Raw genomic sequence first — 57,671 nt, forward strand, 5'->3', positions numbered from 1 at the left:
GCTAATAGTGATAAAAAATACAGCTAACTCACGCAGACCACTAAGGCCGAAAGCACCAACCCAGCCCCCCGACCACCCGCTAAGATAAACTATACGAAGACCCAAGCATCAACAACCCAGCATCGGCTTCCAAGACCCAAACAAACCCCGAGTGCGAACGAAAACCAAAAGGGAGTTCCGCACATGATCATCGAAGAGAACCATCAGCTAATGCTTCGGCCGCTCGAACGAACCGATCTCCACTTCGTCCACAGCCTGAACAACAACGCAAAAATCATGCGTTACTGGTTCGAGGAACCCTACGAAACGTTCTCCGAGTTGTCCCAGCTATACGATCGCCATGTCCACGATTTGCGCGAACGCCGCTTCGTTGCAGTCGACAAGACCGGCGAGACCGTAGGACTCGCTGAATTGATCGAGCTGGACTACATTCATAGGCGCGGTGAGTTCCAGATCATCATTGCACCCAGCGCTCAAGGCCACGGTTATGCAACCAGCGCGACCGAGCTTGCAACAGACTACGCGTTTTCAGTGCTCAATCTTCGCAAGCTTTATCTGATCGTGGATGTGTCGAATCAGGCGGCCATTCATATCTACGAAAAGTGCGGCTTCAAGCAAGAAGCGGAACTGATCGAAGAGTTTTTTGGCAACGGCCGGTATCACAACGTATTTCGCATGTGCATTTTCCAGCACGATTTCCTTAAACAAACACAGGCAGGTAAATAAGCAAGCCGGCAGCACTCCCTTGGCGGTCGAACCGTCGTGACGGGTTATTACTTTCGCCTCTAAGCACGCGCAAGCGTTTCCACCCGCTCGCTCGACTCGGCTTTATGCAGCATCTGATGAGTCAGCATCACATGCTGCCGGGCGAAGCCACGCGTTGTCAGATCCTTCGATACCAGCTCCCGCTGCGCGCGACGAATCCGCTCGCTGGTGCCTTCCGGATCCGCACCCAACGCGGCGACAGTCTCGCGCAGGCTCTGTGCATCGTGGACCGGTACGTAGGAGACGGCGTCATCGGAGAAATAGTCCGACAGACCGCCAATGCCCGTTGCAACCACCGCCTTGCCAGCCATGACCGCTTCCAGCAACACCGTAATACCCGATGCATGGTGATTGGGATGAAGCGGCACAACGATCACATCGGCCCACTCGTAGAGCGCACGTTGTTCGGCCAACCCCGATACCGGCGCGACAACAATGTTATCCGCCCGGTCAGGACGCGCGACTTTGCGCTGGGTCGCCAGCCTCGCGTCAAAGCGCTTGTCGTTTTCGAATGCAGCCATGAAGGTCTGCCAATCACGGTCTCGATCGTTACCAATGGCTGCGACGCGCAAGGGTTCGTGAGGGCGCCACTCGGACACAGGCTGCAGCGGGAAGTCGTCTGTACTGATGCCGTAAAGCACCACCGTCGCTTCGCGATTCCAGAATTTTTTCGCTAGCGCGACATTGTCATATGTAAGCGTCGTCAGCAGGTCCGCGCGGCTTAACAATCTCTTGAAGAGAATGCGCTTGAACACACTAAGCGATTCCCATATATCCAGAAGCCACACGCTTTGCGCAAGCAGAAGCGGTTTGTGCGGTCCACGCTTGAGCATGAGCAATAGCGCCGCCGATAGATACTCGCGCTCCGTATGCGTCCAGATCACGTCCGCTTCAAGCAACGCTGCGCGATTGCGAAACGTATGGATGAGATCGCAGCCAAGGACGGCCTTCAAGCCGCGTCGGATAGTACGGAGAACACGTCCTTCGGGGTGATCCTCGGAATACGAAAGCGCCATCGATTCCGACTCGGCGTAGTGGTACCCGTACAAGCACCCGACGTTCTCCTCCTTGCGATACCGGCTCGGATCGACGCCATAGTAAAGATGAACATGAACGTTAGTCGGCGCATTAGCCGTCGTGCCCTTCACTCCCATATATCCCCCGATACCCGCGCTTGTCCAAGTGCTTAAGGCGCTGAAAAACGCATCGTACCGACGCATGGGCACAGAGGGAACGCCTTCGGGCAGGACATTCCAACTTGAGCGATGGGTAACCCACACAACGCGTTGCATCTGCGCTGCGTGTTCGGCAACGCTCGCAGGGTTTGACCGGATTCTGCTATGCGCCTTACAAGGCTAACGCGCGGTCCATCCTCCATCGACGACCAGTTCAGTGCCTGCCATAAATGCCGAATCCTCCGAAGCGAGAAACACAGCGACCGCGGCCGAATCTTCCGGTCGGCCAACACGTTTCGAGGCAATCAACTCCTCTCAGGAACGGCGCATTTTCCAGCCTCATGTTTTGTTTCCCGTTGAGTTCACAACAATTAACAAATGCCCAAGGCCTTTCTGCTATTCAAAGCGCGACACTGCACGAAGCAGGTATTAATCGGTAAGGTTTCCGGGCTCTTTTGTTCGGCTAGCCACATTCACAAAGTACCCCGGTTGCTAAATTCCGCCCGCGTTTATAGATAACAACACCGGGGCGATCCATGTCAAATCCAGTTCGTTCGCGAGCAATCTCGCTTGCACCATCACTGCTGCTGATTCCTTTTCTTCTTAGTCCGATAGCGGCGGCAGCAGCTTGTGCCGTGAACGGCCTCGACACGGTTTGCGACTCGAGTTCGCCAAACCCATGGGCCACGACTATTGGTACTGGTTACGTAGCGGGCAATGACAATCAAACAGTCACTGTCCAGAGCGGCGCGACAATCAACACACCCGACGCGTCGGCCATCAGCCTCGCTAACAACGCCAACATCACGGTTCAGTCGGGCGGGACGGTCAGCAACCAGGCGGTCAACTCGCACGGCAACTATGGAACCGGCGCCAATACCATCGAGTTCCAGGACAACGGCACGCTGACCGTGCAAGCGGGCGGCAGGGTGCTGTCCAATGGCACGCAGGGCATTGCCGAGGCGGTGAACATACAAGGCCAGGGCAACGTCATCATCAACAACGGCCTGATCCAGGCGATCAACGCCGGCGCCATCTGGTTCCAGAACAAGGTAGGCGGCAACACGGTCATCAATAACGAAACCGGCGTGATCCAGTCACCCGGCAGCGTGATCGGTTCAAGCGGCGACGCCCCCATCGATTTCACCAACAAGGGCAAGGTGATCGGCGACATCGTGTTCTCGGGTGGTGACGACATCATGCGCATCTATACCGGCTCATCGGTGCAAGGCAACATTGACGGCGGTGCGGGCAGCAACCAGTTGTTCCTGAGCGGACTCGGTACAGACACGCTGACCGGCAACATCGTCGGCTTCCAGACGCTCATCAAGACCGACACGGGTACGTGGACCGTCAATGGCATCCTGCCGGACGTGCAAAGTGCGGAGGTTGCAGGGGGCACGCTGATCCTGACGGGCGATAACAGCGCATACACCGGACAGACGCTCGTCGATGCCGCCGGTACGCTTCAGGCACGCGCGCAAAGCCTGCCGTCGGCGATCACCGACAACGGCCTGGTCCGCTTCGCTCAAACCGATGACGGCACCTATGCGGGACTGTTGAGCGGCGCTGGAGCGATCGAGAAAACCGGTGCGGGCACTCTGGTTTTAGCGCCCACTGCAACCGGTGGCAACACGTATTCCGGCGGTACGCTGATCACGCAAGGCACGCTCAATATCGGCGCCGACAACGCACTTGGCGCCGCTACGGGTAGCGTCACGTTCAACGGCGGCACGCTGCAACTGAACAATAACCTCGACCTGGCCGCGACCCGCGCGATCTCGATCGGCGCGAATGGCGGGACGATCGACACGCAGCAATATTCGTCGACGCTCTCCCAAGCCGTGACGGGTACCGGCGCCTTGACAAAGCTGGGGAGTGGTCTGCTCACAATGAATGGCGCAAGCACCTATGGCGTCACGAACGTGCTGGCAGGCACCCTTGCAGTCGGCGACGCACAACACAGTTCGGCAAGCATCGGCACGGGCACGACGACGGTCGCGGCCGACGCCACGCTTGGCGGTTTCGGCACTGTGCTCGGCTCGGTGACGAACTCCGGCACGATCGCTGCGGCGAATGCCTTGCCGGCTTTCTCGGCATCGACCACCGGCACCTTCGCGATTCGCGGCGATCTCACCAACAACAACACGATCAATCTGGCTGCTGCATCGGGTACGCCGGGCAATGTGCTTAACGTCAGTGGCAACTATGTAGGTAACAACGGTCAGTTGACCGTGAACACGGTAATGAACGAAGGTGGCGCCGCAGCTAATCAGTTCACCGATCGTCTTGTCATTGGCGGCAACGCGAGCGGCAGCACGACCGTGGTCGTGCGCCCGAGCGGCCTGGGTGCGCTGACCGTCGGCGATGGCATCAAGGTCGTTCAGGTGAACGGCAGCGCTGCAGCAGGTACCTTCCATATGATTGCGCCGGTTCAGGCCGGGGCATATCAGTATCTGCTGTATCAGGGAGGCTCGGGCCGGCCCAGCGACTTCTACTTGCGCTCCTCGCTCGAGAGCGTGCCGGTGACGCCTACGCCACCGGTTACTCCGGTCACGCCCGTTGCACCGACCACACCCACCACACCCACCACGCCCGACGCGGTCGTCGCGCCGGTTACGCCTATTTCTTCGGTCGCGGCCCAGCCGGCTGGTCAGGCTTCGCCAGTTGCGTACCGCCCTGCTGTAGTCGGCTATACGATGACGCCGTCGTTCAACCTCGATTACGGCTTCACGATCATGAACCGACTGCATGAGCGTGTCGGCGATGTCGCGAGCCTCGAGAATGCGCAGGGAACGTATGGCAACGGCGTGTGGGGACGTCTCGGCGGGCAGAGCCTAAACGCCAACTCGGGCGATCGTTTTTCCGGCGATGAACACACGTTCTTTGCGCAGTTCGGCAAGGACTGGACGCTCTCAACGAACCCGACGGGCGGCAGCACGCATGCGGGCGTCACGGTGACCATCGGCTCGTCGTCGGCGACCTTCCAGGACAGCGCGCGCAGTCTCAACCCGGCGCTCACGACCGGTACCGGCTCAGTCGAAACGCAGGCGCAATCGCTCGGCGGCTACTGGACGAAGTATCTGCATGACGGCAGCTACTTCGACGCCGTGGCGCAACTGACCCACTATCACAACAAGTACGGCGATGTGTACGGCGGCAGCGGTTCGCAGAACGGTTTTGGCACGGGCCTGTCCGGTGAGGCAGGCAAGCCGCTGCTGATCGGATCGACAACCATTGCCATCGAACCGCAAGCCCAGTTGATGTACCAGTACCTGCATCTGAACGGCTTCAACGACGGCGTCTCCCCGGTATCGAGCACGTCGAGCAACGCCCTGCGCGGACGAGTGGGATTCCGGATCTTCAAGGCGAACCTGACCAATGATTCGAAGTCAGGAACCGCGACGCCCTATTTCACCGCCGACATCCTGCACGATTTCCTGACACCGGGCAACACGGCGGTGGATGGAACCTCGTTCAACAGCGGTTTGTCGAAGACCTGGTATGAAGTAGGCGTGGGCGTTACCACGAGCATGGGCAAGGCGTCGTCGGTGTACGCCAACGTCAAGTACGCCCGTAATCTTGGCGGCGATTATCGTCGCGGAGTATTTGGTCAGGTCGGATATCGATATAGCTGGTAGGCCTCAAGGACATCTTCGTAGATGATGCGGGGATGTGCGTCACGATAAAGCCGGCCGCAGGCCGGCTTTATCGTTTTTAGCCGAGTGCGAACGAAAGCCAGTCCAACGCCTGACGATGGCTGTTCAAACCAATATCGAAATGAGCCCTCCGATGGCGAGTCCTGCAGCCAGCCACCTCCCCGCCGTGTAGAACTCGTTGTGATTTTCTTGCGGCAGATCCGGACGCTCAAGTCCGAGCACGCCGTAAGTAAGCGACTTGACCGACGAAACGTTCGTCGTCGAACCTTGACCGCCGTCGCTCTCCTGACTCGCCATTGCAGCGCCTTCAGGCGAGATCGTGACCGCCGCGTCCTGTGTCGTGGCATCTGCCTGGTTCGTCGTTTGCCCCGGGTCGGCATTGTCCCCCGACAAGGACTGTTGTTCCGTCGCGGCATTCGAAGTTGAGATCGTCCGCTCCGAAGTTGGCGACGACGCGATATTGCTGATCTGCATAGCAACCTCCCCTCATCTTCTTAAACGGGCGCTGCTGGAAAACGACGTGCGAGCATCAAATACATTCATACATTCATCAGTGGTTAAAGGTAGCGCAATGCATCGATGGAGTCGCTTATGAAACGAAGACTATTGGCCTATCGGGAAACCCGTAGCCTTTCCCGTTTATCGACTGGAGAGCGCGGATCTTTAGTGTTGGTAAGGGTAGGTAAGGAAAGCGTTACGGAGACGCTTAATCGCTTACTCCAGCGACTGAAGCAACGTTTGTCGCACTACTGCTGTAACGTCGAGTTGACGCTCGTTTTCAAGTATTCCAATTACCCGCTTGAGCGGACCGTATGGAAGCTGTAGTGCGACCACCGAATGATCACGCGCCCAAGCAACGTGCTTGAGCAAAGGCACGATGGAAATTCCCACGTTTTGCCGGACCAGATCGACGATGGCGGCCACCGAATTAACCTCGAGAATTTCCTTGGGTTTTATCCGCATGCGTCGCAAGGTCTGCTCCACTTTTGCCCCGGTCGGAGATGTCCGGTCGAAGCGAATGAACGGATGACTCTTGAGCAAGGACGCCACGTCTGCCTGTGCGGCCGCGACCCGTGTGCTCGCAATGAGCATCAGCGGTTCTTCATAAAGCGGTGTCCATTGCACGTTGACGGGCATCTCGTGCGGTATCTGCACGGTGAGCGCGGCATCTATCTCGGACGCCCGTACCCGTTCGGCAAGCTCGCCGCTATGACCTAGAACGAGTCGAACGTCCAGAGCCGGATACTGAGCTTTCAGACTAACCAGATTCTGCGAAAGAAAGCCCATTGCCGAGACAATCGCACCCACGGCGATGCTGCCGGCGATCTCATGTCCGGTGTGGGCATCAGCAAGCATTGCCTCATACGCCGCGACCAGCTTGCGCGCCTGCGGGATGAGCGCGCGGGCCGCGGGCGTCAGCACGATGACCCGGCCTGAACGAGAGAACAGCGGCCTTCGGAACTCCTCCTCGAGCGCACGCATCTGTTGTCCGACCGCCGCCTGGGTCAGCGCGACACGACCGGCGGCTGCCGCGAAGGAGCCGTATTTTTCGACGGCAAGGAAGGTGCGCAAAAACCGGATAGTGCTCATGGAGAAGGCGTTCCGACGTAGCGAGACTAAACATTCAGTTTAGTTTGTGTAAATATAAATCAGTTAGTTTTTTCGAATTAGTGACGGCACAATTGTACGGTGAACCATTCCACTACAAGGCCGCAGTCATGTCTCATGCAACTACTCTCCCAGTGATAGACGAGCACATCGGGCGCGGTAAAGCCTATTACGAACTCGGCTCGACCACTGTGTTCGCGCATCGAAACGACCCGCGTTTCGCCTATACGCTTTACGTTCCTAAAGCAATCCTTGAGGCGGGCAACAATGTCGAGCTCGTCGTGGTCATGCACGGAACAGGGCGTCAGTTCACCAACTACCGCGATGCTTTTGCGGAGTTTGGCCGCTGGAACAACTGCATTGTCTTGTGCCCGCTATTTCCGGTGGGCGTACTCGGCGACGGCAATCGCGACGGTTTCAAGCATCTGATCGAGGGCGACATCCGCTATGACGACGTGCTGCTCGATATGGTCGACGAGATCGGCGAGCGTTATGGCAAGCGTTTCGACCAGTTCGCGCTGTTCGGTTTTTCGGGTGGCGGACAGTTTGCGAACCGCTTTGCCTACCTGCATCCGGAAAAATTATGGGCAGTGTCGATCGGTGCGCCCGGCTCGGTGACGACGCTCGATATAAACCGTGACTGGTGGGTCGGCTTAAGGGGTTTCGAACAGCGTTTCGGCAAGGTATTCGACCTTGATGCATTGCGCCGCGTGCCTGTGCACATGGTGGTCGGCAAGGCAGATCTGGAGACGTGGGAGATCACGCATCGGGAAGGCGGCCGCCACTTCATGCCAGGCGCGAACGACGCTGGTGCGACACGACCAGAGCGTCTTAGAACGCTCAAAGCAACGTTCGAGACCGCAGGGATCCGCGTTCAGCTCGATGAACTGGACAACGTTCCACACAACGGCTTGCTGGCTGTGAACGCGGTGCAGGATTTCTTTGCAGGCGTGCTGCGCGCAAGCCGGTCCAGATAGTTCAAACAACGGGCTCGCTATCTCGCGAGCCTCTCTCGCTCGGGCGCATTGATGTCCCGGGCCGGCGGTGCATATCGCGCGTTATGAGCCTGCTCTTTAGCGGCAACGCGCAGGGGGAGAAGATACATGAATCCAACAAATCACGAAAACGCACCGCCACTCGCTGCACCCGAATCGCGTCAGGTCCGGCGCGCGCTTGTTGTCTCGGTAATCGGCAATGGCTTCGAGTGGTTCGATTTCATGGCGTACGTGTACTTCTCGAAGATCATCGCGGAGGTATTCTTCTCGGTAGGAAGCAGCGTTGTGTCGATGTCGCTCGCGCTCGCGACTTTCGCCCTCGGATTTATTGTCCGGCCGGTTGGCGGCGTCCTGCTTGGTATCTATGCAGACCGCGTCGGCCGTAGCCGTGCACTTTCATTGGTTATGCTGATGATGTGCGCCGGCACACTGTTGCTGGGTCTGGCTCCCGGTTATGCGACGTTAGGCGTTGCGGCTCCGCTAATCGTGCTGCTGGCCCGGCTGATTCAGGGCCTTGCGATCGGCGGGCAATTCAGCCTCTCGTCGGTGGTTGTGGTGGAAACCGCCCCGCCCGGCAAGAAGATGTTTTACGGCAGCTTCAACATGTCGTCCCAGGCGCTCGCCATGTTGCTGTCATCCGGCTGCAGTTATCTGCTGATCAATAATCTTTCGACGAGTTCGCTCACGACCTGGGGCTGGCGAGTGCCGTTTCTAATCGGCGCGCTCGTTGGACCACTTGGTTTCTATATCCGGCATAACATTGCCGAATCGCCGGAATTCGAGGCGTTGCGCAAGCAAGTCCGTACGGGCGCCACGCGTGCCTTCCGGTTGCGCGACTTTGTGCGTGAACAAGGCGACGCTGCTTTATGTGCGATGGGCGTGATGATCATCGGCACGGCGTCGAATTATTTGTGGAACGCGTATTTGCCCGTGTATATCGAACACCAACTGCATCTCCCGCTCAAATCGGCGTTGCTTGGGACGTTTATCGGCGGCGTCATCAACTTCCTGCTTTTCCCGGTGTCGGGCAAACTGGCGGATAAATTCGGTGCCTACCGGCTTTTCTATCCGCTGGTAATCGGTTGGTTGTTATGCACCTTCCCCTTGTTCTGGTTCATCGTCTCCGCGCCATCGCTCACTCGTCTTTTCATCGCGCAAATCATTGCGTCGATCTTCCAGGTTGCAATAGCAGGTCCGCACCCCGGCATGTTGGCAACGATCTTCCCGGCAAAGGCGCGCTCAACTGGCGTGGCGCTTTCGTATAACCTCGCGGTCACATTATTCGGCGGCCTTGCTCCGCTGACCGTGGCGACTTTGACGGAAGTCACCGGCAGCCAGTATGTTCCCGCGTTTTATGTCGTCTTTGCCGCGCTGGTTTCACTTGCGCTCGTGGCGTTCACTCGCACCGGGCAAGCAGCTTTGGCCAGCGACCGTGCTCACAAGAAACACTTTTTCTCGGTGCGGCGCGTTCCTCCAACAGCATGATTCGCGAATGCTGAAGGCGCAATCGGCGAAATTTGTCCTGGATTGGTCTCGTGAAAATCGCCATCGATCATTGACGAAAACAGTGCTGAGCCACATGATTAGTGACCTCCACGCACGAGTTATAAAATGAGCTTCGACGGACGCGCGCTTTCCAATATCAGCGTTCTAGCTGCGATCGTGGAAAGCGGCAGCTTTGCGCGCGCAGCAGACGCTCTGGGTTTGTCACCCTCCGGGGTAAGTCGCGCCGTTGGCCGGCTCGAATTGAGCATTGGCGTGCGCTTGCTTGACCGGACCACGCGCTCCGTGACACTGACGGACGAAGGAAGACAGTTGTATGAGGAAATTGGCCCGCTGCTGACGGGTATCGGCGACGCGGTGAATCTGGCAGCCGGAGCGTCTGCTGCCGTGCGGGGGGCGCTTGCGTGTGAACGTCGATGCATTTTTTCGCGCAGGATGCTGGCGCCTCATATCGCAAAGTTCCTGGATCGTTACCCTGAACTTTCGCTGGAGTTGGCGACACGCGAACAACTCGGCGATCTCGTTGCCGACGGTTTCGATGTCGCAATACGCTTCGGGCAACCGCCCTCATCGTCTCTCATCGCGCGCAAATTGCTCGAGACCCATACCATGACCGTTGCCGCGCCGGTCTACATCAGAAAGCATGGTCGACCTGAAACACCCGCGGGCCTCGTCAACCACGCGTGCATCCAGATGCGAAATCCGGTGACTGGACAACCGCTGGAATGGGAGTACAAATCCGGCCGTAAGGCCATCCCCGTGAAGACTTCCGGCCGCCTCCTGGTCACCGAAGCCGGCACCATGCTGGGTGCATGTCTCGCAGGTGGGGGGATCGCGCGCATCAAGGCCGGCGGGGTGCGGGATCTTGTCGATAAAGACCGTCTTGTCGAGCTGCTCCCAGACTACGTGGGCGAAACATTTCCACTCTACGCGCTCTATCCTTCGCGCCATTTACCCGTTGCAAAGGTGCGAGCGTTCATCGACTTTGTGATCGAAATTCTGGATGGTGACGCGGCGTAGGTTTCCGGGCAGCGCCGAACCTACTTCGGGATGAGTGCCAGAACGTCATCATAGAGTTTGCGGGGCACGTTAATACCATTCGCCTCGCTTCTTAGCCTTGCGTCGAAACGCCGTTGTGAGGGAAGGCGCGCACCTTGACTCACAATGCCGTCGAACAATGCTTCAGCACGCTTATCGTGTTCTCCTCGGTCAGGCCCGGTGAAAAGAACAGGGCTAAAAGCCAATATAAGTTCACCATGGCACGGCGTAGCATCTGCACCCTCGTCGAAAGCTTTCGAGTCGGCCGATGTGAGATCACCGATCAACGGGCCAGCTAGCAATTCGACCATTGCTGCCAACGCAGAGCCTTTGTGGCCTCCGAACGTGAGCATGGCGCCTTTCATTGCCGCTGCAGGATCCTCAGTCGGTTGGCCTTCCGCGTCCAAGGCCCATCCAGGTGGAATTTTCTTATTGGAGCGCCGATGCAACTCAATGTCGCCTCGAGCAATCGCGCTTGTAGCAAAGTCAAACACGAATGGGACTCCGCCCGGTCGTGGCCATGCGAAGGCGATAGGGTTGGTGCCAAATACCGGCTTCGTTCCACCGGCAGGCGCAACCCAACTGTGACTTGGTGTCATTGCGAGAGCCGCTAGCCCCTCGCTCGCCAATCGCTCGACCTCCGGCCATAGCGCTGAGAAGTGGAAGCAGTTGTTAATGGCAAGCGCAGCAATGCCCATTGTTCGAGCCTTCTCGACGAGAACCTTGCTGCCCATTTCAAAAGCGAGTTGCGAATACCCGAACCTGGCATCTACCCGAACCAATGCCGGCGAAACATCCGTGATCACCGGCTTGGCGTCGCGGACAACTTTGCCCTTGCGCAGCGTGTTGACACACACGATCAATCGATAGATTCCATGCGACTGACACTCATCACGTTGCCCGGCAACAATGACCTTAGCTATCGCTTGCGCGTGGTCGTGAGCCATACCATTTACTGTCAAGACCCTAAACGACAGGTCGAACAGATCACTAAGGGTTAGCCTTACCGTGTCGTCCATTTTTTGCCTTTAACAAGAAATTTCTTGACTCATTATATTGGATCCAAGATATTGACGCCAATTTTTGATGCTGATCTCACCGCACCGGGAAAGCGTTCAGCAGATCGAAAAGAGAGCGGGTCGTGGAACCGCCGGCAAGTCGATTGCAGCAGCAGTCCTGAGTTATTCATGTCAACGCTGGGGGAATCTTTGTGAAAAAACAACTTTTTGGTTTAACTGTCCTGGTCGCGTCGTCCGCGGTTCACGCTCAATCATCGGTGGCGCTCTACGGGATTGTGGATGACGGCGTGACCTTCACCAACAATCAGGCCGGCCGGCACAACTATCAGGCGTCGAATGGCGCGCTCGGCAGTAGCAAGTGGGGGCTCCTGACCAACGAAGACCTTGGCGGCGGATACAGCACGATTGCCCGGCTGGAGAATGGTTTCGACATCAACACGGGAAAATTCAACAACGGCGGCAGGGAGTTCGGTCGGCAAGCCTACTTCGGTATCGGCAGCCCGTTCGGTAGCGTATTGCTCGGTCGCCAGTACGACCTGGTGCTTGATTCTCTTCTCCCGCTGTCCGGCGCGCTCAAGTTCGCGGGCATTCTGGGCACACACGCCGCCGACGTCGACAACATGTGGGGAGACTATTCGCTCAGCAACTCCGTCAAATACATCTCGCCGAACTACGGCGGGTTCCGGGTCTCCGGCCTTTTGAGCTTCGGCGGCGTTGCCGGTGACTTTGCTAACGGACGCAAAGAGTCAGTGAGTTTGAGTTATTCGAATGCCGCGTTAAGCGCGAGCGCCGTGTTCTCCCGCATCCGCAATCCCGCATCATCGATCTATGACGCAACGGCAAACCCGGTCGAGGGTACGACCTTTGTGAATCCGATTACAAATCCTACGTTCAGCGGTTACACCTCTGCGCAAACCCTGCAGGTTGCCGGAGCGGGTGCGAACTATAAGATCGGCGCTGCGACAGTGGGTGTGATCTACACCAACACCCGGTTCGAAGACGTCGTTCGCACCTCCTCGACACCTTTCGCAGGCACGGCCACTTTCAACAACGTCGAGGTACTTGCGATGTACAACTTCACGCCCGCGTGGCTCGTCGGCGCGTCGTACGACTACACGAAAGCCGAGAGTGCGAAGTACAGCCAGATCAACATCGGGACCGAATATTCAATCTCCAAGCGAACGCTTTTCTATGCGATTACTGCGTGGGAACATGCAATCGGTATGGACTCAACCGGTAAGAAAGCTGTCGCAGCTCTTTCATTCCTGACGCCGTCCAGCACAGCGAATCAAGTTGCAGTGCGCGTCGGTGTTCGCCACGCCTTCTGAGACTCATTCACCCGTCATCTCGGGGCGCATCAAAACATCATCCAATCAGCGGGTTAACCCCAATCAGTCAAGATAACCTAGGGGTAATGACGATTGACATCGTATTTTGGATCCAGGATATTGGACGTATTCTCAATCGACTTCGTTGAACGCCAGGCGCGAAAGTGTCCGGGGATTCTCTCCATCATTGGAGCTTCTTATGTCACCAATAGCAGCGAGGCTTGAACGGTTGCCGTTTAGCCACTTCCATTTCAAGTTGCTCATCATGGGCGGCCTCGGCTTCATGTTCGAGGCAGTCGATGCCGCAATCATTGCGTTCATCCTGCCGGTGCTTCGCGCCAAATGGCATCTGACCAGCTTCGAAACCGGGCTGCTCGGAAGCAGCACCTATATCGGTTTCCTGGTGGGTGCGCTGTTCGCTGGTTTACTGGGTGACCGCTTCGGCCGCAAGGTCATCATGATGTGGGCGCTCATGATTTTTTGCGTGCTTACACTGGCTAACGCCTTCGTGAATGACTGGCACACGTTCTTCGTATTGCGCGCCTTGGCCGGGGTCGGCATGGGCGCCGAAGGTGCAATCATTGCCCCGTTCCTCGTCGAGTTCGTGAGCAACAAGTACCGCGGCAGTTTCGCAGGCGCTCTGGCAGGGTTCTTCTCGTTCGGCTTTGTTGCGGCGGCTCTCATTGGTTTCTTCGTCATTCCGCTTAGTCCCGAGGGCTGGCGCATTGCGCTCGTGATCGTGTCCCTGCCGGTTCTGGTTTTGCTCTGGTGGCGCAAGTCGCTTCATGAATCGCCCCGTTGGCTCGAAAGCCGCGGGCGTCATGCTGAAGCAAGCGCGGTCGTGGCCGATATCGAAGCGCAGGTCGAACGACGGGGCGTAAAACTTGCCCCCGTGGTTGCCACTGCGGATGCCCCTTTTTTGCATGAGCATTCGAGCTCATTCTTCGGCAATCTAAAAACGTTGTGGATGGCACCCTTGACCAAGACGACCTTCATGACGTGGTGCCTGTGGCTGTCCATCACGTTCTGTTCCTACGCATTTTTCGTGTGGATACCCGGACTGCTTGTGCAGCACGGAATGACTATTACGAAGAGCTTCGGCTTCTCAATTGGTATCTACGTCGCGCAGATTCCCGGCTATTACTCTGCGGCATACTTCAACGAGAAGATCGGCCGAAAAGCCACAATCGTGACCTATATGGTGCTTGCCTGTATCTCCGCCATTAGTCTGGCGTTCTCCACCACGGACCTCACCATCGTCATCTTTGCGGTCGCCCTTTCCTTCTCCATGAATGGCGTCAACGCGGGCCAATATGCGTACACGCCGGAAGTATTCCCTACCCACTTGCGGGCAACGGGCATGGGCACCGCTTCCGCATTCGGGCGTATCGGCGCTATCTGTTCGCCCATGCTGGTGGGTTATATCTATCCGTTATGGGGCTTCCCGGGCGTCTTTGGAATGTGTACCGCGATGCTTGCAATGGGTGGTCTTGCCGTCCTGATCCTGGGCGTATCGACGACTGGCCGCACGCTCGAAGAAATCACTGCTGCTGAATACGGTGGTGATCACGCGGAGAATCTTCCGCCGGCAAAAGCAGGGATCTAATCATGTTTTCCGCAAGTCCGATCACAGCGATCACCTCCCTTGCGTATTCGCTGCATTGTGGCGAGGCCCCTGACGTGTTCTGGAAAAACCTGGAGCGGACCCTTCAAGATGCCTTCGGTCACCGGCTGTTCACGGTACTCGCCTACGACCCACAAAGTAGATTACTCGAACGCGTCTACAGCACACGGCCGGATTTCAACCCCGTGGGCGGTCGCAAGCGCGTAACGAAAAGCATGTGGACGCGACATGTCCTGGAGGACGGCAAGATCTTTCGCGGCTCGACACGCGAGGACATCAAGGCCGTGTTCTCGGACTACGAAGTGCTGTGGGCAAACGGGTGCGAAAGCGTCTTGAACATCCCGGTTCGGAAGCAGGGAGTAACCATCGGTTCTCTTAATCTCCTTGACCGCGCGGGGCAATATAACGACGCGTTGATCGAACTGGCATACGTGTTCGCTCAGTTGTCGGTCATACCCCTGGAAGCAAGTCGCACCGCGCTCCAACTGCTCGACAACGGCAGCGGGAAGCTGGAAGAGGTGTAGGTGTAAGGAGCCGGCCGTGAGGTCCGGCTACTCAACGAACGCATTTTTCGATAATCCAATTGACAACCCCGATCGCCGGCGGCATCATGTTTTCGATACATGGATAATGTATCCAATATAAAACAGTGTCCGCCACGGTCGAAAACTGAAGAAGTACCGGAGACTCAGATGAAAACTCACTTGTCCATGATCGCAGCAACAATTTCTGCTGTCGGCCTGACCTTCGCGGTCACCGCGCATGCCGATACTCAGTCCGTCTTGTTGGGGCTAGCCGCGCCGATGACCGGCGCGCAGGCACAGTACGGAAAGGATTTTCAATCAGGCGTCCTTCTTGCGTTGGAAGACTTCAACGCAACGAAACCGAAGGTCGACGGAAAAGAAACCCGGTTCACGCTCGAAAGCATGGACGATCAGGCGGACCCGAAGACCGGTACGGTGGTCGCGCAAAAGCTAGTCGACGACGGTATCAAAGGGATGATCGGCCACTTCAACTCGGGCGTGACCATTCCTGCATCGGCAATCTATTCACGTGCAGGTATTGCGCAGATCTCGACCGCGACCGCCCCTGCGTACACGCGGCAAGGCTTCAAGACGACGTTTCGCATGATGACCTCCGACACGCAGCAAGGCGGCGTGATGGGCAAGTACGTGGTGCAGACATTGAAAGCCAAGCGTATTGCCATCATCGACGATCGCACCGCTTATGGACAGGGTCTTGCCGAAGAGTTCGAAAAATCGGTGAAGGCCGCCGGCGGAAATATTGTCGATCATGAGTTCACGAGTGACAAGGCAGTCGACTTCAAGGCAATCCTGACCAGCGTAAAGGCCAAGAATCCGGACTTCATTTATTACGCCGGCGCTGATGCGCAGTCCGCGCCGATGATCAAGCAGGCTCGCACGCTAGCCATGCAAGGCACGTTTGCATCGGGCGAAATGTCGAAGACGGATGACTTCATCAAGATCGCCGGGAGCGCGGCTAACGGCGCAATCGTGTCGCTTGCTGGCCTGCCGCTTGAAAAAATGCCCGGTGGCCCTGGCTTTACACAGCGTTACAAGGCTAAGTTCAACACGGAGCCTACAACCTACTCGCCTTATAGCTACGACGGAGCAATGGCATTGATGAAGTCGATGGTCGCCGCCAACTCCTCGGATCCGGCCAAGTATCTTCCGGTACTCGCAAAGATCGACATGAAGGGCGTCACCACGGACCACTTTTCATATGACCAGTACGGCGATCTGAAGGACGCGATCATCACGGTCTACAAGTGTGAAAATGGACAATGGAAACCGGTCGACGTCCTCGGTTCCAAGTAATCGATTCGCAGTGCGGGCGGTGCTTCTATCTTCTATCGTCCGCCATTAACCTCAACACGTAATTTTATCCATGGCAAATCAGACCACCCGATCTTCGACAATTCCAGATGTTCTCGTCATCGGCGCTGGAGTTGTCGGGCTCGCGTGTGCGTGGTCAGCGTTGAAAGAAGGGCTAACGGTCACCATCGTCGATCGCGATTTTGACGGCGATCGCACCTCGCACGGTAACGCTGGCGGAATTGCGGTGACCGAGAGCACGCCTATTTCGGTACCCGGCCTGTTCTTCAAAGCAAGCAAGTGGCTCTTCGATCCGCTAGGACCCCTTGCACTTGACTGGAAGCATGTACCGAGTGCTCTGCCGTGGTTCCTGGAATTCCAGCGAGCGAGCAGTCCGACGCGGTTCAGGCAGATATCACTCGCACTCGCGGCCTTGAACAACCGCGTCTATGACGATCTTGTGCCGATGTTCGAGGATGTTGGTGCAATGAGCACGTTCTATCGCCGGGGCGCGATTACGCTTTACGAAACCGACGAAGCATTTTATGCGGACGCGGACGAGTGGAAGCTCAAGCGAGAACTTGGTGTGCGCTGGCGTGCGCTGAGCCAGCAAGAAGTGCAGGAATACGAACCCGCGCTAGCGCCCGTTTTCAGACACGGCATATTCCTTGAAGACTGGTCCCATATTGGAGATCCTAAACAACTTGTCTCGCAACTCAGGGAGCGTGTGAATGCGCTTGGCGTACGATTAGTGGAAGACGTTGTCACCAAGCTGGAGGTCTCCAAGGGCGACGCGCCAGCGGCTGTCCTGCGAAGCGGTGAGTCGATACCAGCTCGTCAGGTCGTGGTCGCGACGGGTGCGTGGTCTGCCGCGTTGGCGGAGTCCGTCGGCGACCGCGTGCTGCTCGACAGCGAGCGGGGCTACAACACCACGTTGCCGCAACCTGGCATTGCACTGTCGAGAGAGGTCATTTTCGCCGAACGCAAATTTGTCGCGACACCGCTCGATATCGGCATCCGGATCGGTGGGGCGGCAGAGTTCGCGGGCCTGAAAGCGGCGCCGAACTACAAGCGCAGCGATGCGTTATTGACGCTCGGGAAAAGATTCTTGCCGGGTATCAGGGACGAAGGTGCGGTCCAGTGGATGGGACACCGGCCGGCAACGCCTGACTCCTTGCCCGTGATCGGCAGGTCGCCGACTACGGCCAACATCATCTATGCATTTGGCCACGGACATCTAGGGCTGACGCAGTGCGCTACGACCGGCGCACTTGTTGCGGATTTATTGGTTAATAGAACACCCCGGATCTCGCTTGAGGAATATTCGATCAAGCGATTCCGGAAATAAGCGGGGCGTAGATACGCCCTCAGTTTCTCGCGGCGAAGCCCGCTCAATTATTTATTCATTCTCAGAGGTGTAGTCATGCAAGTTAATTGGAAAGGCGTTTTCCCTGCAGTCACGACGAAATTGACGGACGACGGCTCGCTCGACACGGAAGCCATCAAGGCAGGCCTGAACCGCCTGATCGACAATGGCGTGGGTGGCGTTGTCATGATGGGCATGGTCGGGGAAAACGCCCAACTCACACCGGAAGAAAAGCGCACGGTGTTGAAGATCGCGGTCGAGACCGTTGGCGGCCGCGTACCAATCGTCTCGGGACTTGCTGAAACGAACACAGGCAGCGCCATTCAGTTTGCAAAGGATGCCGAATTGATCGGTGTGCAGGGCTTGATGGTGTTTCCGGGGCTGACTTACAAGTCGGATGACCGCGAAACAGTGGAGTTTTATCGCACCATCGCGCGCTCCACGAAGCTTGGCATCATGATCTACAACAATCCGCGTGGTTACGGCGTGGACATGCGCCCGGACCTGCTGGAACAGTTGAAGGGTGAAGCCAATATTGTCGCAGTAAAGGAAGAATCTTACGACACGACACGCGTGACGGACTTGTACAACCAGTTCGGCGATCGCTTCCTGGTGTTCTGCGGTGTCGACGATCTGATACTGGAATCGGCAGCCCTTGGCGTAACCGGCTGGGTGTCGGGAATGGCTAACGCCGTACCGAAGGAATCGGTTGAACTGCTCAACCTCGCCGTGAGCGGTGACTTCGAAAAGGCCCGCAAGCTTTATCGTGTACTTACGCCGTTGTTCCATCTCGACGTCCATGTAAAGCTTGTCCAGTACATCAAGCTGGCCGAAAACATCACGGCGGGCTATTCGGAAAATCTGAAGGCGCCGCGTCTGAAGCTGGAGGGCGAAGAGCGTCGGAAGATTGTCGCCATCGTCGAGAAGACGATGCAGGATCTCAAGGCGCTTTCGTAAGCCTCCAGCAGAAACGATCCAGGTTTCTTACGTCAGGTCCGCGCTACGTTACCGCGTCGCGCGACTGCCTGGGAAATTTGATTGGTGAACCGGAGCAAGATAAATGAAAAGCACCTTCTTCTGTATCGACGGTCACACGTGCGGCAACCCTGTGCGCGTAGTGGCCGGTGGCGCCCCAGTACTCAAGGGAACAAACATGATCGAGCGCCGCGCTCACTTCGAGCAGGAGTTCGACTGGATCCGCACCGCCCTGATGTTCGAGCCCCGCGGACACGAAGTCATGTCGGGCTCGATCCTGTATCCATCGACTCGCGCCGACTGCGATATCTCGATTCTGTTTATCGAGGTGAGCGGTTGTCTGCCCATGTGTGGTCACGGAACCATCGGCACCGTCACCACCGCTATCGAAAACGGTCTGGTGCGTCCACGTGAGCCAGGCATCGTGCGCCTGGACACGCCAGCAGGTCTGGTCGTGGCACGGTACAAGATGACTGGCGAGCATGTCGACTCGGTTCAATTGATCAACGTCCCATCGTTCCTGCATTCCTCCGATCTCAGCGTGGACGTCGACGGCATCGGCGAGATCCGCTTTGATGTGGCCTATGGCGGCAACTTCTACGCGATCATTGAGGCGCAAGAAAACTTCGCGGGATTGCATACTTTGAAACCTTCCGACATCCAACGCCTGAGCCCGCTTCTTCGTCAGAAAGCCAACGAAAAGTACAACTTCGTTCACCCGGAAAAACCGGAGATTCGTGGGCTAAGCCATGTCATGTGGACCGGGGAGCCGACTGTAGCCGGCGCAACTGCGCGAAATGCAGTGTTCTACGGCGACAAGGCAATCGACCGCTCACCGTGTGGAACCGGTACGTCGGCGCGAATGGCTCACCTCGTCGCAAAAGGCAAGCTCGCGATTGGCGAGCGCTTCGTGCATGAAAGCATTATCGGTACGCTGTTCGACGGCGTCGCCACCGAATCGACCAAGGTCGGTGAGTTCGACGCCATCATCCCGAGCATTGAAGGATGGGCTCGAGTGACCGGGCACAACACGATCTTCGTAGACGACCGTGATCCTCTCTGGAAAGGTTTCCTGCTGAAGTGATTTCCAGGCCGCCGAGCTGACGCGGTTCGACGGTCCTCTCTCAATGGAGAAGCAATGTTGATCCTCAAAAACGCTCGGGTCCTGGATAAGAACCACGAACGTGATACAGCGCTGTATTCGATCGTCATCGAAGGGCACAAGATAACCCGTGTCTCCCGCGAACCCGTCTCCTCCGATGGAGCCGAAGTGATCGATGTAGATGGCCGGACTGTCATGCCGGGGTTGATCGATTGTCACGCTCATGTCATTGCATCGGTGGCGCATTTGGGCTCCAACAGCCGTCTGCCCAATACGTTCGCCGTCTTGAAAGCGGTTCCGATTCTCGAAGCAATGCTGAATCGCGGCTTTACAACGGTGCGAGACGCCGGCGGCGCCGACTATGCCCTGGCCAAAGCCATTGAAGAAGGCGTGATCGCCGGTCCGCGGCTTTTCATAGCTGGAAAGGCACTTTCGCAAACCGGTGGCCACGGTGATTTTCGCGATCGCTTTGATAACTCTGACCCGGATCCTTGCGGTTGTAGCCGCAACCTTGGCGCAATCGGACGCATTGTCGATGGCGTGGACGAGATGCGAAAAGCCGTGCGGGAAGAAATGCGCGCCGGCGCAAACCACGTGAAGATCATGGCGTCGGGTGGCGTGGCGTCACCAACCGATCCGATTGGAAATTTCCAGTTTTCGATCGATGAAGTCAAAGCTGCCGTCGAAGAAGCCCAGTCGCATCAGACGTATGTGATGGCGCACGCGTACACGGGTGCCGCTATTTCTCGCGTAGTCAAACTGGGTGTACGTACGATCGAGCACGGCAACCTGATTGATGACGAGGCTGCGGCGGTGATGGCGGAACATGGCGCCTACGCGGTTCCTACCTTGGTTACGTACGATGCAATGAGCAAAGTAGGCGCGAAGTCAGGTGTGTCGGAAAGCGCATTGTTGAAGAACGAAGATGTTCGAACCCAGGGATTGCGCGCGCTGGAGATCTTGCAGCGGCATGGCGTCAAGGTAGGACTAGGGACGGACCTGCTCGGCGACATGCATCAGTTTCAAAGCGATGAACTATCGATTCGCGCCAACATCGTCGGAGCGTTCGAGACGATCTGCCAGGCCACGGCGATCGGCGCCGAGATCGTTGGCATGGAGGGCAAACTCGGCGTGGTGGCCAGTGGCGCATTCGCCGACCTGCTCGTCGTCGATGGCGATCCGCTGGACGACATCACGGTCTTGACCGGACAAGGCGAGAGGATCGCGGCCGTCATGAAGAATGGAGCCTGGATCCGGCGTGCGTCGTTCTGAAAAACGGTTTTCGGATTTTGGATCCGATAACCCGTCTATGGTACGATCGATCGTCCCTTCTAATAGACGCTTCCACAATGGCTACGGCAACTCTCAAGCAACGACCACCGAAAGCAGGCGGTGCATCCGAAGTCGTTGAACGCATATCGCGAAAAATCGTGCGGCCTACGGCTGTCGATCTGGTAACGGACGAGGTGCGCCAGATGATTCTGAGCGGTCGGATTGCTCCAGGCGAGGTTTTGCGTCAAGAGGCGCTGGCTGAGGAGCTCGGCGTCAGCCGCGTGCCTGTGCGTGAGGCGATTACCCGGCTGCACGCGGAAGGGCTGTTGAATGTGGTGCCGCACAAGGGGGCCTACGTTCACGACCTGTCAGTGGACGAGGTTCGCGAAACATTCAATATCCGGCTTCGGCTCGAGCCATGGATTTTTTCCGAAGCCATTCCCCGCATCACGGACGCGGAAATCAACAAGGCTGAAAAGCTTGTCAAAGAGATGGACAAGACAAGCGGCGGTGAATGGGGCCAGTTGAATTGGCGATTCCATGAGACGCTTTATCTGCCCGCGCATTGCGAGATTACCTTGCAGATGCTGCGCGTCTTGCATGATCGCTGCGATCGGTATTTTCGTTTCCAGGTTATGAAGGTACCTATTCGCGAACAGTCCCACGAAGAACATATGCAACTCGTCGAGGCGTGCCGCAAGCATGATGTGAAGCTTGGAACCAAGCTGTTGGAGAACCATGTGAAGGTCGCGAGCCAACAGATCGTCACCATTGTTGAAGCGGTTGTGAAGAAGCAAGCGTAGCGCAATGAGGTGAACAAGCGGCGCCGATTCGCTACACTTGAGCGCATCGAGTGCACTGGGAGGGATCTCATTCATGGCAACGCGGAAGACGGCGGGCAAGGCTGGGCAGATCAGGATCGGCATCGGCGGCTGGACCTTCGAGCCGTGGCGCGGTTCGTTTTATCCAAAGGGACTCGTGCAAAAGCTCGAGCTCGAATACGCAAGCCGCAAGCTTACGACGATCGAGATCAACGGCACATTCTACGGCTCGCAGAAACCCGCCACGTTCGCAAAGTGGCACGACGAAACGCCGGATGATTTCGTCTTCTCGCTAAAGGCGCCGCGCTTCTCCACGCATCGACGGGTGCTTGCTGAGGCCGGCGAATCTGTCGAGCGCTTCCTTGCCAGCGGCGTGCTCGAGTTGAAGAACAAGCTCGGTCCGATCAACTGGCAATTCGCCCCGACCAAACAATTCGATGCGGACGACTTCGCAGGTTTCCTGGACCTGCTGCCCAAGCGCGTAGAGGGTCGTGAGATCCGTCATGCGCTCGAAGTGCGGCACGAGAGTTTCCGCGACGAGGCATTCGTTGCCCTCGCGCGCAAGCATGGCGTTGCTATTGTCATGGCAGGGGACTCGAAGTATCCGCAGATTGCAGACGTAACGGCGAAGTTTGTCTACGCGCGGATCATGGGCACGTCCGAAGCGTATCCACAGGGCTACGATGACAACACGCTCGATCTATGGACCGAGCGATCGCGTAACTGGGCGTCGGGCGGCACGCCGAAGGGACTTGAAACGCTAGGCAAACCAGCAGCAGCCGATACCCCTCGCGACGTTTATCTGTACGTGATCAGCGGCTTCAAGGCGCACAACCCGGCGGCGGGCATCGCCATGATCGAGAGGCTGGCAGGCAACAACGCATAGCGCTTCATCGCGCCATTTGCTTCGCGGGCCCTACTTCTTACTGGTTTTGGCGCCAAGCGTTGTCAGCGCATCCATCAACCAGTTTCCCGCGACGCCTAATGTCGCTCCCTTCAGGCAAACAGCATCGACAGCAACAAACCGCGGCCACCCTCGCGCCGACAACTCCTTTAGCTGCTTAGCCCCGAAACGATCGGCAATCCAGCGAGGCAGTTCGGCCCATCCAAAGCCCAGCTCCGCCATTTCCAGCAGGAGCAGATAGCTGTCGGCCGACCAGACGCGCACGCTTCGCTCATACTCGCCAGCCTTCACTCCCGTGCTGATTCGCAATTCACGGTGTCCTGAGAGCCTTTCCATTGTCAGATCCGGAACGCCGCTCAAAGGATGTCCTGTCGCGACGAAAAGTGCGAGTTCCGACGACTCCGCCAGCCTGATTGCACGGACATCGGGAGGATAGCCGGGCTGAGACGCGACTACGCCCAGTTGCGCCCGGCGTTCCTGCACCAGCGAGACAACGTCGCCGTCCTCCTTGACCAGACACTCGAGCTCGACCGTGGGAAACCGCTTCTCGAATGCGACCAGCAGTTTCTCGTAGTGAGGCGGCTGGTAGGTGTTGGATATTGCCAGGCTCAGACTCGGCTCCAACCCTGCGCTTAGCCGCGCCGCCGCCTGTGTCAAACGATCATGTGCCTCGAGAATCTCGCGAGCATTGGCGAGCAGGGCCTCGCCATGCGCGGTGAGACGGGGCTTGCGAGTCGCTCGATCAAAGAGCGTGACACCGACGTCAATCTCCAGATCCGCAATGATGGTGCTGACGGTCGATTGACTACGCCCCAGCTTTCTCGCGGCCGCTGAAAAAGAGCCCGCGGCGACGGCCTCGGAAAACACGATCAACGCGTCGATAGAAGCAGCCATGACCTATCTGATTTCCCGATAGTAAGCGATTTGGAATATTAAGCGCCGTCCTCGAAAATGACAACCGTCAATCAACAAGTGAGGTCGAGATGGCCATGCCACGCAGCTTATACGAACGAGTTTTTCAGGTGCTTCTCTTTGAAGGACTTGCCATATCAATCTTCGCCCCCGTCCTGTCATGGCTAGTCGACAAGCCATTGGGCCACGCCACCGCCCTCACCTTTGCGATTTCTATAATCGCCATGCTGTGGGGTCTCATATTTAACTCTTTCTTCGGCATCCTTATTTCCTATGCATCAACCAGGGTTCGGAAATGGAAGCGGGTCATTCACGCCCTCGGTTTCGAGACGGGTCTGGTCCTGATAGCCGTACCGTTGACCGCATGGTGGCTGGAGATGACTTTAGTTCAGGCGCTGTTAATGGATCTCGGGCTATTGCTCGTTTTCCTTCCCTACACGTTCTGTTTCTACTGGGCTTACGACATGCTAAGACAACGTCTGGTAAAAACGCCATTTAGGCCACGGTCCATGCCTGCTCACCGCCAGTCGCAATACGCTCCTGCAAGCCCGGTGAAAGGCGCTGAGCGACCACTATGAAATGCTCAAGTTTGCGTCTGGAGAACCCTTAGCCGAAGCGCCCCGCAAAGCGAGGGCGCTTAAATTTCGTTGCAACTGCAGTCCAACTTGTTAAAGTCGCGGAGTTCCATTGCCACGAACCTCATTCGACCGCGATGAATTTCCGAACCCGGCACTATGCGGCGGCCTTCTGCCGCCACACTTGCAAACATGCGCTGTTCTGCGCGCTGCCGCTCCTTGTCGCCGCAGGCACAGTCCGTGCACAAGGCTCGGTCACGCTATACGGCACGCTCGACACCAGTATCGAAGTGACCAATCCCGGCAATGGCTGGACGGCGCGAATGGATTCCGGCGCTTATCGCGGTTCGCGCTTCGGCCTGCGCGGGAGCGAGCCCATAGGCGACGGAACAAGCGTGATCTTCGACCTGGAGAACGGCTTTGGCTCCAACAACGGCACTCTGGACACAGCCGGAACACTGTTCAACCGGCAAGCGTGGGTCGGCCTCGATACACCGTGGGGCCAGACGCGCTTCGGGCGGCAATATTCGCCGCTTTATATCCCGTTCAAGGGTGGACTCGATGCCTTCGGCGCGGGCACGATCGGATCCGGACTGAATAACCTGTCGAAGATCACGCCCTACACGGATAACGCGCTAACCTGGATCTCGCCAACCGTCGCAGGCTTCGACGTCACCGGCATGGCCGCCTTGCGCGACCCGGGCGACGGCAACGGCCTCAGCGGATATTACGTGACGGCCAACTACACGCTCGATGCTTTGCAGTTGTCTTATGCACGGCAACAAACACACGGAGACACCGGCCTGCGCGCGAATTTCGCCGGGGCGTCCTACCTGTTTGGTCCCGTGCGTACCTACGTCGCATTCTTCAACGGCGACGGCGGTAGTCCGCGCTATCACGACGACGGCGTGTCACTGTCTGCCTCCTGGGCCGTCTCGCGCCAGGCCCGCGCATCGCTGGGCTACGCGCATGCGCGCGATCGCAGCGGCCAGGGCAACAACGCCGACCAGTTCAGCGTCGCGTTCGAATACACGCTGTCGCGTTCGCTGCTCCTGTATTTCACCGCCGCCGATCTGGAGAATCGCGGAAACGCAGCGTTCACGCTGCGCGGCGTCAATGTGACGGGATTACCCGTGGCCTACCCCGGTGCGCCAGTGCGTGGTGTGCAGATAGGAATGATCGAACGATTTTGAACTGAAAATGCGCTTCAAACACTGTCTCGTCATCGTGGTTTTGGCTTTTTACGGTGCGGCGCAAGCGCGTGCCGATGCTGGATTTTATGTCGATCCCGAGTCGGGTCCCGCACTATGGGCACGCGCTCATTCGAATGACCCGCGTGCAGCACGCATCGCGGAATCGATTGCCAATGTGCCGATGGCGCGCTGGTTCGGCAACTGGAGCGGCGACGTTCGCAGGGCCGTGAACCGTTTCGCCGGCAAGGCAAATGCCGCAGATCGGAAACCCATTCTGGTCGCCTACAACATCCCCAATCGCGACTGCGGCGGGGCGTCGGCGGGAGGGGTTGCCGATGCCGCGGCCTATCGCGTGTGGATAGACTCGTTCTCACGCGGCGTGGGCAATCGACGGGCACTGGTTATTGTCGAACCCGATTCGACCGCGGAACTGGACTGCTTCAAGACCGACGACAAGCGCGACGAGCGGCTCGGACTACTGCGTTACGCGGTCTCGCGCTTTCGCCTCAATGCGCCGGACGCGGACGTGTATCTCGACGGCGGAAACGCACACTGGATTTCCGCGACCGTCATGGCCACGCGGCTGAACGCTGCCGGCTTGAGCGACGCAAAAGGATTTGCCGTGAACGTATCCAATTTCTATACGACCGCAGAATCGATGGCTTATGCGAACTCGGTGAACGCCGCTTTAGCGCAGCAGTTCGGCTACACCAAGCCGTTTGCCATCGATACAAGTCGTAACGGGAATGGGTCGGATGGCCAGTGGTGCAATCCGCCCGGCAGGAAGATCGGCGCAAGCACGGGTGCCGCATCGGACACGATGCTGCCGGTGTGGATCAAGGTCCCGGGAGATTCCGACGGCGCTTGCGGGTCCGCTCCGACAACCCGCGCCGGGGCGTTCAGTCCGGAGCTGGCGGTTCGTCTTATCGATGGCGACTGAACCGCGCAACAAGTCACCCATGAAACGCGCCGACCGACCGTTGTGCGGCTACAGGCTCTGATTCCGGATCGACTGCCGCGATAATCTGCGCGCGCAATCCGTTTGACGCCGCGGACGAATCCAAAGCTTGAAAGCGTGCTATCGATGCCGCACCCTGCTGATCGAGGAACACCTCATCGTCGGCCAGCGCCGTGCGTTGGATCCGATGATCGCGATAAGGCCGGTCCTGCATCAGCAGGACCGTCAGCTTCTCGGGAAAGAAAATCTGACCGACATGCGAGACATGCTCACCTTTAAGTGATCCATCGCCAGCGCTTCCGGCAACGCGCACCTTGAAGTGAATGTGATTCGTCCGCCCCGGATAGAAGCCTGGAAAGATGGTCTGGAACACGACATTTCCGTGGGCGTCCGAGCGCTGCACGCCTCGTAAAAAAGTCAGTCGATCCGTGGGTTTGCCTTGCGGCGGTGGAGGTGACAGCTGTCCATGCAGGTCCCCGGCTCCGGGCGGTGGTCCAAAAGCGCCGGTGGGCATTGGTCCCGGCGGTAACGCGCTCTGCTTGGTCTTAGTGAAGCCGGAGTAAATACCAAGGGCATCGCAATGCCAGATATCGACGATGGCATTGGCAAGCGGCAAACAACGGCGCGCATCGACGAGCGCTATGTTGAGCAAGAGCGGAACACCCGTCCGTCCCTCGGTAATGTTGGACCTGAGCAGTTCATCTTCAATGTAGTATGGACCGACCTCCTGCTCTGCACTTAGCTGGCATAAGCCGCTGCTGTGCGTGCTTCCGGCCGCTTGTGCACTAGCCGGAAACCTCAGTACGGCCCCGAGAGCAAGGGTGGCAGAAAGAAAACGGCGACGGGCAATACGGGTCTTGCTAACCATCTGACTCACTTTTTATTGGCAGGAATAGCGCGCCGGTGGTTACTGTCCAGGCGCGCCGTCCGCACTATAAGACGCCACGGATTTTCATTGGTTACCCTTCTTTTACGGGGTCTTAGGGATCTCAAGCTGGCAAGCGCCCATGCATCAACGTGCCGAAAGAATCGCTAAGATGCCGTAACACGGCCCGGGCGTGCATCGTTTATAGTCGCTTCGATTGCAGCTTACAAAAGCTTGTCCAGGCTCAAGCCATGTCCAACAGCGAAACCCGAATCCTTCTAGTCGACGACGACGCCGCGCTACGCGATCTGCTCCAGGCTTTTTTCGACGAACGCGGCCTCGCGGTCACGTTCCGGCAAGACGCGCACGAGTTGAATCAGGTGGTGATGCGTGAACGGCCATCGATCATCGTGCTCGACCTGATGATGCCAGGCATCGACGGCCTGACCGCGCTCTCACGGCTGCGCGCGGACGGCGACAATACGCCGGTCATCATGCTCACGGCGCGTGCGGACGACATCGACCGGGTTGTCGGCCTGGAAATGGGCGCGGACGACTACCTCGGCAAGCCCTTCATGCCGCGCGAGCTGCTTGCGCGCATCCATGCCGTGCTGCGCCGGCAGGGAGCGGGCAGATCGCCAAGCCCGACCACTCAACGTTCTGAACCGGTACGTTTCGGGCGCTTCGAACTCGACAACGACCGCCGCACGCTCACGCGTGACGGCGAGCCGCAGCGCCTCACCAACAGCGAGTTGCGCCTCCTCAACGTGCTTGTGCGCCACCCGATGGAAACACTGTCGCGAGCGCGCCTGCTCACGCTCTGGTACGGCACGCATGCGGACGTCACCGAGCGCGGCCTCGACGTGCCGATCTGGCGTCTGCGCCAACTGATTGAAGAGGATCCTTCGCAGCCGCGCATCATCCAGACCATGCGCGGTATCGGCTATATGTTCGTACCGCCCCGAGTCCCCGGCGACACCCCTGATGCCTAGGTTCCTGCGTCCCCTCAACAGCATCTTTGGCCGGCTCGCGCTGCTGTCGGTGGGCCTGCTCGTCATGATGCAACTGACGTGGCTCGTGATCGTCGATCGCGAGCGCGCCGTTGTCGAAGCCGATCACGTCAGCCGACTGGTACGCCTGGTGCTTGATCCGGCAGCAAGCGCCGCCGACGGTTCGAGCGAGCGTCTCGCAGCCGCGCTCGGCCTGCGTTATGTCGATGCTGGACCGCAGTCAACGCCGCCCGGCTGCCCTCTGCCGTGCGCCGGTACCCACGGGCCATTCGAGACCGCCTTGCGCGCGGACTTGCCGCCGCAGAGCCGCGTGGTATTCGACAACACCGAGACGCTCATGTGGATACGTTACGGGCCGTCGTCGCGATGGCTCGTGATTCCTGCGGCCGTGCCCCGCGTGAGCCGCCTGCTGAGCGCCAGCGCACTCATGCTGTTCCTCGCCATTGCCATCGCGCTGCTCGGCGCGTGGCAGATCCAGAAGCCCGTGCTGAGACTCGCCCGGGCGGCGCGCGAGTTCCGCCTGGGCCATCGTCCGCCGATGGTCCTTGCCAACGGTCCGTCCGAGGTAAAAGGGCTGATCGGCGACTTCAACGAAATGGCCCGCGAACTGAGCGATGCCGAGCAGGAACGCGCGGTCATGCTGGCGGGTGTCGCGCATGATTTACGCGCGCCGATCACGCGTATCCAAGTCCGCGCGAACCTTGTTCCGAGCGCCACCGTGCGCGACGGTTTTTTCCACGACACCGAATCGCTGGCGCAGATCGTTACGCAATTTCTCGACTTTGCCCGCGATACCGAAGCGAACACGCATGCACCATGGATTTCTGTCGATGCGTTCTGCCGCGCGCACTACGCGGAAGCAGAAGCCGACGTCGACGGGCGCGATGTGCTCGCCCGCGAGCCGCTCTTCGATCTCGACCTGCAGGCGGGCGACGACTTCCGCCTGCCTGCCGTAGAACTGGACCGGATACTCTCGAACCTCGTAGAAAACGCCTTCACCTACGGTGCCCCACCGCTTTGCATCGCGACGTCGCGCAGCAACGGGCGGGACCGGCTGAGCGTGCGCGATCACGGCAAGGGCATGCCCGAAGCCCAATTCGCGCGCGCACTCAGGCCTTTCGTGCGGCTCGATCCCGCCCGCGGCGGCGACGCGCATTGCGGCCTCGGCTTGACCATCGTGCGGCGTCTTACGCGCCGTTACGGCGGCGACCTGTCGATGCACAATGCCGACCGCGGCGGCCTCGCCGTCGTGCTCGATTTCCCCTCGCACACTCCCGCCTGATGGCACCGCCGCGGCCTCACGCGGCAACGTTACACCTCGTAATCAGTCACTAAGCCAGCGTAAGACGCTGCTCGTTAAGCTAGGGTTATCCCTTGCCGCTGGCATGGCGTTGCGCGGTTTTCTCCGGGCCTCGATGGCTTGGTCAAGCGCCTCTTGAGGCGACCCTCCTTCGCTTTCCCTCGCGTTTTTCGAAAGACCTGCGCATCGATGTTTGCCTGGCGGCCCTTTGTCGAACCTTGATCGAAGGATGCTCACCGCATGACCAGAATCCATAAGGTATCCGTAGTGACTGCACGATCGCCGCGTGCGCTCGTAGCCGTTGCCGTTGCCGCGTTTTCGCTCGCCGCGTGTGGCGACGGCGGCGCACAGCGCCCTCCACAGGGCGTTCCCGAAGTGAGCGTGGAGACCATCGCCCCACATCCGATCGTGGCAGGTACTGAGCTGTCCGGCCGCCTTTCCGCCATCCGCGTGGCCGATGTCAGGCCGCAGGTGCAAGGCATCGTCATGAAGCGGCTTTTCACCGAAGGCTCGATGGTCGCAGCGGGCGCGGTGCTCTACCAGATCGACCCGTCCAGCTACCAGGCGAGTTATGACCAGGCCGTCGGGACACTCGTGAAAGCGCAAGCCACGGCCGATGCCGCGCAAACGAAGGCGACGCGTTATACGGATTTATCGAAGATAGATGGCGTGAGCAAGCAGGACTACGACGACGCAATTTCGTCGCTGCAGGAAGCGAAGGCCGATGTGGTCGCCGATCGCGCGGCACTGAAGACCACCGCGATCAACCTGGGTTACACGAAGATCGTCTCACCGATCGCCGGCCGTATCGGCAAGTCGAGTGTGACCGAAGGCGCGCTCGTCACGGCCGAGCAGACCACGGCGCTAGCCACCGTACAGGCGACCGGCGAGATGTATCTCGACGTCACCCGTTCATCGGTCGACTGGCTGCGGCTGCAAAAGGAGTTCGCGAGCGGCCAGTTGCAGCAGGCCGGAAGCGACGGCGCTGTCGTGCATCTCGTGATGGAAGACGGCAGTGAATATCCGCATGCCGGCAAGCTGCTGTTCTCGGATATCACCGTCGACGCCACCACCGGTTCGGTCACGCTACGCAGCGTGTTTCCGAATCCGGAGGGCGCGTTGCTGCCGGGCATGTTCGTGCGCGCGCGTCTCGAAGAAGGCGTGAACCAGCAGGCAATCACAGTGCCGCAACTGGCGGTATCGCGTGCGTCCGACGGATCCGCCAGCGTGCTCACAGTCGGCGCCGACGGCAAGGTCGTGCAGACATCCGTGACTGCCAACACAGCGAACGGCGCGAACTGGGTCATCACGAGCGGCCTTAAGGCCGGCGACCGGGTGGTCGTGTCGGGTTCGCAGAAAGCGCGAACGGGTGCGCTCGTCAAGGCGGTCGAAAGCCCCTCTCCTTCCTATACCCCCGCTACGCCGGCCACGGCCGCGTCGGCCACCCGCAGCTAAAGCGAGAACCTCATGGCAGGCTTTTTCATCAACCGACCGATTCTCGCGTGGGTCATCGCCATCGTCATCATGATGGTCGGTGCAGCGTCCATCCGGACGCTACCCGTCGAGCAATATCCGAGCGTTGCACCGGTCTCCGTGCAGATCACGGCGACCTATCCCGGTGCTTCCGCCGAAACCGTGGCGACCACGGTCACGCAGGTGATCGAACAGAAGTTGAGCGGCATCGACAACCTGCTGTACATGTCCTCCACCAGCAACAACGCGGGAACGGCGACCATCACGCTGACCTTCCAGCAGGGCACCAACGCCGACATCGCGCAGGTGCAGGTGCAGAACAAGGTGCAGCAGGCAACCTCCTCGTTGCCACAGACGGTGCAGAACCAGGGCGTACAGGTGGCGAAAGCGGCCAACGCGTTCCTGATGATCGTCTCGCTCTCATCCTCCGACGGCAGCATGAATTCCATCGATCTCGGCAATGTCATCGCCACCCAGATCGAGGATCCGCTGACCCAGATCGACGGCGTAGGCGACGTGACGCTGTTCGGCGCGCAGCACGCCATGCGCGTGTGGCTCGACCCGGTCAAGCTGCAGGCAGTGGGCCTGACGGCAAGCGATGTCACCACGGCGATCACCAACCAGAACGTGCAACTGTCGGTTGGCCAGATTGGCGGTTCACCATCGACGAAGGTGCAGGCCATCAACGCCACCCTCTCCGCGTCGAGCCTGCTCACCACACCCGCTCAGTTCGGCTCGATCCTGCTGCGTGTGAACACGGACGGATCGAAGGTGCTGCTAAGCGATGTGGCCCGCGTGGAAGTGGGCGGCGACGACTACAGCACGGATTCGCGGCTGAACGGCAAGCCCGCGGCGTCGCTCGCGGTCAAGCTCGCGAGCGGTGCAAACGCAATGAGCGTCGCGAAGGCCGTGCGGGCGAAGCTCGATCAACTGACTCCGCAGTTGCCGCAGAGCGTGGTGGTCGACTATCCCTACGACACCACGCCGTTCGTGCGCATCTCGATTGAAGAGGTGGTGAAGACGCTGATTGAAGCGGTAATGCTCGTGTTCGTCGTGATGTACGTGTTCCTGCAGAACCTGCGGGCGACGCTGATCCCGACCATCGTCGTGCCGGTTGCACTGCTCGGCACGTTCGCGGTGATGTCGGTGGTCGGCTTCTCGATCAACGTGCTCTCCATGTTCGGGCTCGTGCTGGCCATCGGCCTGCTGGTGGACGACGCGATCGTCGTCGTGGAGAACGTCGAGCGCTTGATTGCGGAGGAAAAACTGTCGCCGCTGGAGGCGACCCGGAAGGCGATGAAGCAGATCACCGGGGCGCTCGTCGGCATCACGACCGTGCTGATCGCCGTGTTCATCCCGATGGCCTTCTTCTCCGGTTCCACCGGCGCGATCTACCGGCAGTTCTCGATCACTATCGTGGCGGCCATGCTGCTCTCCGTGTTCCTCGCGCTCACGCTCACCCCCGCATTATGTGCAACGCTGCTCAGGCGTTCGGACGTGGAGCATCACGAGAAACGCGGCCTGCTTGGCTGGTTCAACCGCGTGCTTGCGCGCGGTACCGACCGCTACTCCACGGGCGTATCGCGCGTGGTCGGCAAGCCGGTGCGTTACCTGGTGATCTACGCCTTGATCGCGGGTGTCGTCGGGCTGCTCTTCACAAAGCTGCCTTCGTCTTATCTGCCGGAGGAGGACCAGGGCATCATCATCACGTCCATCTCGACACCGGTCGGCACGCCTTCCGCGAAGACGCTCGAGACGGTGAAACAGGTCGAAGCCTATTATCTCGGCCTGCCGCAGGTGGACAAGATCATCACGCTCACGGGCTTCAGCTTCAACGGCTCGGGCCAGAACAATGCCCTCGCATTCGTCAAGCTCAAGGACTGGAGCACGCGCCGCGGCCAGGACGGACAGGCATCGTCGATCATCCTGCACGCCAACATGCATTTCGCGACCGCAGCGCGCGACGCGCAGATCTTCGCGCTCAACCCGCCGGCGATCCAGGAACTCGGCACGCAAAGCGGGCTCGACTTCGAGCTCGAAGATCGCGCGGGCCAAGGCCACGACAAGCTGATGGCCGCGCGGCGCGAGTTGATGGCGCTGGCCGCGAACAACAGCATGCTCTCGGGCATGCGTCCCGGCGGTCTCGACGATACCCCGCAGTTCCACGTCGATATCGATCGCGAGAAGGCCAGTGCGCTCGGGCTTTCCGTCGCTGATGTGAACGACACGCTGCAGACCGCGTTCGGCTCCACCTACGTGAACAATTACGTCGATACGGGCCGCATCCAGAAAGTCTACGTGCAGGCCGATGCGCCCTACCGGATGATGCCTGCGGACATCGGGCGCTGGTATGTGAAGTCTAGTACGAGCACGAGTACATCTACGTCCAGTACATCAAGCAGCAGTACGACCACGAGCACCACGAATTACGACGGCCAGATGGTGCCCTTCTCGGCCTTCTCCTCCGGCAAGTGGAGCTTCGGGCCGCCGCAGATCGAACGCTTCAACCGCACGCTCGCGATGGAAATCACCGCGCAGACCGGCGCGAACGCCAGCACGGGCCAGGCGATGGACGCTGTCGAAGCGCTCGTGAAGAAGCTGCCTGCGGGCTTTGGCATCGACTGGACGGGGCAGTCCTATCAGGAGCGCCTCGCGGGCTCGCAGGCGGTCTATCTGTACGCGATTTCAGTGATCGTCGTGTTCCTGTGTCTCGCGGGTCTCTACGAAAGCTGGTCCATTCCTATAGCGGTGATCCTCGTCGTGCCGCTCGGCGTGCTGGGGGCGCTGCTCGGCGCGCAACTCCGCGGGCTTCCCGATGACATCTACTTCAAGGTCGGCTTGCTGGCGACCATCGGCCTCTCGACCAAGAACGCAATCCTGATCGTCGAATTCGCGAAGGACCTGCAAGCGCAGGGCCGCAGCCTGATCGACGCCACGCTCGAAGCCGCGCGCCTGCGCTTGCGGCCGATCCTGATGACCTCGCTCGCGTTCGTGTTCGGCGTGTTGCCGCTCGTCATCAGCACGGGTGCGGGATCGGCGAGCCGCCATGCCATCGGCACCGGTGTGATGGGCGGCATGATTGCCGCCACCGTCCTCGCGATCTTTTTCGTGCCGGTGTTCTTCGTCGTCGTGCGGCGTCTGTTCGGCGAGCACGGCCACACCACGCAAAACGAAGGTGAGCAATGATGAGACTCAAACTGGGCGCATGCCTGCTGTCGCTGGCGCTTGCGACGATTGCGACGCTCGCCGGTTGCACGCTCGACCCGCACTACGAGCGGCCCGCCGCGCCGGTAGCCGCAACCTATCCGAAAGGCGACGGCTACGAGAGCACGACAGCCGCGCAAAAGACCGCTGCAGATACATCGCAAACACTCGCCGTCGATACCCAATGGCGCGCCTTCTTTCGCGATCCACGCCTGCAGCAACTGATCCAGATCGCCCTCGACAACAACCGCGATCTGCGCGTGGCGGCGTTGAACGTGGCCGAATACGAGGCGCAATATCGCATCACGCGTGCGGCGCTTGCGCCGTCGATATCCGCGGGCGGCAGCGTGACGCGCGAACGCACGTCAGGCGCGACGAGCGTATCGAACGATGTCAACATCGGTACGACGTCATGGGAAGTCGACTTCTTCGGGCGTCTGCGCAGCCTCAAACGGCAAGCGCTGGAAAACTATCTCTCGACCGAGGCATCGCGTCAAAGCACGCAGATCAGCCTGATCGCGACGGTGGCGACCGACTACCTGACCTTGCTCTCGGATGAGCGCTTGCTGAAGATCACGCAGGACACGGTTGCCGCCGACCAGGCCACCTACGACGTCACGAAGCGCATACAGGAACTGGGCAATTCGTCGCTGCTCGATGTGCGGCAAGCGCAGAACACCCTCGCCAGTGCACAGGCGAGCCTGGCATCGTATAGACGGGCTGTGGCTCAGGACCGCAACAACCTGGTCGCGGTGCTCGGCGCGCCGATCCCGGATGACCTGCCGCCCGCCCCCGCGTTCGACCAGGCCACCAACACGTCGATGTTCGCCGACATCGATGCAGGCCTGCCTTCGACCTTGCTCATGCGCCGCCCGGATATCCTGGAAGCCGAGCATGTCTTGAAGGCGGCCAACGCGAACGTTGGCGCAGCACGTGCGGCGTTCTTCCCGAAGATCGAACTGACGGCGACGGCGGGAACGTCGAGTTCAACGCTGTCCGGTCTGTTCAAGGCAGGAACGGGCGCATGGGCATTCGCGCCGAGCGTGTCCCTGCCGATCTTCGATTACGGCAGCAACAAGGCGTCGCTGGACGTTGCAAAGATCGAAAAGAACATCGAGATTGCCGACTATGAGAGTGCGATCCAGACCGCGTTCAAGGAAGTATCGAATGCGTTGACGGCGCGTGCCACGTACATCGATCAGGTGGTCGCGGATCGCGATTATGTGACTTCCGCACAGAGCTATTACACGCTGGCACAGGCGCGGTACAAGGCCGGCACGGACAGCTTCCTCACGTTCCTCGATGCCCAGCGCACGCTCTATACCGCCCAGCAGCAGCTTGCGTCCGATACCCTGTCGCAGCAGTCCAATCTCGTTACCTTGTACAAGGTGCTGGGCGGCGGGGTGGATTGACAGCGGTGTGTATCTACGCGATGCCATCACCGGCGTCGCGTACATACTCAGGACTGGCCTGTAGGCTTGTCGATGGTGATCCCCAACTCGCCAGCCATCTGCTCCACCATCGCGCGCAGCTGGACCAGCTCCGCGTTGAGCCGCTTTTGCTCGGCCTTCAGTGTTTCGAACTCCGCGTACGACACGGAGTCGTCGAGAGCGCCACCCGCCGAACCTTCGCTCACGCTCACTTCACCGCATAACAAATGCGCCCAGCGACTTTCACGCCCGCCCGGCATGCGGGGCAGTTTCACGACGCGGGCCGGCTCGTTGGCAGCGAGTTCATCGAGAAATGCCTCGACCGACGAGATATCGGCGAAACCATGCAGGCGCGCGGCATTCAGGCGCAACTCCGCCGCGGTCTGCGGCCCGCGCAGGATCAATGTTGTGAGTAATGCGGCGGCCTGGCTGGGGATCCCCAACACGCGGTTCATGTTGTGCTCGAAGCGCGGCACGCGGCTGCTGCTGCCTTCAAACACCAGGCTCAGACGTTTCAGGTCGTCGATGGTCGTAAGGACATCGGCCTCGGTGACATTCATCACCGGCGCGCGGGCGGTCTTCTGGTTGCAGCCCGAGGTCAGCGCGTTGACCGACAGCGGATACGCATCCGGGACCGTGTGCTGTTTTTCGACCAGCACACCCAGCACGCGCGCCTCGAGGGGCGTCAGGGTGCGCAGAGCTGGGCGGGAGGGGGTATCTGGAGTGGAGTTCATGCTTGAGGTCGCTAGGTGCAGATACTTGAATTCGGACCTGGCGTGAGCCGGGCGGACGTCGATGGGCGATCAAAGAGCCCTATGATATCCGCCCTGCGTTGTCCCGAGAATACGCGCTGAGGCAGCGGGGCGCGAAGCCCGTCGTGGCGGGCCACGCACCACCGTGCAACATGCAACAGTGAGCGAAGGTGTTACTTCCGATCGATCGAATATCTGCCTGGACCGGTCACACACAACAGCAGCAGGCCGCCCATGATGCTGATGTTCTTGTAGAAGTTGATCATGTTGGCCATATGCGCGTCGCCGGTCATCGTCCAGAAGTGGTGCCCGATGAGGGCCGTGCCCAGCGTGTAGACCGCCAGGATAAGCGCGAGCGGCCGCGTGTAGAACCCGATCACGATCGCAATACCGACAAAAAACTCCATGACGACCGCGATGATGGCGGAGACCGTGGGCAACGGCGTGCCTTCCGAGGCCATGAAGCCGACCGTGCCCGAGAAACCTGTCAGCTTGCTCCAGCCGAAGATCACAAACAGGATCATCAGCAATACGCGTGCGACCAGAATCAGTTCGTCCTTGCGTTGCTCGAAGAGGGTGTATCGCATGATGACTTTCCTTTGGGAAGAGGACGACCGTACTCAGGAGAGCGACGCTTGACCGGCGTGCCTGTCGAACATTAGCACCGCTATGTTGTGGCCGGCAAACGACAGGATTTCTTACTGCATGGGGGACGCGCTTCCGGTCATTGCGAACCGGTGTACTTATGACCCGGCATTGGCGAGTTTGACACAGCAGCCCGAGCGTTAAGGTACCCATAAGGTTCCATTGCATATAGTGCTCCGCAACGTACTTCGCAAAAGCCGGGCGCTTCATGCCCGGCAATCGGTTAACCGCAGTCGTGGGGCACAAATGGAGAAAGAGCGTGAGTAACGTTACCAGCAGACATGTTTCCGGCATGCTCAACAAAGTCCCGGAGGTCACCCTCGCTTTCTGGATTATCAAAATCATGTCGACGACAGTCGGCGAAACCGGTGCCGATTATCTGGCGGTCCACGTGGGTCTCGGCACCGCTGTAACGGGCGCGATCATGGGCACGTTACTGGTCATCGCGCTGTTGCTGCAGCTTCGCTCGCGCGGGTACGTGCCATGGATCTACTGGCTGTGCGTGGTACTCGTGAGCGTAGTGGGAACACAGATCACCGATGCCCTCACCGACGGACTCGGGATCAGTCTCTATGTCAGCACAACTGTTTTCGCCATCGCTCTGGCCGCGATTTTTGCGATCTGGTACCGCTGCGAGCGGACGCTGTCCATCCACACGATTGTTACCAGGCGGCGCGAGCTCTTCTACTGGGCTGCCATCCTGACCACGTTCGCGTTGGGCACGGCCGCCGGCGACCTCGCAACCGAAGCGCTCGGCCTGGGATTCAGGGTTGGCGTGGTCGCGTTCGGAGCGCTCATTGCCATCACCACGGCTGCGTCTTATCTCGGCGCCGATGCCGTGTTGGCGTTCTGGGTGGCCTACATCCTGACGCGTCCGTTGGGTGCGTCGCTGGGTGACCTGTTGTCACAGGCACGGACCTACGGAGGCCTGGGATTCGGCAACGTGACGACCAGCGTGGTGTTCCTGGTGGTTATCGTCGCCCTGGTCTCGCTCGTGAGCGTGGGCCGGAACCGATCGGGCCGAACGACACCGTCAGACGGTCCATTCGACGCAGCATGACTTCCAAAAACCATTCGCTCGCGGTCTGAGCGGATGGATCATCAGCACAGGAGAAAATCCAATGAACAGAATTACCCTTTCCCGCGCCCTTCTGGCCGTAGCGCTTGGCGTCACGGTAGTCGCAACCGGACACGTCTTCCCTTCAGCCCGGATCATTGCATCGGCTAACGCGGCGACGGCGTCGAAGCTCGGCGACCTGTCACCCTTCCGGTCGATTGTCGTCGATACCTCGACCCTGGTGAACAAGGGTAATCTTACGGGTGCGAAGACACGCATCAAGGATCTCGAAACCTCTTGGGATGAGGCAGAGCCCTCACTGAAGCCGCGTTCTGCAGCAGACTGGCATGTCGTCGATAAAGCAATCGATCGCGCATTGTCGGCGCTACGCGCGGGTACTCCGGACGCTGCGGAATGCAAGCAATCGCTGGCTGATCTTCTCAAGGAAATCGACCGCGTGAGCGGAAAGGCTTAAGGTCCGGCTGCCGCGTTCCCATTCGTTAGCTAAGTTAGCGAAGCTCATAGCGGATGGGAACAGCGGTGGTCCGTTCGAGTTATCGCGTACTTTGGAACAGGAAACAATCGGTTCCATCGCACGTTCAAGTTTTAACTCAGCGCCTGCGTTGCTGTGGACCACGTAGCAATCTCAGGGGGTTGAGACAGCATTAGTCCGAGCTTTTCCATATCGCCACGCTCCGTCCGCCACGTGATGTATTTCCCGAATGCCTCTTCGCTTTCCCACTCCTCGACAAACAGGATCGCGTTTGCGTTTTCGCCATTGCGAAACGCGCGAACCGATCTGGCACCCGGCGAAGATGAAGTTTCGCGAATCAACGCAGGCAGCCCGCTAACAAACTCCTTCGCAAGACCTTCCTTCACGTTCATGAGCAACGTGAAGGTGATCGCCTCATCGCTGGCACGCTCAATCTCATCGACGAATTCGCGAATGATCCCGGCGATTTCCATCGGCGATTCAAGCGGGGACAAGTGGCCAGTACCGGGCAGCATATGCATGACGGCATGAGGCACGCGAGTGAGCAGTTCCGCTTCGAGTATCGCGATTCCGTCGATGCGATCGAGCTCACCGGCAATGACGATGGTTGGCACGTCGATCGCGGCGACATCATGCGTGATGTCTTCCAGACTCGTAGCCTGCGGCCACGCCAGTTTCGCCTGAGGGGCGCCGCGCAGGCTGTCTTCAATGACCTGCTCCCGGTGTTTCGGGCTCAGCGTCTTAGCGGTCAGCATCTGGTCTATCGCCATGCCGACAGACTCTCGCGAGAGGTAGGCGCCTTCCATTGCCGCCCGCACCTCCGGCGGTAGCGCGAGGGGCACCGGAGGCGAAGGTGCGACCAGCACAAGCCCTGCAAGTCCCTGCGGACGTCGCGACGCGAGCAACTGCGCAATCTTGCCGCCCATCGAATGACCAACTAATACGGACCGCTGTAAATTCAGCGCGGCAATCATCTGCTCGGCATCGTCGGCGAAATCGGTGAGCGCGTATCCTGCTGCCGGCGCGTCGGAGTCGCCCCAGCCGCGGAGATCGGGCGCAATCGTCCTGTACCCCACTGGAAGCGCCGCAATCACGTCGTCCCACGTGCGCGACGAGCCTCCCCAGCAATGTAGAAAAACGATCGGCAGCTTCCCTTTGCCTTGATCCTTGACATGAATCTGTATGCCGTTCGACGCTATTTTCATCGCGGTTCTCCTTGATATCGGCCTGACCGATGCTCGGCCAAACTCACAAGGCGATGGTAGATTAGCGCACCAAAGGCGATAATTCCCGTTTTGATATTATCACCCGATCTTCTGGCTATCGAATAAAAATGGACCGCTTTGCAAGCATTGCAGTGTTCGTTGCCGCCGTTGACGAAGGCAGTCTCGTTGCCGCCGGCCGACGGTTTGGCTTGTCCGCTTCGATGGCCGGCAAATACGTCAGCGCGCTCGAAGCCGAGTTGAACGTGCGCCTGCTCCGTCGCAGCACGCGCAGCCTGAGTCTCACTGACGCCGGCCGCACTTACTACGTCCGGTGCCAGCGCATTCTCGAGGAGTTCGACGATGCCAACCGCGAGGCCAGCGACGCGCACGGCACGGTGCGCGGCACCTTGCGCGTCGCGGCGCCGGTAACGTTCGGGACCCTGCATATGGGAGAGGTCGTCGCGCGTTATCTGGACGATCACCCTCACGTCAACATTGAGGTCTCTCTCGACGATCGTTATGTCGATCTGCAAAGCGCGGGTATCGACGTCGCGATCCGCATCGGCAAACTGCCCGACTCCGACCTTGTTGCCCGGCGTCTTGCGCCGTGCCGGATGGCGATGTGCGCGTCTCCGGCGTTCCTTACGCGCGAAGGTACGCCGCGAGATCCCGAGGACTTGCGCCGCGCGCCTCGTCTGGCGTTCAATGAAGCGGTGTCGGTTCCCGAGTGGGTGCTGACCGATAAACAAAATCGCGAACACGTGATCGATGGACCGCTTCGGATGCAGGCCAACAACATGCAAATGCTGCTAGCGGCCGCGCTCGCGGGCGTTGGGATCGCGTATGGCCCCACCTTCGTTCTTGGAAAAGATATCAGGGCCGGGAATCTCATCAAGCTGCTTCCGGACTATGGAACCGCCGTGTTGACCATCAACGCGGTCTATCCAACCGCGCGCTATGTGCCGTCGAAAGTGCGGCAGTTTATCGATTACCTGGCTAAGGCTTTTAAAGACGAGCCGCCGTGGGACCGTTATTGACGTTCGTTAATTGCTCTGCTGACGTGGCTTATAAACTCAGTTGTCACTTCTTGAATGTGCCCGGCAACGGCTCGCCATATTTGCTGAAGAGCCGCGCGAGATATGACGGAGACTCGATACCAACCGCTGCCGCAGCAACCACCACCGTCGTGCCGGGCGACTTCAGCAACGACGCTGCACGCGCAACGCGTTGCCGCGACTGATAACCAACGACCGTTTCTCCCACTGACTCCCGAAAGATGCGAGTGAGATGACGTCGCGAGAGGCCGAACTCGTCGGCAACGCGGTCTATGTCCAACCGCTGTGAAAGGGTCGCGTCAAGAAACGCCTTGATGTCTTCTATCAGATCGCGGTGTGCATCGGCTGGCGCGAGGCCGGTTGGTTTTCCCGCCAGCCCCGCCTCGATGCACGCGGTCGCCACGACACGATCGACCAGATCCGAGCGGTAACCGGCAAAGTCGCTGGAGACGTGCCCGAGCTCAAGGCTTCTGAGACGCACGGCGCTCAACAACGGCCAGGGCGCGGGATAGACCATCACCTTGTCCTTCGACATCGCGCGACTCGCCTTCCCTTCACAAAACGCGACGAAATCGCTTTGGACATACACGGCGATATGTTCCTGCGCGCCACGATCGCCGTGCGTTTCGTGAAAGCGCTTCGGCGGAACAATGGCGAAGGACATCGGCGGAATGCGCACCGGCGCAGTGTTCGATTCTATGTTGAGCACAAGCAAGCCCGCCCTCGGCAGCAAGAACATGTACTCGTCATGTTCATGAAGCTCGGTGCAATAACCGGGAACCGACACGCGACGTACCGTCGAAACGCGATCGGGCGGAATGTGCGTAGAAGTAGTCGGATAGGTTTTCATGACGTCAGCGCTACTTCGTAATCGGTGAAACGCGTGCCTGCGTAGTCGCCGCGCGAGACAGACTCGAACCGAAAATACCTTGGAACTAGTCGACGCTGAACCAAGGCTCATGCGCCCAACCCAATAAGTGTACCGCCGCCATAAAGCCGTCGCTTCGCGCGGCGCATCACGTTAAAACGCTCCAATCATCCACATCCGCGTAAACCCCAAAGTCCGCAATCGTCCGATACGTGCGCGTTTCGAGTCCATGGCCCGATCGTGTTCACTCGTTGGCCCGATCGAAAGCGAAAAGTTATTTCGACAGAGGCATGCTCCGGCCTGAACACATCAGGAACCAAGCCATGTCAGCTTTCGCAAGCCTTCTTTCTACACGTTATTCAGCCACTCGGATTCTCAAAGCGATAAACACGACCTACCGCGCGGAGGTGCTGTGAAAAACATCGATCTCCATTTTGTGCGGGTGTTCGCAGCCGGAAAAGAGGGTGGCAATCCAGCTCCGGTCGTTCTCGGTGCCGATCATCTCTCCGATCACGAAATGCAATCCGTCGCCAAGACGTACGGGCATGAAAGCGCGTTTGTCTGCGTGCCGCACCACTCGCATCACACGTTCCGCTTCCGGTTCTTCGTGCCCGGTCACGAGATGGAAATGTGCGGCCATGCGACGCTTGGCGCGCTGTGGTTGCTTCGTCACCTTGGCGTATGGACCGCGAGCCACGCAACCATCGAGACGAGGAGCGGTATCGTAGATGCGCGACTCGACGAGGACACGCAAGCCATCGAGATCAGCCAGCCAAAGGGAATTGTCGAGGCGATCGATGACAAGGCGCTCGTTGCAGCGACGCTCGAAGTCCTGGGACTGCGAGAACAAGACCTGTTGCCGCTGAGCATTGTCAACGCATCCACCAGCCGGGTGAAGACGCTGATACCGGTGAGTTCCGTCGCTGGAATCCATGCGCTAAAGCCCTCGTTCGACGACGTCCGGATTCTCTGCGATGCACTCGGTTCCACGGGACTCTATCCGTTCGCGATCGACACACAACAACCGTTGTGCTTTCACGCTCGCCAGTTCCCCCGCTCTTCCGGGTATCCGGAGGATGCGGCCACAGGCATTGCCGCCGCCGCACTGTTATACGGCGCAAAACACTACGGTTTCCTTGAAGGAGAGACCGCCTGCGCGATCGTTCATCAAGGCTTCGCAATGGGCAAACCTTCGCGGATCTCCGTCGAGTTCCGTGATCAACGTCATGCCGATCAAGGATGCTGGATCAGCGGCCCAGTCGAACTCACCACCCTTCAGCCGGCGTCATGAACTACTACACCAATGATCAGATAGGCGAAGTGCTCGACGTGAGCACGGCTATGGAAGCCGTACGTGCAGCGTATGTCGAGCTGCATGACAACGAGGCTGCCGTGCAGGTTCGCACCCGCATTGCGTTGCCCCACGCGAAGTTCAGCACGATGGCCGCAATGCTGTCGTCGGCCGGTGTCGCTGCGGTGAAGATGTACACGACGCTCAATGGCCAGTTCCGGTTCTTCATCGCGCTGCTGTCGCTCGATGACGGCGCCATGCTTGCGATGATGGAGGCTGATTCGCTCACGCGCATACGAACCGCCGCCACGACCGCGCTTGCCGCACGATACCTCGCTAGGCCGTCGAGCAAGTGCCTTGGTATTTTCGGCAGCGGTGTTCAGGCGACCGCCCATGCCGAAGCAATCGCACAAAACTTCGACTTCAGCGAAGCGTTCATCCGCAGCAACGACGACCGGACCGCCGACGCACTCGCGCAGTTGCTGCACGACCGATACAACATCACAGCGACGCAGACGAGCGCACAAGAGACGGCTTCGGCAGACATCGTCGTGCTCGCCACGCGCGCGTCCGAACCGGTGATCCATGGCTCGTGGTTGAGTCCGGGTGCATTCGTCGCGGGTATCGGTGCAACACGGCCGGATCAGCGCGAGATCGACGATGCAACGATCGAAGCGGCCTCGGAAATTGTGGTGGACTGGCTGCAGCAAACGCCGTTCGAAACCGGCGATCTCATGCTGGCACCGAGGGATCTGCTGGCTCACAAGACGATGACGGACTTGTCGTCTGTGATTGCCGCAAACGAGATGCGCGGTGATGACAGTAGCGACATCATCCTTTACAAGGCCGTTGGCATGGCGCTTCAAGATGCAGCAATCGCTCATCTCGCCTATACGCAACTGATCACCCGATAGTCACTCGCGCTGACAACAGCACGCCTGACACGGCAATTTAGACGATCCCTCCAGGTTGGAAGGCAGGAGCCACCAATGAAATTTAATCTGACAGCACGAATCGTGTTGGGCATGTTGCTTGGAATATGCACCGGCTATTACTGTCACGCGACGTTCCCGGATCCGCAAGCAGCGAAAGAGGTAGGGAGTTACTTTTCGCTCATCGCAGAACTTTTTCTGCGCCTCATCAAAATGATCATTGCACCGCTGGTGTTTTCCACGCTGGTAGTAGGTGTAGCGAAAATAGGCGACGTCAAGTCGGTTGGTCGAATTGGCGTAAGAACGCTGGGGTGGTTTCTGGCAGCGTCGTTTGTGTCGCTTCTGCTCGGCACGCTGATCGCAAACTGGCTAAAGCCCGGCGCCACGCTTGGCCTGCCGTTGCCAGCCGTCACGGCATCGACCGGGCTGAGTGCGAACGCATTGTCGTTGAAGGAGTTTGTAGTACACCTCGTGCCGCGAAGCATCACGGAAGCCATGGCCTCAAATGAAATCCTGCAGATCGTCGTCTTCGCCGGCTTTTTCAGCATCGCGCTGGCGACGTTGGGCGACAAGGCGAAAGGTGTTGTGGACCTGCTGAATCAGATTTCGCATGTCATGCTCAAGGTCACCGGTTACGTCATGGCGCTGGCGCCCATAGCCGTGTTCGCCGCGATTGCCAATGTAGTCACTACGCAGGGTCTGTCAGTTCTTCTGACCTATGGCCGCTTCATGGGGGAGTTCTACGGCGGTCTGCTTACCCTCTGGCTGATGCTCACATTTGCTGGCTATCTGTTTATCGGCAAGCGCGTGTTCAGCCTGATCAAATATATTCGAACGCCAATGTTGCTCGGTTTCAGCACGGCCAGCAGCGAATCAGCCTATCCGAAGACGCTTGAGCAACTCGAGCGCTTTGGCGTGCCGAACAGGATTGCGAGTTTCGTTCTGCCGATAGGGTATTCGTTCAACCTCGACGGCACCATGATGTATTGCACGTTCGCCACCCTCTTTATTGCGCAAGCGTACAGGATCCATCTTTCCTTTCTTCAGCAAGCGTCCATGCTCGCGATTCTCATGTTGACAAGCAAAGGAATGGCGGCTGTTCCGCGAGCATCTCTTGTCGTTATTGCGGCAACGCTGGGGCAATTTAATATCCCCGAAGCGGGGCTTCTGCTGATCATGGGTGTGGATCCGTTTCTCGACATGGGCCGCACGGTCACGAACGTCCTTGGCAATGCCGTCGCATCCGTTGTCGTGGCGAAGTGGGAAGGCGAGTTGGGCGAATCGGTAAGCGGCGAAGACCTGGGTGTCGGGATTAAAGATATTGGCATAGTGACCATTTCCCCGGAGCAGCCGCACTCCGTGTAGCGCCGCGACCGTTGTCTACCGCTTACTGACGATCACCAAACCGCGCGAAAGCCTGCTTACGTTGTCGACGGCTTGCGAGCCTGCATACAACTGCGCGCTCGGGACCCAGACGGCCGGATACTTGTATCGCGCGACATCGAGTACGAGTGCGCTGTCGCTGGTGGCATCGAATGCTGCGAGCGGCGACCCGCACCCGCCGTTCGACGTCGCATCGCGTAACGGCAGCCTTGAAGGGTCAACGGTCATCCGCAGCGCTTCGGTCACAGGCAACTTGTCGGCCTTTGCAGACGTTCGCGGCAGACGTCGTTCAGTCATCCGCGAACGACCGCTTCGAGTCATTGAGCACCACCGCTCATGCCAACGAGCGACCGGCAAGCAAAAAGCGGCCGATCTTGCGACCGGCCGCTTTTGCTTCGGCATAAGACCTTTAAGGTCTATCGTCTGAGATCACGCAAGGTCGAAGCGATCAAGGTTCATCACCTTGTCCCAGGCCGCTACAAAGTCATGGACAAACTTCTCCTGCGCATCCGAACTTCCATAGACTTCAGCCAAGGCCCGGAGCTGGGCGTGTGAGCCGAAGATCAGATCGACACGACTACCGGTCCACTTCAGTTCACCCGTCGCGCGATCTCGCCCTTCAAACACGTCCTTAGCATCCGATACCGCCGTCCACTCCGTGCCCATATCAAGCAGGTTTACGAAGAAGTCGTTAGTCAGCGCCGCCGGCCGCTTGGTAAAGACTCCGTGTTGGGTCTGTCCATAGTTGGCGTTCAAGACGCGCAGGCCGCCCACGAGCACCGTCATCTCTGGCGCGCTCAGCGTTAGCAGTTGCGCCTTATCAACCAGCAGGGCCTCGGCCGATACGGAGAATTTACCCTTGAGGTAGTTGCGGAAGCCGTCCGCGATCGGTTCGAGCACGGCGAAGGCATCCACATCGGTTTGCGCCTGCGAGGCGTCCATGCGTCCCGGCGCGAAGGGAACCGTCACCGCATGACCGGCGTTTTTCGCCGCTTGCTCGACGCCTGCGCAACCAGCCAACACGATCAGGTCGGCGAGCGAGACCTTCTTGCCTCCGGACTGGGCGCTGTTGAACTCGCGCTCGATACCCGTGAGGGTATCCAGCACCTTCGCCAGGTGGGCCGGCTGGTTGACTTCCCATTCCTTCTGCGGCGCGAGGCGAATGCGGGCACCGTCTGCACCGCCACGTTTGTCGGAGCCACGGAAGGTGGAGGCCGACGCCCAGGCGACTGAAACCAGTTGCGAGACGGACAGCCCTGAAGCCAGGATCTTGCCCTTGAGGGCGGCAATGTCCTGCTCACCGATCAAATCATGATTGACCGCGGGGATGGGGTCTTGCCAGATCAGTTCCTCTGCCGGAACTTCCGGGCCGAGATAGCGTGCGTGCGGACCCATGTCACGGTGCGTCAGCTTGAACCACGCCCGCGCAAACGCATCGGCTAACTGATCCGGATTCTCGTAGAAGCGCCTTGAAATTTTTTCGTAAGCAGAATCGAATCGTAACGAGAGGTCAGTTGTCAGCATGGAGGGGGTATGGTGCTTGGATGGGTCGTGCGCATCCGGGATGGTACCTACCCCTGCGTCGCCCTTCGGCTTCCATTGATGCGCACCGGCAGGGCTCTTCGTCAGTTCCCATTCGTAGCCGAACAGGTTTTCAAAGAAGTCATTGCTCCACTTCGTTGGCGTAGTGCTCCAGGTGACTTCCAGGCCGCTGGAGATAGCGTCACCGCCTGAGCCTGTGCCAAAGCTGCTCTTCCAGCCGAGGCCCTGCTGCTCGATGCTGGCCGCTTCCGGCTCAGGCCCCACATGGGACGCAGGACCGGCACCGTGGGTTTTGCCGAAGGTGTGGCCGCCCGCGATGAGCGCAACCGTCTCTTCGTCGTTCATCGCCATGCGAGCAAAAGTCTCGCGAATATCCGTGGCCGCTGCGACCGGATCCGGGTTGCCGTTCGGGCCTTCCGGGTTGACGTAAATCAGACCCATCTGTACGGCAGCCAGGGGATTTTCGAGGTCGCGCACGCCGGAGTAGCGTTTGTCACCACCCAGCCAGGCGGTTTCCGAGCCCCAGTAGACGTCTTCTTCTGGCTCCCAGACGTCGACGCGGCCGCCGCCGAAACCAAAGGTCTTGAATCCCATCGACTCCAGCGCGACGTTGCCGGTGAGAATGATGAGGTCGGCCCATGAGATTTTCCGGCCATATTTCTGCTTGATCGGCCAGATTAGCCTGCGTGCCTTGTCGAGGCTGACATTGTCGGGCCAGCTGTTGAGGGGCGCGAAGCGCTGCTGGCCGGCACCGGCGCCGCCACGACCGTCACCGGTGCGATACGTGCCGGCGCTGTGCCATGCCATGCGAATGAAAAAAGGTCCGTAGTGGCCAAAGTCCGCTGGCCACCAGTCCTGTGAGTCGGTCATCAGCGCCAGCAGATCCTTCTTCACGGCCGCCAGGTCGAGACTCTTGAACGCTTCAGCGTAGTTGAAGTCCTTGTCCATCGGGTCGGACAGGGACGAGTGCTGATGCAGGATTTTCAGATTCAGTTGATTGGGCCACCAGTCTCGGTTCGACGTGCCGTCGCCGGCGGTGTGGTTGAACGGGCATTTCGCTTCAGTCGACATGTGCTTCCTCCTTGGATCGCTTGTACTCAACTACTCGGCTTCGCTTAGAGTTCGGTCAATGGCCTTACATGCTAATGTCTCGCAACTTAGGCCGGAAATAGGTTTTTTTGATGGCGATGCATCAAAAAACCTAAGACTGGGGCCTTCCCGTCGTGTCCGGTTAATGCCGTGGAGTAGCCGGAGATACCAGCAGCCTTCCCATTATCGCTCCGCGTGGCACCATGGCTTGCCCGCCCCGCGGCCGTGTATACCGAGACGGATTGATGCCACCCCAAAATTCCGGGTCACCTCCACGATACATGGAAGGGCTACAACGGGTCCGATTCCGGGCATTAGCTGCTTGACGAAGCAGACGTTCGTGAGTGTCGACTCGACTTTCACTACGAACGACCGCATCGGCCGATCAACAGCCGATTGCAGAAGGGTGCTCAAGCGGCAATTCGTCGGCCCTTGCGGTAGTTGGTTCACCAACGCCTCAATGGCCGGCATAGGTTCCGACGACGGTCGAGCAATCTTGGTGAGCGGCTGCTTTGATCGTCGTCGAACGGCAGTGCACGACCCCACTCCGGCCGCTGGATCCCGCGCCTCTTCAGCGGCAACCTGACGACTGGTGGCGATCGATCGGTACCATCAATGCGCGGCCCCTGATGCGTCTTGCAGAGATGTCGAAAAGACGCGTCCATCGACATCCGTCAGTTGCAATGTCCGTGCGCTGACGGTTGCGCCCGTATGAACGGTCGGCGCCGGCAATGTGACCGTCGAAGCAGCGCCCATCGCCGCGCGCAGGCCGAACGGACCCGGGCCGAATTTGTTATAGGCGTAGTCGTTGTTGAACGCAGTCTTTGGCATCTTTGAGAGTGCCTCGGCATTCCATTGCGCGACGGGTGCCCTGTTCGCATCGAGCAATTCAGCCGCGACGATGTGCACCGGCGCCTCGGCGGTCCCGGCATCGAGCGCAACATGAAAGCGCACGCTTCCATCAGCGAGAACGGCCGCGCGAGCCAATGTCAGGTGATGGGCGGTCGGGCTGATAGGGCCGCTATGAAACGGCGTCACGACGGAACCACGGTAGTAGCTGTACGTCCCAACGTTGAACACGACTACAAAGGTCAATACCGCGAGCGCGAGGCTGCGAAAGCCAGTATCCGAAAGCGGCAGTGCCCTGCTGCCCGAAGCCCATTTGAACCAGCCGCTGTCTGCCCGCTGCGGCTTGTTGCGCAGCAGGACATTGTCCAGCGACCAGACGCCGCTGCCTCCCAGCATCAACGTCGCACCCATGGCAAGATTGCAGGCCGCCATCGTCCATTCGTCGATGCACGTCGCCCCCTGCCAGCCGAACATCAGCATGAGCAATACGGAAAAACCCATTGAAGCGAGCGCCGCGGCGCGCGTAAAGAGGCCCGCCATCAGCATGAGCCCGACGATCAGTTCGGCAGCACTGAAGAGAATCACGCCGCCATACAGCAGATAGAAGTGATGCAGCATGAAGCTGATCACATGGTCCATACCGAGAAGCGCTCCTGGCATCGCCGTCTGGAACTTGTTGGCCATCCAGTGTGCGGCATGCGGATTGAGCTTACCGGGCGCATAAATGAATCGCCGCGAACCTCCGCCCCAATAGATAAAGCCCTGAATGACACGGACCGACATCAGGGAGATGGCCGAAATACGCCACGTACGCCGGTCCTGCTCGCTCGCAGCGCGTTCGTGACCGGCAGCATGGTATGCAATTGAACCCATACATGAACCTCTGAAGTGAATGTTTGTGATCTGACTGGAGGTTCGCGGCCCGCTCTGGCAGTGTCCCGGAATGACCAATCATCGCTGTGCAGCGTATAGAAGGCGGGGCATCGGTAAAAATACATTAATGGCATTGGCGCCATAATTTTTTGGTATCCAACTTGACGACATCGAGTTTTTATATTTGACCCATCAAAAGGCACCTATATACGCAACGCATGGCAGAGATATCACTATTGTATTTTTCATGAATGACTCGTGTCCCTACACTGGGTTCATGCACTCCCAACGATTAATCAATCGCAACGAGCCGCACAACTCACCCAACTGTAGAGACCGGAAATGAGCAAGATCTTCTCTTCTACCATCCCCGTCGCATTGACACTCGCAGCATCGCTGCTCTGTTCGGCAGCACATGCTGCTCAACAAGACGCAGGTGCATCGCAGCCGCAAGTCTCCCAGACCCAGCACCTGCCCTCCGATGCCGCTGCCCAGCAAGCGCACGGGCTGACGCGCAAGCAGGTCTACGATCAGTTGGTTCAGGCAGAGAAGGACGGGTCGCTAGCACGCATAAACACCCTGTACGAGGGAGGCTGAGCGTATCTGCGCACTCACTCATGCATAGATTCGTAGTCCGTATCGATATCGAGCGATGCATCAGCTTTACGTGTCTCACAACAGATAAACCCGCAGCGCCGGGACTGGGCGCGACGGGGGCGGCCGGACAGGTCCGCCTCGCGCGATCTCCTACCTGCGCTCGCCTCACATTGCAGCCATGAGCAACCTGAATCCGCAAACCGTACTGTCCGTTCACCACTGGACGGATACGCTTTTCAGCTTCACCTGCACGCGCGATCGGTCGTTTCGCTTCGAAAACGGCCAGTTCACCATGGTGGGTCTTGAAATCGACGGCAAGCCGTTGATGCGCGCCTACAGCATTGCAAGCGCGAACTACGATGAAGAACTGGAATTCTTTAGTATCAAGGTTCCGGACGGCCCGCTCACGTCGCGACTACAGCACCTGAAGAGCGGCGATCCGCTGCTGATTGGCCGCAAACCGACCGGCACGCTGATCGCCGATAACCTGCTGCCCGGCCGTGTGTTATGGCTGCTCTCCACCGGCACGGGCCTCGCGCCGTTCATGAGCGTGATTCGCGACCCGACGGTGTACGAGCGCTACGATCACATTGTGCTGACCCACACCTGCCGGTACGTCCGTGAACTTGCCTATCGCGACTACATCATGACCGCGCTGCCTCAACACGAGTTCCTGGGTGAGCAGGCGCGTGAGCAACTGATCTATTACCCATCTGTCACTCGCGAGCCATTTGCGAACACCGGCCGCATTACCGATCTGATCGACACCGGAGCGCTGTTCGCCGACACCGGACTGCCGCCGTTTTCGATCGAGCGCGACCGGATCATGTTGTGCGGTAGCTCCGCAATGCTGCGCGACACGCGCGTACTACTCGAAGCCCGCGGCTTCGACGAGGGTAATCAGTCGGCCCCAGGACACTATGTGGTCGAGCGGGCCTTCGTTTCATGACCAGGCCGGCAAGCCAGCGTCATTCACCTTTGAACCATCTCCATTACGAGAACCAATCATGAACAAAATCAAAACTTTTCTCGCCACCGCTTTGGTTGCGCTCGCCTCTGTATCAGCACACGCCGCGCCGGCGGATCCAGCCGGCTTCTGGACGACACCAACGATTCAGGGCTACGGAAACATTCACTATCTGCCAGACGGTGCGTTCAAACCGCAGCCTGGCCACACCTACAAGGTAGTCTTTGCGATGACGCAGGGCACCGCACAGCCTGACAAAGTCAACCCGGCGCTGGACCACGTGGCGCGCACGGTCAACCTCTATGTAGCCGCAGGCGTGCCATTGGGCAAACTCAAATTCGTTGCAGTTGCCTATGGCGCGGCAACGCCGCTCGCACTCGACGATGCGCACTACCGGTCAGCGTACGGCGTGCCCAACCCCAATCTCCCGCTAATCGGGGAACTCAAGAAAGCCGGCGTGACAATCGCGGAATGCGGGCAGGCGGTGGCTGAACATCATTTCCAGTATGACTGGATCGATCCGGATGTAACGCTCGCGCTGTCCGGCCTGACCACCGTCACCACCCTTGAACAGCAGGGTTACGCGTTGATGCCGCTGTAAGCGCCCATTCGGCACGCGTGCCATCTTTGATCATCCGGAGTCCACAGCATGTTCACCAATAACCGAAAAACTTTCGCCGCATGCATGATGAGCGCCATCGTCATCGGGTCCGTCCATGCCGAGGGCGCGCCGGCCATCGGCACCACCGGCATCACACATAGCCAGAGCGTCTATCCGCCGTGGCAACACGGCGCGAACAACGACAGTCTGGAACGCGGCTTGTCGTTCACCGAACCCGACGCGGACAATCTTGCCGATTTCCATGGGGACCCCATTCATCCTTCGCTGGTGCTCTATGTCGGCGGCAACTACTTCTTTGCGATGGCGCCGCTCGTGCAGGCGTTCGAGACGCATTATCCGCAGTACAAAGGCCATGTCTACTGGGAGACGATTCCGCCGGGCCTTCTAGTGAGGCAGATGGAAAACGGTGGCACAGTCACGGTCGGCAACATGACCTGGACTGTCCCGGCTGATGTGTATCTTGCAGGGCTCAAGGCCGTGCAGAAGCAGATTGACGCGGGGCGTTTGCAGGCGCCGGCGGAGCCGTATGTGACGAATACGCTGACCATCATGGTGCCAGCGGACAACCCTGCCCATATCACCGGACTCGCCGATCTCGGCCGGCCCGAGGTCCGGCTGGCGATGCCGAATCCCAAATTCGAGGGGATTGCACGGCAGATCAAGACGTCGCTCGAACATGCGGGGGGCGACACGCTGCTCAACGACGTGTATGGCACCAAAGTCGCCGACGGGTCAACCGTGCTGACGCACATCCATCACCGGCAGACGCCGCTGTGGATTATGCAGGGCAAGGCGCAGGCAGGTGTCACCTGGCAATCCGAAGCGATGTTCGAGGAACAGGCCGGCCATCCCATCAGTCATGTGGACATTCCTGCGGCCGACAACACGACGGCAATCTATGCGGGGGCCATGACAACGCATGCGCCTCACACCGAGGCGGCTCAACGTTGGCTGGACTTCATCCGCTCGCCCGCGGGGCTCGCGATCTTCGAACGGTACGGGTTCAAGCCCTACCAGGCTAACGCCGGATGAACGCGCCTGCCACCAGCTTGCATCTCGTGCCGGGTTGCCCTCGGTAACCCGGCGTCCACTCATCTTCCAGTCCGGGATCGCTCCGTGAACCTCCATCAATTCCGTTTCGTACGCGAGGCGGTTCGTCAGAAGCTCAATCTGACTGCTGTCGCCAAAACCCTCTACACGTCACAGCCTGGCATCTCGAAGTCGATCATCGAACTCGAAGACGAACTGAGCATCGAGATTTTTACGCGCCATGGCAAGCGGCTGAGCGCCGTTACCGACCGGGGCAAACTCGTCGTTGCGGCAGCAGAGAGAATTCTTCGCGAGGTCGAAGCCCTGAAGCGCCTCGGCGCGGATTATCTGGCTGACAATCAGGGGGAACTGATCATCGCTGCCACCCATACGTACGCTCGCTATCTGCTGCCCAACGCGATCGCACTGTTCAGGTCGAGCTTTCCAAAGGTCCTGGTTTCGATCCTGCAAGGCTCGTCCAGCCAGGTATCAGCGATGATCCGCAACGGCAAAGCCGACCTCGTGCTGACGCCAGGGGACCTGTCCGAAGACGACACGCTGCTGGCGCAACCTTGCATGATCTCACGTCCCGTCGCGGTGGTGCCGGCCGGTCATCCTCTTGCCGGACGAGCCCGGCTCGAGTCTGACGATCTCTCGCGGTTCCCGCTGATCGTCGACGACGACATGTTCAGGCCGCGGGAGATATTCAGGCAGGGCAACCGTGCGCCCAATGTCGTGCTGCGCGCTGCCGACGCGGAAATGGTAAAGACCTACGTCGCACTGGGGCTGGGCGTCGGTATCGTCGAGGACATGGCTTTCGATAGGGAACGCGATTGCAGCTTGCGCGCGTTACCCTTCGACCACGCCGGCGTCTTCGCGCGAACACGTCGGGCAGGCCATGCGAAACGCTGATGCCAACGTGACAGATTTCGCGACGAACAACGTTACCCCGCTGCGGCATCCGACGCGACCCGCGCCAGCACCAGGTCGAAAAAAGCCTGTGTACTCGGCGACAGCGACCGCCCCTTGAGCCACACCATGTGCAGCGGGCGCTCGATGCGAAGATCATCCACTTCGAGCACCGTCAGCTCGCCGCGGCGCAACTCATCCTTCACGCTGAGCAGGGAAACGTAAGCGATGGCGTTCTGCGCAAGGAGCATCCGCTTGATGGCTTCGGTGTCGCTGACGGACATCAGCGGGTCGACTTGCAGACCGATATGCCCATAAGCCTCCTCGACAACCGCGCGCGTGCCCGAACCGGGTTCACGCAGAATGACCGTATGCGCAGTCAGATCGGGCGGCGATAACTTCTGTCCGGCACGCGGATGTCCAGCCGCGGCGACCGCGACAATTTCGTCGGCCCCGATCGGACGGGAATGCAGAATCGTGTTGTCGAATGGTCCCTCGATGAAGCCAAGCGCAAATGCATGGTCACGCAAACCGGCTTCGACTTGCTCGGTGTTGGTGACCGTCAGGTCGATCGCGACCTGAGGGTGGCTGGCGTTAAATTGCGCAATCATGCCCGGCACGAGATACACGCCGACCGTCGCGCTTGCACCTATCCTCACATGCCCAGCGCTGAGACCGGCCAGCTCCCTCAGTTCCCACTCCGCCGCGTCGGCGAGCGAGAAAATCTGCTCGGCATAGCGGAATAGCGTCGACCCCACGTCGGTGAGCGCAACGCCTCGCGGCAGCCGGTCGAACAGCACAAGTCCGAGCCGGTCCTCCAGCTCCCTGATTTCCCGCGTGACCGCTGGCTGGCTGACGCGCAGGCGCTCGGCCCCCGCGCTGACGCTACCGGCGCGCGCAACCTCGAAAAACGCGAATAGATGAGTAAAGTTCACTAGAGTTGCAATTCCCGGAAACAGCGCATGCACTGGGCCATGCCACAACGGCTGTACCTGTCGCGAAGCTTTCCGAAGCGACGGGGACAAAGCCGTCGCCGACAGGCAACGTTCTCGGTCGACCGGCGAGCCGTGGTCCCTCCAGGTCGCGATGCAGTGCAGTCAGGTCCGCCGGCGCCCCGTGGAGTCGACCCGCGTCGCGTTTGCGGGTGCAAGCCCACATTCAGCTTTCGGCGGCATGCGTTACAGATATGGATCGTATCGCAACAATATATTTTATTTCTCTCTCCCCGGTGAATACGATGTGGACATGGAGGCGCTAAACAAGATCTGCACGTGCAATCACTGGTTCGCGCAGATTTGCGCCACGAACGCGGAAGACGAACGTCGCGCCGGGAGTTCCTGCCGGGCATAGAGTCAGGTTCTCTGTGTTTACCAAGATGTATTCGATGTCTATTTATTTATCTTCAATTTAGGAGTTCGAAATGAATAAGTCTTATGTGTTTGGCCTTGCCATTATGCTGCTCGCTTCGGCAGGCATCGCTTCTACCGCATCCGCCCAGGAGAAGACCCGCGCGGAAGTCCGTCAGGAACTGATCCAGGCAGAAAACAACGGCCTGCGTTTCGTGACCGACACGTCGTACCCCGACGTCAACCCGATCTTTGCGCAACAGGCAGCCCAATTCAAGCAGCAAAGCGAAAGCGGCACGGGTGCCGACATGTCGGGTTCGAGCGCCGCCGGCCAAAGCGAAGCGGCAGGCAAAGTCAGCACCGGTCAAAGTCGTTCGGCCATTCCTGCCTGCGTCGGACCCGTCAGCTTCTGCACGCCGTACTTCGGCAACTGACGCAGCAACATATCGCGCGCGCCAATCGATTACGCAGCAACACCCATCATTCACTGCAGAAGAGCAAGTCATGAAGACGCTCATTTGCCTTACCCTCGCCGTCAGCGCGCTCGCAAGCCCGGCACTGACCTTCGCGCAAACTCCATCCGGCCAGCTGACCCGTGCTCAGGTGCGCGCGGATCTCATCCGTGTCGAGCAGGCCGGCTACCGTCCGGGAGGTGGCGACAATGACTATCCAGTCGAGATCCAGGCCGCCGAAGCAAAAATTGCTGAACAGGACGGAGCGCGGCGCGCGACCAATGCCGTGGGTGGTGTAGCGCAGGCCAGATCCTCGCAGACCGGTATGGCGGCAAATGCAATTTCGCCCCGTTCCCTGTTTGCCGGGCGTTGACTACACTCCGGCCGGTTCGTTCGCCTCCATCCCACGCAGAATCCGGCTTACGTCTGGCAGCTCATGACTCACGTGCCGCGCTGTTCCGAACAGTTCCGCAAGCCAGCTGACGAAGGCGAGCACGTGTAACGGAACGCGGCGATGACGAAGATACGCAATCGATACTGGCATCGGTACAGGCCTGCAATGCGGCAGCACTTCACGCAGCCGCCCAGAGTCGAGATAGGGCTGTGCAAGCGCCCGCGACGGCTGGATCAACCCGAATCCGCGCAGTCCACATTCGAGATACGCATGTTCGTCGCTGACCTGCACGAAGCCCCCGAGCGGCACGTTGACCTTGTCGCCGTTGGCCTGAAAATCGAAGTCCGCCGCGCGCCCGGTCTGCACGCACATGTAATTCACCGCGACGTGATCGGTCAGCTCGTCGAACTGCAGCGGCGTGCCGTACCGCGCGAGATAAAGCGGGCTCGCACAGGTCACGCGCTCAAGCTCGCCGAGTCGGCGGGCAATGAGGCCCGACGCCGGCAACGCTCCAATTAGGATGCAGCAATCGATCGCTTCGCAGACCAGGTCAACTTGCCGGTTACTGACGCCGAACGCGAGCAGGATATGCTCGTGGCGCGCGTGAAAGTCATCGAGCGCCGGCAATATGATCGCGTTCGCGACCACCGCCGGCATCTCGACGCGTAGCCGGCCGCGCGGCCGGTCGTCGGGACGCCGCAGGCTCGCCTCGATGTCGTCGATGTCAGCGAGAATCTGCACGCAACGCTCGTAATATGCGGCCCCCTCGGCAGTCAGGTTGAGCCGGCGCGTGGTGCGCACGAGCAACTGGGTGCCAAGCATTGCCTCAAGGCTCTGCACCAGCGTTGTCGCGGTTGCCCGCGGAATTCCGAGCGACTGCGCGGCACGGGTAAAGCTGTTGGTATCGACGATGCGTACGAAGGTCTGCATCGCCATGATGCGATCCATCACGGGCACTTCTCCTATGGATTTCGAGGCACCGCGATGTCATTCATCTCGACGTTGTAGTACACCTTATATTTTGCTCGCTGTCAGTCTCGAGCAGATCAAACCGCGCTGCCATCCATTCTTCACGTGTCCCGGTCATGTGCGTCATCATGCGTCCTCCCTGGGTGTGCTTCGTCGTCCGCTCAGTTCTCGGTACGACGTGCGGGTTGGTGGTGACAGATTAGTGCCGGGCTTCGAACGGTGGGAGTGACAAGTGTGGCGGGATTCAAATGGACCATGGACTCGCTAGTCACCGCAACGGCACATGCACTCGGGGCGGGGATCCCCTCGACGCCTTTAATCGGGTCGCTTTGCGCGACAACGCGCCTGCACGCGTGTTCACAACGGCGGGGCTGGCTCGCATGGAATGCGCGCTCAGAGTTTTAGAAGACTTACAATATGGCCGTTATTCCATTCAGCGTTGC

50 protein-coding genes and 2 pseudogenes are annotated in these 57,671 nt (G+C 59.2%); 36 read left to right on the forward strand and 16 right to left on the reverse strand.

Annotated features, from left to right (window positions below; genetic code table 11):
• Window positions 1–183 precede the first annotated feature (183 nt).
• Window positions 184–726: a spermidine N1-acetyltransferase gene (gene speG, locus M0D69_RS21285; protein ID WP_301783888.1), complete on the forward strand. Its 543-nt coding sequence runs from the start codon at window positions 184–186 to the stop codon at window positions 724–726.
• 59 nt (window positions 727–785) lie between these two features.
• Here speG and M0D69_RS21290 read toward each other — a convergent pair whose 3' ends face one another.
• Window positions 786–1,913, reverse strand: a complete 1,128-nt coding sequence (locus M0D69_RS21290) for a glycosyltransferase (RefSeq protein ID WP_301783889.1) — start codon at window positions 1,911–1,913, stop codon at window positions 786–788.
• A gap of 207 nt (window positions 1,914–2,120) precedes the next feature.
• Window positions 2,121–2,246: pseudogene (locus tag M0D69_RS21295) on the reverse strand (SDR family oxidoreductase); the annotation flags it as partial.
• A gap of 230 nt (window positions 2,247–2,476) precedes the next feature.
• On the opposite strand from M0D69_RS21295, the gene M0D69_RS21300 reads away from it, so the two are divergent.
• Complete coding sequence (locus M0D69_RS21300; protein ID WP_301783891.1) at window positions 2,477–5,581, forward strand: autotransporter outer membrane beta-barrel domain-containing protein; 3,105 nt, start codon at window positions 2,477–2,479, stop codon at window positions 5,579–5,581.
• 123 nt (window positions 5,582–5,704) lie between these two features.
• On the opposite strand, the gene M0D69_RS21305 is transcribed toward M0D69_RS21300, so the two are convergent.
• On the reverse strand, window positions 5,705–6,073 hold the full coding sequence (locus M0D69_RS21305) for a hypothetical protein (protein ID WP_301783892.1): 369 nt from the start codon (window positions 6,071–6,073) through the stop codon (window positions 5,705–5,707).
• Window positions 6,074–6,313: 240 nt separating this feature from the next.
• A complete protein-coding gene (locus tag M0D69_RS21310) occupies window positions 6,314–7,189 on the reverse strand; it encodes a LysR family transcriptional regulator (protein WP_301783893.1) in 876 nt (291 codons plus the stop codon).
• Between the two features lie 128 nt (window positions 7,190–7,317).
• Between M0D69_RS21310 and M0D69_RS21315 the strand changes: the two genes are divergently transcribed.
• The 3 genes from M0D69_RS21315 to M0D69_RS21325 all read left to right on the forward strand — a co-directional run bounded on the left by M0D69_RS21315 (window position 7,318) and on the right by M0D69_RS21325 (window position 10,725).
• Window positions 7,318–8,184 carry an alpha/beta hydrolase gene (locus M0D69_RS21315; RefSeq protein ID WP_301783894.1) on the forward strand — a complete coding sequence of 289 codons (867 nt, stop codon included), beginning with the start codon at window positions 7,318–7,320 and terminating at the stop codon, window positions 8,182–8,184.
• Window positions 8,185–8,310: 126 nt separating this feature from the next.
• The gene (locus M0D69_RS21320; RefSeq protein WP_301783895.1) at window positions 8,311–9,687 is read left to right on the forward strand and encodes an MFS transporter; all 1,377 of its coding nucleotides are present in this window, start codon (window positions 8,311–8,313) and stop codon (window positions 9,685–9,687) included.
• 126 nt (window positions 9,688–9,813) lie between these two features.
• A complete protein-coding gene (locus M0D69_RS21325; RefSeq protein WP_301783896.1) occupies window positions 9,814–10,725 on the forward strand; it encodes a LysR family transcriptional regulator in 912 nt (303 codons plus the stop codon).
• Window positions 10,726–10,745: 20 nt separating this feature from the next.
• On the opposite strand, the gene M0D69_RS21330 is transcribed toward M0D69_RS21325, so the two are convergent.
• Complete coding sequence (locus tag M0D69_RS21330) at window positions 10,746–11,762, reverse strand: Ldh family oxidoreductase (protein ID WP_301783897.1); 1,017 nt, start codon at window positions 11,760–11,762, stop codon at window positions 10,746–10,748.
• A gap of 191 nt (window positions 11,763–11,953) precedes the next feature.
• Here M0D69_RS21330 and M0D69_RS21335 point away from each other — a divergent pair, with 191 nt between their 5' ends.
• The 10 genes from M0D69_RS21335 to M0D69_RS21380 all read left to right on the forward strand — a co-directional run bounded on the left by M0D69_RS21335 (window position 11,954) and on the right by M0D69_RS21380 (window position 22,971).
• The gene (locus M0D69_RS21335) at window positions 11,954–13,090 is read left to right on the forward strand and encodes a porin (RefSeq protein WP_301783898.1); all 1,137 of its coding nucleotides are present in this window, start codon (window positions 11,954–11,956) and stop codon (window positions 13,088–13,090) included.
• Between the two features lie 199 nt (window positions 13,091–13,289).
• Window positions 13,290–14,696, forward strand: coding sequence for an MFS transporter (locus M0D69_RS21340; protein WP_301783899.1), 1,407 nt, complete (start codon window positions 13,290–13,292; stop codon window positions 14,694–14,696).
• Between the two features lie 2 nt (window positions 14,697–14,698).
• The gene (locus tag M0D69_RS21345; protein ID WP_301783900.1) at window positions 14,699–15,238 is read left to right on the forward strand and encodes a GAF domain-containing protein; all 540 of its coding nucleotides are present in this window, start codon (window positions 14,699–14,701) and stop codon (window positions 15,236–15,238) included.
• Window positions 15,239–15,406: 168 nt separating this feature from the next.
• Window positions 15,407–16,552, forward strand: a complete 1,146-nt coding sequence (locus tag M0D69_RS21350; RefSeq protein ID WP_301783901.1) for a branched-chain amino acid ABC transporter substrate-binding protein — start codon at window positions 15,407–15,409, stop codon at window positions 16,550–16,552.
• A gap of 70 nt (window positions 16,553–16,622) precedes the next feature.
• Window positions 16,623–17,897 carry an FAD-binding oxidoreductase gene (locus M0D69_RS21355; RefSeq protein ID WP_301783902.1) on the forward strand — a complete coding sequence of 425 codons (1,275 nt, stop codon included), beginning with the start codon at window positions 16,623–16,625 and terminating at the stop codon, window positions 17,895–17,897.
• A gap of 75 nt (window positions 17,898–17,972) precedes the next feature.
• Window positions 17,973–18,872, forward strand: coding sequence for a dihydrodipicolinate synthase family protein (locus M0D69_RS21360; RefSeq protein ID WP_301783903.1), 900 nt, complete (start codon window positions 17,973–17,975; stop codon window positions 18,870–18,872).
• Window positions 18,873–18,975: 103 nt separating this feature from the next.
• Window positions 18,976–19,974: a 4-hydroxyproline epimerase gene (locus M0D69_RS21365; protein ID WP_301783904.1), complete on the forward strand. Its 999-nt coding sequence runs from the start codon at window positions 18,976–18,978 to the stop codon at window positions 19,972–19,974.
• Window positions 19,975–20,028: 54 nt separating this feature from the next.
• A complete protein-coding gene (locus M0D69_RS21370; RefSeq protein ID WP_301783905.1) occupies window positions 20,029–21,264 on the forward strand; it encodes an amidohydrolase family protein in 1,236 nt (411 codons plus the stop codon).
• Window positions 21,265–21,458: 194 nt separating this feature from the next.
• Entirely contained in the window at window positions 21,459–22,067 is a 609-nt protein-coding gene (locus tag M0D69_RS21375) for a GntR family transcriptional regulator (RefSeq protein ID WP_301783906.1), read from the forward strand.
• Window positions 22,068–22,140: 73 nt separating this feature from the next.
• Entirely contained in the window at window positions 22,141–22,971 is an 831-nt protein-coding gene (locus tag M0D69_RS21380) for a DUF72 domain-containing protein (protein ID WP_301783907.1), read from the forward strand.
• 30 nt (window positions 22,972–23,001) lie between these two features.
• Here M0D69_RS21380 and M0D69_RS21385 read toward each other — a convergent pair whose 3' ends face one another.
• A complete protein-coding gene (locus M0D69_RS21385; protein WP_301783908.1) occupies window positions 23,002–23,883 on the reverse strand; it encodes a LysR family transcriptional regulator in 882 nt (293 codons plus the stop codon).
• A gap of 95 nt (window positions 23,884–23,978) precedes the next feature.
• Here M0D69_RS21385 and M0D69_RS21390 point away from each other — a divergent pair, with 95 nt between their 5' ends.
• From M0D69_RS21390 to M0D69_RS21400, 3 genes are all read left to right on the forward strand, one after another.
• Window positions 23,979–24,479, forward strand: a complete 501-nt coding sequence (locus tag M0D69_RS21390; RefSeq protein ID WP_301783909.1) for a PACE efflux transporter — start codon at window positions 23,979–23,981, stop codon at window positions 24,477–24,479.
• Window positions 24,480–24,613: 134 nt separating this feature from the next.
• Complete coding sequence (locus tag M0D69_RS21395; RefSeq protein ID WP_301783910.1) at window positions 24,614–25,669, forward strand: porin; 1,056 nt, start codon at window positions 24,614–24,616, stop codon at window positions 25,667–25,669.
• A 7-nt stretch (window positions 25,670–25,676) separates the two neighbouring features.
• On the forward strand, window positions 25,677–26,609 hold the full coding sequence (locus tag M0D69_RS21400; protein WP_301783911.1) for a glycoside hydrolase family 6 protein: 933 nt from the start codon (window positions 25,677–25,679) through the stop codon (window positions 26,607–26,609).
• Between the two features lie 13 nt (window positions 26,610–26,622).
• Here M0D69_RS21400 and M0D69_RS21405 read toward each other — a convergent pair whose 3' ends face one another.
• Window positions 26,623–27,495, reverse strand: a complete 873-nt coding sequence (locus M0D69_RS21405; RefSeq protein ID WP_301783912.1) for an intradiol ring-cleavage dioxygenase — start codon at window positions 27,493–27,495, stop codon at window positions 26,623–26,625.
• Window positions 27,496–27,743: 248 nt separating this feature from the next.
• On the opposite strand from M0D69_RS21405, the gene M0D69_RS21410 reads away from it, so the two are divergent.
• From M0D69_RS21410 to M0D69_RS21430, 5 genes are all read left to right on the forward strand, one after another.
• Window positions 27,744–28,484: a response regulator gene (locus M0D69_RS21410; protein WP_301783913.1), complete on the forward strand. Its 741-nt coding sequence runs from the start codon at window positions 27,744–27,746 to the stop codon at window positions 28,482–28,484.
• On the forward strand, window positions 28,477–29,784 hold the full coding sequence (locus M0D69_RS21415; RefSeq protein ID WP_301783914.1) for an ATP-binding protein: 1,308 nt from the start codon (window positions 28,477–28,479) through the stop codon (window positions 29,782–29,784). Before M0D69_RS21410 ends, M0D69_RS21415 begins: the two co-directional genes overlap by 8 nt.
• A 258-nt stretch (window positions 29,785–30,042) precedes the next feature.
• Complete coding sequence (locus tag M0D69_RS21420) at window positions 30,043–31,257, forward strand: efflux RND transporter periplasmic adaptor subunit (protein ID WP_301783915.1); 1,215 nt, start codon at window positions 30,043–30,045, stop codon at window positions 31,255–31,257.
• 12 nt (window positions 31,258–31,269) lie between these two features.
• Window positions 31,270–34,461 (forward strand): efflux RND transporter permease subunit, encoded by a 3,192-nt coding sequence (locus M0D69_RS21425; protein WP_301783916.1) that lies wholly within the window; start codon window positions 31,270–31,272, stop codon window positions 34,459–34,461.
• Complete coding sequence (locus M0D69_RS21430) at window positions 34,458–35,891, forward strand: efflux transporter outer membrane subunit (protein ID WP_301783917.1); 1,434 nt, start codon at window positions 34,458–34,460, stop codon at window positions 35,889–35,891. Before M0D69_RS21425 ends, M0D69_RS21430 begins: the two co-directional genes overlap by 4 nt.
• Window positions 35,892–35,938: 47 nt before the next feature.
• Here the strand turns inward: M0D69_RS21430 and M0D69_RS21435 are convergent, their stop codons facing one another.
• Window positions 35,939–36,643: a YceH family protein gene (locus M0D69_RS21435; protein WP_301783918.1), complete on the reverse strand. Its 705-nt coding sequence runs from the start codon at window positions 36,641–36,643 to the stop codon at window positions 35,939–35,941.
• Between the two features lie 191 nt (window positions 36,644–36,834).
• A complete protein-coding gene (locus M0D69_RS21440; protein ID WP_301783919.1) occupies window positions 36,835–37,248 on the reverse strand; it encodes a DoxX family protein in 414 nt (137 codons plus the stop codon).
• 350 nt (window positions 37,249–37,598) lie between these two features.
• On the opposite strand from M0D69_RS21440, the gene M0D69_RS21445 reads away from it, so the two are divergent.
• Both M0D69_RS21445 and M0D69_RS21450 read left to right on the forward strand, forming a co-directional pair.
• Window positions 37,599–38,366: a hypothetical protein gene (locus M0D69_RS21445; protein WP_301783973.1), complete on the forward strand. Its 768-nt coding sequence runs from the start codon at window positions 37,599–37,601 to the stop codon at window positions 38,364–38,366.
• 61 nt (window positions 38,367–38,427) lie between these two features.
• Window positions 38,428–38,838, forward strand: a complete 411-nt coding sequence (locus M0D69_RS21450; RefSeq protein ID WP_301783920.1) for a histidine kinase — start codon at window positions 38,428–38,430, stop codon at window positions 38,836–38,838.
• A gap of 131 nt (window positions 38,839–38,969) precedes the next feature.
• Here the strand turns inward: M0D69_RS21450 and M0D69_RS21455 are convergent, their stop codons facing one another.
• A complete protein-coding gene (locus tag M0D69_RS21455) occupies window positions 38,970–40,061 on the reverse strand; it encodes an alpha/beta fold hydrolase (RefSeq protein WP_301783921.1) in 1,092 nt (363 codons plus the stop codon).
• A gap of 128 nt (window positions 40,062–40,189) precedes the next feature.
• Between M0D69_RS21455 and M0D69_RS21460 the strand changes: the two genes are divergently transcribed.
• On the forward strand, window positions 40,190–41,098 hold the full coding sequence (locus M0D69_RS21460) for a LysR family transcriptional regulator (RefSeq protein WP_301783922.1): 909 nt from the start codon (window positions 40,190–40,192) through the stop codon (window positions 41,096–41,098).
• A gap of 43 nt (window positions 41,099–41,141) precedes the next feature.
• On the opposite strand, the gene M0D69_RS21465 is transcribed toward M0D69_RS21460, so the two are convergent.
• Window positions 41,142–41,966: an AraC family transcriptional regulator gene (locus tag M0D69_RS21465; protein WP_301783923.1), complete on the reverse strand. Its 825-nt coding sequence runs from the start codon at window positions 41,964–41,966 to the stop codon at window positions 41,142–41,144.
• A gap of 430 nt (window positions 41,967–42,396) precedes the next feature.
• On the opposite strand from M0D69_RS21465, the gene M0D69_RS21470 reads away from it, so the two are divergent.
• From M0D69_RS21470 to M0D69_RS21480, 3 genes are all read left to right on the forward strand, one after another.
• Window positions 42,397–43,275: a PhzF family phenazine biosynthesis protein gene (locus tag M0D69_RS21470; protein ID WP_301783924.1), complete on the forward strand. Its 879-nt coding sequence runs from the start codon at window positions 42,397–42,399 to the stop codon at window positions 43,273–43,275.
• Complete coding sequence (locus M0D69_RS21475) at window positions 43,272–44,189, forward strand: ornithine cyclodeaminase family protein (protein ID WP_301783925.1); 918 nt, start codon at window positions 43,272–43,274, stop codon at window positions 44,187–44,189. Before M0D69_RS21470 ends, M0D69_RS21475 begins: the two co-directional genes overlap by 4 nt.
• 75 nt (window positions 44,190–44,264) lie before the next feature.
• A complete protein-coding gene (locus M0D69_RS21480; RefSeq protein ID WP_301783926.1) occupies window positions 44,265–45,572 on the forward strand; it encodes a dicarboxylate/amino acid:cation symporter in 1,308 nt (435 codons plus the stop codon).
• Window positions 45,573–45,587: 15 nt separating this feature from the next.
• On the opposite strand, the pseudogene M0D69_RS43835 reads toward M0D69_RS21480, so the two are convergent.
• From M0D69_RS43835 to M0D69_RS21495, 3 genes and pseudogenes are all read right to left on the reverse strand, one after another.
• Window positions 45,588–45,770: pseudogene (locus M0D69_RS43835) on the reverse strand (phytochelatin synthase family protein); the annotation flags it as partial.
• 249 nt (window positions 45,771–46,019) lie between these two features.
• Window positions 46,020–48,203: a catalase/peroxidase HPI gene (gene katG / locus M0D69_RS21490; RefSeq protein WP_301783928.1), complete on the reverse strand. Its 2,184-nt coding sequence runs from the start codon at window positions 48,201–48,203 to the stop codon at window positions 46,020–46,022.
• Window positions 48,204–48,833: 630 nt separating this feature from the next.
• Entirely contained in the window at window positions 48,834–49,943 is a 1,110-nt protein-coding gene (locus M0D69_RS21495; protein WP_301783929.1) for a TQO small subunit DoxD, read from the reverse strand.
• 342 nt (window positions 49,944–50,285) lie between these two features.
• Between M0D69_RS21495 and M0D69_RS21500 the strand changes: the two genes are divergently transcribed.
• The 5 genes from M0D69_RS21500 (at window position 50,286) to M0D69_RS21520 (ending at window position 54,070) form a co-directional block, all read left to right on the forward strand.
• Window positions 50,286–50,540, forward strand: coding sequence for a DUF4148 domain-containing protein (locus M0D69_RS21500; protein ID WP_301783930.1), 255 nt, complete (start codon window positions 50,286–50,288; stop codon window positions 50,538–50,540).
• A gap of 178 nt (window positions 50,541–50,718) precedes the next feature.
• Entirely contained in the window at window positions 50,719–51,489 is a 771-nt protein-coding gene (locus tag M0D69_RS21505; protein WP_301783931.1) for a ferredoxin--NADP reductase, read from the forward strand.
• Between the two features lie 58 nt (window positions 51,490–51,547).
• Complete coding sequence (locus M0D69_RS21510; RefSeq protein ID WP_301783932.1) at window positions 51,548–52,108, forward strand: DsrE family protein; 561 nt, start codon at window positions 51,548–51,550, stop codon at window positions 52,106–52,108.
• Between the two features lie 48 nt (window positions 52,109–52,156).
• Window positions 52,157–53,161 carry a substrate-binding domain-containing protein gene (locus M0D69_RS21515; RefSeq protein ID WP_301783933.1) on the forward strand — a complete coding sequence of 335 codons (1,005 nt, stop codon included), beginning with the start codon at window positions 52,157–52,159 and terminating at the stop codon, window positions 53,159–53,161.
• 84 nt (window positions 53,162–53,245) lie between these two features.
• Window positions 53,246–54,070: a LysR substrate-binding domain-containing protein gene (locus M0D69_RS21520; RefSeq protein ID WP_301783934.1), complete on the forward strand. Its 825-nt coding sequence runs from the start codon at window positions 53,246–53,248 to the stop codon at window positions 54,068–54,070.
• Window positions 54,071–54,102: 32 nt separating this feature from the next.
• Here the strand turns inward: M0D69_RS21520 and M0D69_RS21525 are convergent, their stop codons facing one another.
• Window positions 54,103–55,002 (reverse strand): LysR family transcriptional regulator, encoded by a 900-nt coding sequence (locus M0D69_RS21525; protein ID WP_301783935.1) that lies wholly within the window; start codon window positions 55,000–55,002, stop codon window positions 54,103–54,105.
• Between the two features lie 485 nt (window positions 55,003–55,487).
• Between M0D69_RS21525 and M0D69_RS21530 the strand changes: the two genes are divergently transcribed.
• Window positions 55,488–55,847 carry a DUF4148 domain-containing protein gene (locus M0D69_RS21530; protein WP_301783936.1) on the forward strand — a complete coding sequence of 120 codons (360 nt, stop codon included), beginning with the start codon at window positions 55,488–55,490 and terminating at the stop codon, window positions 55,845–55,847.
• Between the two features lie 70 nt (window positions 55,848–55,917).
• Window positions 55,918–56,238 (forward strand): DUF4148 domain-containing protein, encoded by a 321-nt coding sequence (locus M0D69_RS21535; protein WP_301783937.1) that lies wholly within the window; start codon window positions 55,918–55,920, stop codon window positions 56,236–56,238.
• Here M0D69_RS21535 and M0D69_RS21540 read toward each other — a convergent pair whose 3' ends face one another.
• A complete protein-coding gene (locus tag M0D69_RS21540; protein WP_301783938.1) occupies window positions 56,239–57,210 on the reverse strand; it encodes a LysR family transcriptional regulator in 972 nt (323 codons plus the stop codon).
• Between the last annotated feature and the right edge of the window lie 461 nt (window positions 57,211–57,671).

Origin of the sequence: Caballeronia sp. SEWSISQ10-4 2 (assembly GCF_030464885.1) — a bacterium.
In the GTDB taxonomy this organism is placed as follows: Bacteria; Pseudomonadota; Gammaproteobacteria; order Burkholderiales; family Burkholderiaceae; genus Caballeronia.

Bases quoted from the DNA above. Each gene is read 5' to 3' on its own strand.
- M0D69_RS21380 (WP_301783907.1), top strand. From the start codon at position 22,141: ATGGCAACGCGGAAGACGGCGGGCAAGGCTGGGCAGATCAGGATCGGC.
- M0D69_RS21410 (WP_301783913.1), top strand. From the start codon at position 27,744: ATGTCCAACAGCGAAACCCGAATCCTTCTAGTCGACGACGACGCCGCG.
- M0D69_RS21510 (WP_301783932.1), top strand. From the start codon at position 51,548: ATGAACAAAATCAAAACTTTTCTCGCCACCGCTTTGGTTGCGCTCGCC.
- M0D69_RS21515 (WP_301783933.1), top strand. From the start codon at position 52,157: ATGTTCACCAATAACCGAAAAACTTTCGCCGCATGCATGATGAGCGCC.
- M0D69_RS21395 (WP_301783910.1), top strand. From the start codon at position 24,614: ATGAATTTCCGAACCCGGCACTATGCGGCGGCCTTCTGCCGCCACACT.
- M0D69_RS21425 (WP_301783916.1), top strand. From the start codon at position 31,270: ATGGCAGGCTTTTTCATCAACCGACCGATTCTCGCGTGGGTCATCGCC.
- M0D69_RS21325 (WP_301783896.1), top strand. From the start codon at position 9,814: ATGAGCTTCGACGGACGCGCGCTTTCCAATATCAGCGTTCTAGCTGCG.
- M0D69_RS21480 (WP_301783926.1), top strand. From the start codon at position 44,265: ATGAAATTTAATCTGACAGCACGAATCGTGTTGGGCATGTTGCTTGGA.
- M0D69_RS21415 (WP_301783914.1), top strand. From the start codon at position 28,477: ATGCCTAGGTTCCTGCGTCCCCTCAACAGCATCTTTGGCCGGCTCGCG.
- M0D69_RS21535 (WP_301783937.1), top strand. From the start codon at position 55,918: ATGAAGACGCTCATTTGCCTTACCCTCGCCGTCAGCGCGCTCGCAAGC.
- katG (WP_301783928.1), bottom strand. From the start codon at position 48,203: ATGTCGACTGAAGCGAAATGCCCGTTCAACCACACCGCCGGCGACGGC.
- M0D69_RS21450 (WP_301783920.1), top strand. From the start codon at position 38,428: ATGAACAGAATTACCCTTTCCCGCGCCCTTCTGGCCGTAGCGCTTGGC.
- M0D69_RS21475 (WP_301783925.1), top strand. From the start codon at position 43,272: ATGAACTACTACACCAATGATCAGATAGGCGAAGTGCTCGACGTGAGC.
- M0D69_RS21385 (WP_301783908.1), bottom strand. From the start codon at position 23,883: ATGGCTGCTTCTATCGACGCGTTGATCGTGTTTTCCGAGGCCGTCGCC.
- M0D69_RS21400 (WP_301783911.1), top strand. From the start codon at position 25,677: ATGCGCTTCAAACACTGTCTCGTCATCGTGGTTTTGGCTTTTTACGGT.
- M0D69_RS21390 (WP_301783909.1), top strand. From the start codon at position 23,979: ATGCCACGCAGCTTATACGAACGAGTTTTTCAGGTGCTTCTCTTTGAA.
- M0D69_RS21300 (WP_301783891.1), top strand. From the start codon at position 2,477: ATGTCAAATCCAGTTCGTTCGCGAGCAATCTCGCTTGCACCATCACTG.
- M0D69_RS21440 (WP_301783919.1), bottom strand. From the start codon at position 37,248: ATGCGATACACCCTCTTCGAGCAACGCAAGGACGAACTGATTCTGGTC.
- M0D69_RS21530 (WP_301783936.1), top strand. From the start codon at position 55,488: ATGAATAAGTCTTATGTGTTTGGCCTTGCCATTATGCTGCTCGCTTCG.
- M0D69_RS21445 (WP_301783973.1), top strand. From the start codon at position 37,599: ATGCTCAACAAAGTCCCGGAGGTCACCCTCGCTTTCTGGATTATCAAA.
- speG (WP_301783888.1), top strand. From the start codon at position 184: ATGATCATCGAAGAGAACCATCAGCTAATGCTTCGGCCGCTCGAACGA.
- M0D69_RS21505 (WP_301783931.1), top strand. From the start codon at position 50,719: ATGAGCAACCTGAATCCGCAAACCGTACTGTCCGTTCACCACTGGACG.
- M0D69_RS21370 (WP_301783905.1), top strand. From the start codon at position 20,029: ATGTTGATCCTCAAAAACGCTCGGGTCCTGGATAAGAACCACGAACGT.
- M0D69_RS21305 (WP_301783892.1), bottom strand. From the start codon at position 6,073: ATGCAGATCAGCAATATCGCGTCGTCGCCAACTTCGGAGCGGACGATC.
- M0D69_RS21345 (WP_301783900.1), top strand. From the start codon at position 14,699: ATGTTTTCCGCAAGTCCGATCACAGCGATCACCTCCCTTGCGTATTCG.
- M0D69_RS21430 (WP_301783917.1), top strand. From the start codon at position 34,458: ATGATGAGACTCAAACTGGGCGCATGCCTGCTGTCGCTGGCGCTTGCG.
- M0D69_RS21435 (WP_301783918.1), bottom strand. From the start codon at position 36,643: ATGAACTCCACTCCAGATACCCCCTCCCGCCCAGCTCTGCGCACCCTG.
- M0D69_RS21495 (WP_301783929.1), bottom strand. From the start codon at position 49,943: ATGGGTTCAATTGCATACCATGCTGCCGGTCACGAACGCGCTGCGAGC.
- M0D69_RS21405 (WP_301783912.1), bottom strand. From the start codon at position 27,495: ATGGTTAGCAAGACCCGTATTGCCCGTCGCCGTTTTCTTTCTGCCACC.
- M0D69_RS21455 (WP_301783921.1), bottom strand. From the start codon at position 40,061: ATGAAAATAGCGTCGAACGGCATACAGATTCATGTCAAGGATCAAGGC.
- M0D69_RS21315 (WP_301783894.1), top strand. From the start codon at position 7,318: ATGTCTCATGCAACTACTCTCCCAGTGATAGACGAGCACATCGGGCGC.
- M0D69_RS21465 (WP_301783923.1), bottom strand. From the start codon at position 41,966: ATGAAAACCTATCCGACTACTTCTACGCACATTCCGCCCGATCGCGTT.
- M0D69_RS21320 (WP_301783895.1), top strand. From the start codon at position 8,311: ATGAATCCAACAAATCACGAAAACGCACCGCCACTCGCTGCACCCGAA.
- M0D69_RS21365 (WP_301783904.1), top strand. From the start codon at position 18,976: ATGAAAAGCACCTTCTTCTGTATCGACGGTCACACGTGCGGCAACCCT.
- M0D69_RS21330 (WP_301783897.1), bottom strand. From the start codon at position 11,762: ATGGACGACACGGTAAGGCTAACCCTTAGTGATCTGTTCGACCTGTCG.
- M0D69_RS21340 (WP_301783899.1), top strand. From the start codon at position 13,290: ATGTCACCAATAGCAGCGAGGCTTGAACGGTTGCCGTTTAGCCACTTC.
- M0D69_RS21310 (WP_301783893.1), bottom strand. From the start codon at position 7,189: ATGAGCACTATCCGGTTTTTGCGCACCTTCCTTGCCGTCGAAAAATAC.
- M0D69_RS21420 (WP_301783915.1), top strand. From the start codon at position 30,043: ATGACCAGAATCCATAAGGTATCCGTAGTGACTGCACGATCGCCGCGT.
- M0D69_RS21360 (WP_301783903.1), top strand. From the start codon at position 17,973: ATGCAAGTTAATTGGAAAGGCGTTTTCCCTGCAGTCACGACGAAATTG.
- M0D69_RS21500 (WP_301783930.1), top strand. From the start codon at position 50,286: ATGAGCAAGATCTTCTCTTCTACCATCCCCGTCGCATTGACACTCGCA.
- M0D69_RS21460 (WP_301783922.1), top strand. From the start codon at position 40,190: ATGGACCGCTTTGCAAGCATTGCAGTGTTCGTTGCCGCCGTTGACGAA.
- M0D69_RS21355 (WP_301783902.1), top strand. From the start codon at position 16,623: ATGGCAAATCAGACCACCCGATCTTCGACAATTCCAGATGTTCTCGTC.
- M0D69_RS21350 (WP_301783901.1), top strand. From the start codon at position 15,407: ATGAAAACTCACTTGTCCATGATCGCAGCAACAATTTCTGCTGTCGGC.